Source organism: Streptomyces sp. NPDC028305, assembly GCF_055569495.1.
The window spans coordinates 960091-1016090 of sequence record NZ_JBVHTN010000004.1; the positions used below are offsets into that span (position 1 = coordinate 960091).

General features: G+C 69.9%; 51 protein-coding genes and 1 riboswitch (2 of these 52 only partly in view). Of the genes, 33 read left to right on the plus strand and 18 right to left on the minus strand.

Going from position 1 to position 56000, the window contains the following annotated elements; all coding sequences use genetic code 11:
* Positions 1-93, minus strand: the 5' portion of a protein-coding gene (locus ACZ4WQ_RS20500) for a TraR/DksA family transcriptional regulator (protein WP_358847353.1). It extends 255 nt beyond the left edge of the window; the window shows 93 of its 348 coding nt (coding positions 1-93); it begins with the start codon at positions 91-93; its stop codon lies off the left edge, out of view.
* 223 nt (positions 94-316) lie between these two features.
* Entirely contained in the window at positions 317-2299 is a 1983-nt protein-coding gene (locus ACZ4WQ_RS20505; RefSeq protein ID WP_398371682.1) for a heparinase II/III domain-containing protein, read from the minus strand.
* 110 nt (positions 2300-2409) lie between these two features.
* Between ACZ4WQ_RS20505 and ACZ4WQ_RS20510 the strand changes: the two genes are divergently transcribed.
* On the plus strand, positions 2410-4437 hold the full coding sequence (locus ACZ4WQ_RS20510) for a DUF2264 domain-containing protein (RefSeq protein ID WP_398371684.1): 2028 nt from the start codon (positions 2410-2412) through the stop codon (positions 4435-4437).
* 8 nt (positions 4438-4445) lie between these two features.
* Here ACZ4WQ_RS20510 and ACZ4WQ_RS20515 read toward each other — a convergent pair whose 3' ends face one another.
* Entirely contained in the window at positions 4446-5549 is a 1104-nt protein-coding gene (locus ACZ4WQ_RS20515; protein ID WP_311730352.1) for a substrate-binding domain-containing protein, read from the minus strand.
* Positions 5550-5776: 227 nt separating this feature from the next.
* Between ACZ4WQ_RS20515 and ACZ4WQ_RS20520 the strand changes: the two genes are divergently transcribed.
* The 7 genes from ACZ4WQ_RS20520 to qcrB all read left to right on the plus strand — a co-directional run bounded on the left by ACZ4WQ_RS20520 (position 5777) and on the right by qcrB (position 14002).
* On the plus strand, positions 5777-6796 hold the full coding sequence (locus ACZ4WQ_RS20520) for a hydroxyacid dehydrogenase (RefSeq protein ID WP_311730351.1): 1020 nt from the start codon (positions 5777-5779) through the stop codon (positions 6794-6796).
* 131 nt (positions 6797-6927) lie between these two features.
* A complete protein-coding gene (locus tag ACZ4WQ_RS20525; RefSeq protein WP_311730350.1) occupies positions 6928-8178 on the plus strand; it encodes an ABC transporter substrate-binding protein in 1251 nt (416 codons plus the stop codon).
* Positions 8175-9077 carry a carbohydrate ABC transporter permease gene (locus ACZ4WQ_RS20530; RefSeq protein ID WP_311730349.1) on the plus strand — a complete coding sequence of 301 codons (903 nt, stop codon included), beginning with the start codon at positions 8175-8177 and terminating at the stop codon, positions 9075-9077. The genes ACZ4WQ_RS20525 and ACZ4WQ_RS20530 overlap by 4 nt, the downstream gene beginning before the upstream one ends.
* Positions 9074-10018, plus strand: coding sequence for a carbohydrate ABC transporter permease (locus ACZ4WQ_RS20535; protein WP_385344291.1), 945 nt, complete (start codon positions 9074-9076; stop codon positions 10016-10018). Before ACZ4WQ_RS20530 ends, ACZ4WQ_RS20535 begins: the two co-directional genes overlap by 4 nt.
* Positions 10019-10028: 10 nt before the next feature.
* On the plus strand, positions 10029-10745 hold the full coding sequence (locus tag ACZ4WQ_RS20540) for a DUF624 domain-containing protein (protein ID WP_311730347.1): 717 nt from the start codon (positions 10029-10031) through the stop codon (positions 10743-10745).
* 246 nt (positions 10746-10991) lie between these two features.
* The gene (locus tag ACZ4WQ_RS20545; protein WP_311730345.1) at positions 10992-12347 is read left to right on the plus strand and encodes an NAD(P)/FAD-dependent oxidoreductase; all 1356 of its coding nucleotides are present in this window, start codon (positions 10992-10994) and stop codon (positions 12345-12347) included.
* Between the two features lie 29 nt (positions 12348-12376).
* A complete protein-coding gene (gene qcrB, locus ACZ4WQ_RS20550) occupies positions 12377-14002 on the plus strand; it encodes a cytochrome bc1 complex cytochrome b subunit (RefSeq protein ID WP_398371852.1) in 1626 nt (541 codons plus the stop codon).
* A 230-nt stretch (positions 14003-14232) separates the two neighbouring features.
* Here qcrB and ACZ4WQ_RS20555 read toward each other — a convergent pair whose 3' ends face one another.
* Positions 14233-15933, minus strand: coding sequence for an L-aspartate oxidase (locus tag ACZ4WQ_RS20555; RefSeq protein WP_311730392.1), 1701 nt, complete (start codon positions 15931-15933; stop codon positions 14233-14235).
* Between the two features lie 500 nt (positions 15934-16433).
* Between ACZ4WQ_RS20555 and ACZ4WQ_RS20560 the strand changes: the two genes are divergently transcribed.
* From ACZ4WQ_RS20560 to ACZ4WQ_RS20575, 4 genes are all read left to right on the plus strand, one after another.
* Positions 16434-17375 (plus strand): sigma-70 family RNA polymerase sigma factor, encoded by a 942-nt coding sequence (locus ACZ4WQ_RS20560; RefSeq protein WP_385344298.1) that lies wholly within the window; start codon positions 16434-16436, stop codon positions 17373-17375.
* 131 nt (positions 17376-17506) lie between these two features.
* Positions 17507-17980, plus strand: coding sequence for a carboxymuconolactone decarboxylase family protein (locus ACZ4WQ_RS20565; protein WP_311730343.1), 474 nt, complete (start codon positions 17507-17509; stop codon positions 17978-17980).
* Positions 17981-18315: 335 nt separating this feature from the next.
* Positions 18316-18687 (plus strand): cupin domain-containing protein, encoded by a 372-nt coding sequence (locus ACZ4WQ_RS20570; protein ID WP_358847374.1) that lies wholly within the window; start codon positions 18316-18318, stop codon positions 18685-18687.
* 144 nt (positions 18688-18831) lie between these two features.
* Positions 18832-21684: a helix-turn-helix transcriptional regulator gene (locus ACZ4WQ_RS20575; protein WP_398371691.1), complete on the plus strand. Its 2853-nt coding sequence runs from the start codon at positions 18832-18834 to the stop codon at positions 21682-21684.
* A 560-nt stretch (positions 21685-22244) separates the two neighbouring features.
* On the opposite strand, the gene ACZ4WQ_RS20580 is transcribed toward ACZ4WQ_RS20575, so the two are convergent.
* Positions 22245-23144 (minus strand): nucleotidyl transferase AbiEii/AbiGii toxin family protein, encoded by a 900-nt coding sequence (locus ACZ4WQ_RS20580; protein WP_398371693.1) that lies wholly within the window; start codon positions 23142-23144, stop codon positions 22245-22247.
* Complete coding sequence (locus ACZ4WQ_RS20585) at positions 23144-23758, minus strand: type IV toxin-antitoxin system AbiEi family antitoxin domain-containing protein (protein WP_398371695.1); 615 nt, start codon at positions 23756-23758, stop codon at positions 23144-23146. The genes ACZ4WQ_RS20580 and ACZ4WQ_RS20585 overlap by 1 nt, the downstream gene beginning before the upstream one ends.
* A gap of 676 nt (positions 23759-24434) precedes the next feature.
* Between ACZ4WQ_RS20585 and ACZ4WQ_RS20590 the strand changes: the two genes are divergently transcribed.
* The 5 genes from ACZ4WQ_RS20590 to ACZ4WQ_RS20610 all read left to right on the plus strand — a co-directional run bounded on the left by ACZ4WQ_RS20590 (position 24435) and on the right by ACZ4WQ_RS20610 (position 29031).
* Positions 24435-24773, plus strand: coding sequence for a hypothetical protein (locus ACZ4WQ_RS20590; RefSeq protein ID WP_468022328.1), 339 nt, complete (start codon positions 24435-24437; stop codon positions 24771-24773).
* Between the two features lie 274 nt (positions 24774-25047).
* The gene (locus tag ACZ4WQ_RS20595) at positions 25048-25779 is read left to right on the plus strand and encodes an ArsR/SmtB family transcription factor (protein ID WP_158104741.1); all 732 of its coding nucleotides are present in this window, start codon (positions 25048-25050) and stop codon (positions 25777-25779) included.
* Between the two features lie 334 nt (positions 25780-26113).
* Positions 26114-27607: an APC family permease gene (locus ACZ4WQ_RS20600; RefSeq protein WP_468022329.1), complete on the plus strand. Its 1494-nt coding sequence runs from the start codon at positions 26114-26116 to the stop codon at positions 27605-27607.
* Between the two features lie 45 nt (positions 27608-27652).
* Positions 27653-28540 (plus strand): PhzF family phenazine biosynthesis protein, encoded by an 888-nt coding sequence (locus ACZ4WQ_RS20605; protein ID WP_398371700.1) that lies wholly within the window; start codon positions 27653-27655, stop codon positions 28538-28540.
* Positions 28537-29031: a RidA family protein gene (locus ACZ4WQ_RS20610; RefSeq protein ID WP_398371702.1), complete on the plus strand. Its 495-nt coding sequence runs from the start codon at positions 28537-28539 to the stop codon at positions 29029-29031. Before ACZ4WQ_RS20605 ends, ACZ4WQ_RS20610 begins: the two co-directional genes overlap by 4 nt.
* Positions 29032-29193: 162 nt before the next feature.
* Here ACZ4WQ_RS20610 and ACZ4WQ_RS20615 read toward each other — a convergent pair whose 3' ends face one another.
* From ACZ4WQ_RS20615 to gcvT, 6 genes are all read right to left on the minus strand, one after another.
* Entirely contained in the window at positions 29194-29949 is a 756-nt protein-coding gene (locus ACZ4WQ_RS20615) for a hypothetical protein (RefSeq protein ID WP_398371704.1), read from the minus strand.
* Positions 29950-29956: 7 nt separating this feature from the next.
* Entirely contained in the window at positions 29957-30247 is a 291-nt protein-coding gene (locus ACZ4WQ_RS20620; RefSeq protein ID WP_385344326.1) for a hypothetical protein, read from the minus strand.
* Between the two features lie 602 nt (positions 30248-30849).
* Positions 30850-32244, minus strand: a complete 1395-nt coding sequence (locus tag ACZ4WQ_RS20625; RefSeq protein WP_398371707.1) for an L-serine ammonia-lyase — start codon at positions 32242-32244, stop codon at positions 30850-30852.
* Positions 32245-32343: 99 nt separating this feature from the next.
* Complete coding sequence (gene glyA, locus ACZ4WQ_RS20630) at positions 32344-33609, minus strand: serine hydroxymethyltransferase (RefSeq protein WP_311730340.1); 1266 nt, start codon at positions 33607-33609, stop codon at positions 32344-32346.
* A gap of 24 nt (positions 33610-33633) precedes the next feature.
* Positions 33634-34014: a glycine cleavage system protein GcvH gene (gene gcvH / locus ACZ4WQ_RS20635; RefSeq protein WP_311730339.1), complete on the minus strand. Its 381-nt coding sequence runs from the start codon at positions 34012-34014 to the stop codon at positions 33634-33636.
* 92 nt (positions 34015-34106) lie between these two features.
* Positions 34107-35258, minus strand: coding sequence for a glycine cleavage system aminomethyltransferase GcvT (gene gcvT, locus ACZ4WQ_RS20640; protein WP_311730338.1), 1152 nt, complete (start codon positions 35256-35258; stop codon positions 34107-34109).
* A 184-nt stretch (positions 35259-35442) separates the two neighbouring features.
* Positions 35443-35553, minus strand: a riboswitch (glycine riboswitch).
* 193 nt (positions 35554-35746) lie between these two features.
* Here gcvT and ACZ4WQ_RS20645 point away from each other — a divergent pair.
* The gene (locus tag ACZ4WQ_RS20645; protein ID WP_398371854.1) at positions 35747-36526 is read left to right on the plus strand and encodes an AAA family ATPase; all 780 of its coding nucleotides are present in this window, start codon (positions 35747-35749) and stop codon (positions 36524-36526) included.
* Positions 36527-36557: 31 nt separating this feature from the next.
* Here the strand turns inward: ACZ4WQ_RS20645 and ACZ4WQ_RS20650 are convergent, their stop codons facing one another.
* Positions 36558-37757, minus strand: a complete 1200-nt coding sequence (locus ACZ4WQ_RS20650) for a hypothetical protein (RefSeq protein ID WP_398371710.1) — start codon at positions 37755-37757, stop codon at positions 36558-36560.
* A gap of 248 nt (positions 37758-38005) precedes the next feature.
* Between ACZ4WQ_RS20650 and ACZ4WQ_RS20655 the strand changes: the two genes are divergently transcribed.
* The 9 genes from ACZ4WQ_RS20655 (at position 38006) to ACZ4WQ_RS20695 (ending at position 48191) form a co-directional block, all read left to right on the plus strand.
* A complete protein-coding gene (locus ACZ4WQ_RS20655) occupies positions 38006-38818 on the plus strand; it encodes an enhanced serine sensitivity protein SseB (protein ID WP_311730335.1) in 813 nt (270 codons plus the stop codon).
* A gap of 143 nt (positions 38819-38961) precedes the next feature.
* Positions 38962-39735 carry an enhanced serine sensitivity protein SseB C-terminal domain-containing protein gene (locus ACZ4WQ_RS20660; protein WP_398371856.1) on the plus strand — a complete coding sequence of 258 codons (774 nt, stop codon included), beginning with the start codon at positions 38962-38964 and terminating at the stop codon, positions 39733-39735.
* 378 nt (positions 39736-40113) lie between these two features.
* Positions 40114-41118, plus strand: a complete 1005-nt coding sequence (locus tag ACZ4WQ_RS20665; RefSeq protein WP_398371713.1) for an ABC transporter permease — start codon at positions 40114-40116, stop codon at positions 41116-41118.
* A 131-nt stretch (positions 41119-41249) separates the two neighbouring features.
* Positions 41250-43016: an ABC transporter substrate-binding protein gene (locus tag ACZ4WQ_RS20670; RefSeq protein ID WP_361189659.1), complete on the plus strand. Its 1767-nt coding sequence runs from the start codon at positions 41250-41252 to the stop codon at positions 43014-43016.
* A 154-nt stretch (positions 43017-43170) separates the two neighbouring features.
* On the plus strand, positions 43171-44145 hold the full coding sequence (locus ACZ4WQ_RS20675) for an ABC transporter permease (protein ID WP_311730332.1): 975 nt from the start codon (positions 43171-43173) through the stop codon (positions 44143-44145).
* The gene (locus ACZ4WQ_RS20680) at positions 44142-45305 is read left to right on the plus strand and encodes an ABC transporter ATP-binding protein (protein WP_398371716.1); all 1164 of its coding nucleotides are present in this window, start codon (positions 44142-44144) and stop codon (positions 45303-45305) included. The genes ACZ4WQ_RS20675 and ACZ4WQ_RS20680 overlap by 4 nt, the downstream gene beginning before the upstream one ends.
* Before the next feature lie 20 nt (positions 45306-45325).
* Positions 45326-46399 (plus strand): ABC transporter ATP-binding protein, encoded by a 1074-nt coding sequence (locus ACZ4WQ_RS20685; protein ID WP_361189662.1) that lies wholly within the window; start codon positions 45326-45328, stop codon positions 46397-46399.
* Between the two features lie 78 nt (positions 46400-46477).
* Positions 46478-47137, plus strand: coding sequence for a trimeric intracellular cation channel family protein (locus ACZ4WQ_RS20690; protein WP_311730329.1), 660 nt, complete (start codon positions 46478-46480; stop codon positions 47135-47137).
* 82 nt (positions 47138-47219) lie between these two features.
* Positions 47220-48191 (plus strand): SRPBCC family protein, encoded by a 972-nt coding sequence (locus ACZ4WQ_RS20695; RefSeq protein WP_468022330.1) that lies wholly within the window; start codon positions 47220-47222, stop codon positions 48189-48191.
* Here the strand turns inward: ACZ4WQ_RS20695 and ACZ4WQ_RS20700 are convergent.
* Positions 48118-48540: a carboxymuconolactone decarboxylase family protein gene (locus ACZ4WQ_RS20700; RefSeq protein ID WP_398371721.1), complete on the minus strand. Its 423-nt coding sequence runs from the start codon at positions 48538-48540 to the stop codon at positions 48118-48120. The two genes, ACZ4WQ_RS20695 and ACZ4WQ_RS20700, sit on opposite strands and share 74 nt — an antisense overlap.
* 113 nt (positions 48541-48653) lie before the next feature.
* Between ACZ4WQ_RS20700 and ACZ4WQ_RS20705 the strand changes: the two genes are divergently transcribed.
* Both ACZ4WQ_RS20705 and ACZ4WQ_RS20710 read left to right on the plus strand, forming a co-directional pair.
* Complete coding sequence (locus ACZ4WQ_RS20705; protein ID WP_398371723.1) at positions 48654-49823, plus strand: cysteine desulfurase family protein; 1170 nt, start codon at positions 48654-48656, stop codon at positions 49821-49823.
* Positions 49824-49923: 100 nt separating this feature from the next.
* Positions 49924-50160, plus strand: coding sequence for a hypothetical protein (locus ACZ4WQ_RS20710; RefSeq protein ID WP_385344359.1), 237 nt, complete (start codon positions 49924-49926; stop codon positions 50158-50160).
* Between the two features lie 34 nt (positions 50161-50194).
* On the opposite strand, the gene ACZ4WQ_RS20715 is transcribed toward ACZ4WQ_RS20710, so the two are convergent.
* Entirely contained in the window at positions 50195-50920 is a 726-nt protein-coding gene (locus ACZ4WQ_RS20715) for an N-acetylmuramoyl-L-alanine amidase (RefSeq protein ID WP_385344362.1), read from the minus strand.
* Between the two features lie 161 nt (positions 50921-51081).
* Here ACZ4WQ_RS20715 and ACZ4WQ_RS20720 point away from each other — a divergent pair, with 161 nt between their 5' ends.
* Both ACZ4WQ_RS20720 and mnmA read left to right on the plus strand, forming a co-directional pair.
* On the plus strand, positions 51082-51984 hold the full coding sequence (locus ACZ4WQ_RS20720) for a TIGR03619 family F420-dependent LLM class oxidoreductase (RefSeq protein WP_398371726.1): 903 nt from the start codon (positions 51082-51084) through the stop codon (positions 51982-51984).
* Positions 51985-52064: 80 nt separating this feature from the next.
* Positions 52065-53234 carry a tRNA 2-thiouridine(34) synthase MnmA gene (mnmA, locus tag ACZ4WQ_RS20725; protein WP_385344366.1) on the plus strand — a complete coding sequence of 390 codons (1170 nt, stop codon included), beginning with the start codon at positions 52065-52067 and terminating at the stop codon, positions 53232-53234.
* Positions 53235-53242: 8 nt separating this feature from the next.
* Here the strand turns inward: mnmA and ACZ4WQ_RS20730 are convergent, their stop codons facing one another.
* Positions 53243-53833 carry a TetR/AcrR family transcriptional regulator gene (locus ACZ4WQ_RS20730; RefSeq protein ID WP_398371728.1) on the minus strand — a complete coding sequence of 197 codons (591 nt, stop codon included), beginning with the start codon at positions 53831-53833 and terminating at the stop codon, positions 53243-53245.
* 96 nt (positions 53834-53929) lie between these two features.
* Between ACZ4WQ_RS20730 and ACZ4WQ_RS20735 the strand changes: the two genes are divergently transcribed.
* Entirely contained in the window at positions 53930-54331 is a 402-nt protein-coding gene (locus ACZ4WQ_RS20735) for a nuclear transport factor 2 family protein (protein ID WP_398371730.1), read from the plus strand.
* A 19-nt stretch (positions 54332-54350) separates the two neighbouring features.
* On the opposite strand, the gene ACZ4WQ_RS20740 is transcribed toward ACZ4WQ_RS20735, so the two are convergent.
* Both ACZ4WQ_RS20740 and ACZ4WQ_RS20745 read right to left on the minus strand, forming a co-directional pair.
* Complete coding sequence (locus tag ACZ4WQ_RS20740) at positions 54351-54761, minus strand: GNAT family N-acetyltransferase (protein ID WP_385344375.1); 411 nt, start codon at positions 54759-54761, stop codon at positions 54351-54353.
* Between the two features lie 16 nt (positions 54762-54777).
* Positions 54778-55431 carry a phosphotransferase family protein gene (locus ACZ4WQ_RS20745; protein ID WP_398371733.1) on the minus strand — a complete coding sequence of 218 codons (654 nt, stop codon included), beginning with the start codon at positions 55429-55431 and terminating at the stop codon, positions 54778-54780.
* Between the two features lie 60 nt (positions 55432-55491).
* Here ACZ4WQ_RS20745 and ACZ4WQ_RS20750 point away from each other — a divergent pair, with 60 nt between their 5' ends.
* A protein-coding gene (locus ACZ4WQ_RS20750) for a hypothetical protein (protein WP_398371735.1) crosses the window boundary here: on the plus strand, positions 55492-56000 show its 5' portion. Its footprint extends 94 nt past the window's final position; 509 of the gene's 603 nt are visible here — the first part of the coding sequence; its start codon is at positions 55492-55494; its stop codon lies beyond the right edge, outside the window.

Here is a 56000-nt window from a genome sequence, read left to right on the forward strand (position 1 = left end):
CTCGGTTTCCCGCGCTGTGGCGATCTCCGCGCGGAGGCGGTCCCGCTGGTCGGACAGCTTGGCGGCCGCTTCCTCAAGATCGTGTGGGGGCATGCCGTTCATTGCCAGGCCGATCCCGCCGTCAGCCGTCCGCGTGTCAGGACCGCGGGGTGTGCCATCAGCATGGGGCCTCCTTCGAGCGCGGAATCGGTACCGCAATGAGCGCTCCCTCGGATACCCGCGCGGCGAAGGCATATGCCCTCGCTCCGGGACGGGGGACTACGCGTCACTCATGACCTGCTCCTGGCGGGCACCCTGAAAAGACCGTTCGACAACCTCACCGAGACCGCTCCATCCGGACGGTGAACGGCTCTCCAGCGGAGGGAGCCGCGACGGTCAGGGTGAGCCTCGTCAGCCGCTCTCCCCACGACTCGCGCAGCAATGGGTCGTCGAGGTCGCGGTGTTCGAGCTGTGCCGTGGCGCGGTTCGGGTCCCAGGTGAGGCGCAGGGAGCTCGCTCCGGCCGTGATCTGCGCCCGTCCCTCCGCCAGTTCGACGTCTCCGGCCAGGACGTGCCGGAGCAGTACCGGGGCGGCGGGGTGCGGGGTCCAGTGGTCTTCGATCAGGATGTGGGCCGGGGTGTCCGGCGTGGCGCGTATCAGCCGCAGGGACCGGTGCCAGGTGCGCAACAGGCCCGCCGGGTACGCCCCGGCGAGCTCGGCGTGCAGGGCGGCAGCGGCGGGGGTGAGGGCGACCCGTACGTCGTGCGCTGCGTGGGCGGGGCCCGGCTGTTGGGGGGCGCCGGGCTCGGGGACGTTGTGCCAGGCGCTCTGGAGGGGCCACGCCTGGTAGCGGTCGGGGCCGAAGCTGGCCGCGGTGTACGTGGGTTGGCCGATGTCGACGACCAGCGGGCGGCCGTCGAGGGCGACCCAGTACGAGCCCACGTCGAGGTGGTTGTGGCGCTCGCCGTTGTGTCCCGCCTTCGCCGCCAGGGTCAGCCCGGCGGCGGTGCCCGCGGCCTCCCTGGCGACGAGCACCTGGACCCGGGGCAGCCAGGTCTCCCGTGCCGCCCAGGGGACGGGGTCGCCATCCGTGTCGGTAGTGGCCAGGGCATCGCGCCAGCGGGGGTCGCGGAGTCCGGCCAGGGCTCGGCCGAGGCCCGCCCGGGGCCGTACCGCCGGGCCGCCGCGTGCGCAGGCCAGGGCGTGGGCGCGGATCTCGGGGTCGGCCAGCCGCTCGCCCCATTGGAAGAGCACGTGCCAGGGCTGGTCGGCCCACAGGCGGGCGGGGGCGTCACCGGCGTTGACGTACCAGTCGCCGGCGAGGTGCATGCGGTGCGGGAACTTGCCGAGCGGGCCGAACACCGGCAGGTCGCGGGCGTCGAGCGCGGCGCCGCCGGCGTCGGCGAGGAGGTCGAGGGCCTCCAGCAGCCGGCCGGCGCCCTGCCACCAGTAGGCGACGCCCTCGTCGATCCCGCCGTCGTCGGGGAGCACCGCGAGGTAGTGGTCCAGGCCCTCGACGACGAGCCGGACGAGCCGCGCCCGCCGCTCCTCGTCCTCGGTCAGCAGGAGGGCCGCGGCGAGCACCGCCCCATGGATCCAGGGGTTCCAGTTGTGGGCGTCCCCGTCGAGGCCGATCCAGTGCCAGTCCCGGGTGCGCTCGAACGGCGTCAGCACCCGCAGGTCCGCCTCGCGCCGAAGTCGCCTGCGCAGCCCGGGGATCCGGGTGTCCAGATGCGGGCCCAGTACGTGATCGGCCCAGGCCAGCAGGGACACCACCTCGGCGGCCCCCAGGTCGAGGAACGGCTCGTCCGGGTCCGGCAGCACCTCGCCGCGGGCAGTGGCGAAGCGGTCGTGCGGCGCCCAGCACCAGGTGCTGGCCTCGGCCAGGGCCATCAGCGCGTCGGCCGCGGCGTCCAGGTATGGCGCGGCCCCGGGCGGGGCGTCGGCCGGGGCCACCTCGCCGGTCAGCGTGGCGGCGAGCACGAGCAGCGTGGCCCGCTCGCGCAGCCGTCGGGCGGAGTCCTCGTACGCGGTCCGTACGCCGTCGCGGAACGTCCGCGCCCAGGCGGAGGCGGTCAGGACCGGTGCGGTCCGGCGGAGTTCGGCCGCGGCCTCGTCCAGCAGCGCCTCGCGCGTGGCGGCGTCCACCGCCTCCCACACCGGGCGCGCGGTGACGTCGGGGACGGGCAGCCGCGCGGGGGCGTTCCGCAGGTGCTCGACCAGTGAATCGGGGCCGGAAGTGGAGCTCAGGGCGGGGGCCAGCCGGTTCCGGAGGGAGCGGTACGCGGGGGAAACCGGCTCCGGCTCTACCAGGCCCATTATCTCTCCTGATCGGTTCTGTTCGGATTCGTTGACTCGGGACTATGTCACGGGGTGAGGTGGCAACGCCATCCATCCACCACCCACCAACCCCACTTCCGGAGGAAGCAGTGTCGCCTGACGAGGACCGGGACCTTGCCCCGTACACCGGTTGGACCAGGGCGCACTGGACCGCGCTCGCCGACCGGATGCTCGCCGCCACCCACCCGTACGCCTCCCCGGAGGGGGCCCGGATCGACCTGCCCGGCCCGGCGAGCCGCAACGGCGCGACCTCCGACGGCCTGGAGGGCTTCGCCCGCACCTTCCTGATCGCCGGTTTCCGCGTCGCGGGGGAGCGGGGCGCGGACCCCGGCGGGCTGCTGGAGCGGTACGCGCGCGGCCTGGCGGCGGGCACCGACCCGCACTCGCCCGAGGCCTGGCCCCGCCCCGACCAGCTCGGGCAGGCCAAGGTCGAGGCCGCCTCCCTCGCCCTGGTGCTCCAGCTGACCAAGCCCTGGCTGTGGGACCAACTGGACGACGGGGTGCGCGAGCGGGTCATCGCCTGGCTGGGGACCGTCGTCGGGCAGCCCTATCCACCCATCAACTGGGTCTGGTTCAGGATCGTCGTCGAGTCGTTCCTGCGGGAGGTGGGCGGGCCGTGGTCGGCCGCCGACATCGAGGAGGACCTGGCCGTCCACGCCTCGCTGCGCCGGCCGGGCGGCTGGCTCAGCGACGGGCAGGAGCGGGCCTTCGACCACTACACGGGCTGGGCGCTGCACCTGTACCCGCTGCTGTGGACCCACCTGTTCGACGTCACCGGCACCCTGTGCCCGCCGGCCCTCCGCGAGACCTGGGGCGCCGACCTCGCGCGCTACCTCGATGACGCGGTGCGCCTGGTCGGCGCGGATGGCTCCCCGCTGCTGCAAGGACGCAGCCTCAGCTACCGCTTCGCCGCCGCCGCGCCCTTCTGGGTCGGCGCGGTGACGGGGGCGGGCGGGCAGCCGCCCGGACTGGTGCGCCGGGCGGCGTCCGGCATCGTCCGGCACTTCACCGACCGGGGAGCCCCCGACCCGGACGGGCTGCTCAACCTCGGCTGGCACGCCGCCTGGCCGACGATGCGGCAGTCCTACTCCGGGCCCGGCTCCCCGTACTGGGCGGCCAAGGGTCTGCTCGGCCTGATGCTGCCCGCGGACCACCCGGTGTGGACGGAGCCGGAACTCCCGCTTCCGGTGGAGACCGGGGACGTAGCGCGGGTGGTGGCGGCCCCCGGCTGGCTGGTCTCCGCGCGGCGCCGCGACGGGATCGCGGTGGTGCTCAACCACGGCACCGACCACGCGCGTCCCGGCGACACCAGCGCGGACTCGCCGCTGTACGCGCGGCTCGGCTACTCCACCGCCACGGTGCCCCCGCTGACCGCCGCGTCGGCGGCGGACCCGGTCGACAACGCGGTCGTGCTGCTCGACGACACCGGCCGGGCCAGCCACCGCACCGGGTTCGAGACGCTGTTCGCCCGCGAGCTCCCCGGCGGTGTGCTGGCCGCCGCCTCCCGGGGGCCGGTGCGTTGGGTCGACAGCGGCGCCGACGACTCGCCCGACCACGGCTCCGGCCGGACCGGTCCGACGACGCCCGGGCCCGTGGTCACCGTGGCCTCGGTGCTGCGCGCGGGGGTTGAGGTCCGGCTCGTCCGAGTGGACGCCCCGGCGTCGGGGGACGGCCCGGCGCCGGACCCGGATCCGGCGTGGGACTGCGTACGGGTGGGCGGCTGGCCGGTCGCCGCCGACGCCCCGCCCGGGACCCGGGTGGGCACCGGCCCGGCGGACGCGGTGTCGTACGCCGATGCGCCCTGCGCGGAAGCGCGCACCGCTTCCCTGCGCTCGTCGCTGCGCGGACTGCTCGGCCTACGGCTCGGCGGAGTCGCCATCGGGAAGGACGACAGCCCTCTCGGCGCCCGGACCGCGACGCCGTGGCTGGCCACGGACGGCGTCCGGTACGGCGAGGTGCTCGCGGCCGCGGTGACCCTCGAACGCGGCGGAAGCGGCAACCAGAACAGCGCCGATCCCGTCGTCTCCGTCCTCCCGGGGCCCGACGGCGCCGACCGGGCGCGGCTGATCTGGCCGGACGGCCTCACCACCGAGGTCGATCTGCCGCCCGGCCCGTAGCGCGCCTGTCACACGGCTCGCGCCCGCTTGACCGAGGAGTCGCGGAGGATCAGCTCCGGCAGGATGGCGACGCGCTGCGCCGGGCGGCGTCTGCCCTCCATGAGCCGGGACACCATCATCTCGACCGCGACCCGGCCGACCCGGGCCTTGGGCGGGCGGACGGCCGTCATCGCGGGCTCCGCGAGATGGGCCACCTCGTCGTCGTAGCTGACCAGAGCCATGTCGTCCGGGATCGAGACCCCCCGCTCGGCGAGGTACTGGGCGACCGACATCGCGTCGGGGTCGCTGTGCACGATCAGCGCGGTGATCCGGGACCCGCGACACCGGTCGAGGATGCCCTCGATGATCTGCCGGTGGCCGGGCTGGTCGAGGGCCACGCTCTCGCGCACCACCAACTCGCTGGGCAGATCGAGCTCCGTGCACGCCTTCAGCCAGCCCTGGGCGAGGTGGGTCGAGTGCGGGCTGCCCTTGGACAGCACCAGACCGATCCGGCGGTGGCCGTGCTCGTGGAGGTGGCGTACGGCCATCTCCATGCCGAGCGCGTGGTCGCTGCGCACCCACTCCAGCTGGCGCGGGGTCGGCGTCCACTGTGAGGTCTGCCGCTCCACGAGGATGGTCGGCACCGGCAGATTGCCGATCCAGTCGAGCAACTCGTCGACGCCGTTGCCCTCGAGGTTGGGGGCCAGCAGCAGCCCCTGCACCTGCTTGGCCTCGATCAGCCGGCTGATCTGGCGGCGGTCCTCGGCCTGGTCGTAACTGGACCCGCGCAGTTGGAGCTGGACGCCGAGCCCGGCGGCCGCCGCGCGTGCGCCGCTGACGATCGACGGCCAGTAGAAGTCCAGGGAGGGCACGACCATGCCGATGGTGAAGGGCGTGGAGGTGGGGCGGGGCCGGCGGGCCGGGGCCTGGTCGAGGTCGGTCGGCAGGGTGGCGCCGCCGTGCACCTTGGTGAGCAGGCCGCGGGCGGCCAGGGCGGTGATGTCGCGCCGTACGGTCAGTTCGCTGACGTCGAGCATGTGGGCGAGGTCACGCACGCGCACGGTGCCGTGCCGGCGCAACTCGTCCATCAGCCGTTCCCTGCGCTGAAGGGCGAAAGGTCGGTCTGCGCTCATCGGGCCCCCTCGGTCGACGGCCTGATGGCCTGTTCGAGTCTGAACGAATCGCTTCGATTGTGTTCGCTCTATAGCGAATCTGTGCTGCTGCCCACTATCCCTGTTCCAACGTGTTCAGCGGGTTCCAATGTGTTCCACGCAACACGGGATTTAGCAGGACATAACAACTTCGCGCCAGATGGCGAACGATGCCGGTCCAGACCGGCCTAGGGAAGGACTCGACGCCCGTGCAGGCGAAACCCCAAGCGCTGGTCGTCATGGACAGGCAGAGCTTCGACGCGCACTTCGACTCCGCCCGCCTCGCGCGCCTCGCGGAGCTGGTGACCCTGGGCGACCCGGTCTGGGCCGACGACCTCGACCAGCCGGCGGTGCGGGCGCGACTGGCGGAGGTGGAGGTCATGCTGACGTCCTGGGGCGCGCCGACGCTGACGCCGGAGCGGGTCGCCGCGGCCCCCGCGCTGCGGGCGGTGCTGCACTGCGCCGGGAGCGTACGGGGCCTGGTCGGCGAGGAGGTGTGGCGCCGCGGGATCCGGGTGACCAGCGGCGCGGACTCCAACGCGATCCCGGTCGCGGAGTACACGCTGGCGGCCATCATCTTCGCCGGCAAGAAGGCCCCGTTCCTCGCCGCCGACGAGGACCGCGCCTACCAGGGCTGGGGCACGGTGACGGGGTACGGCGACCTGTCGAACTTCGGCCGGACCGTGGGGATCGTGGGCTTCTCGCGGATCGGCCGCAAGGTCGTCGACCTGCTCAAGATCCTCGGGGACACCACCTGCCTGGTCGCGGACCCTTACGCGGACGCGGAGGAGGTGAAGCGGGCGGGCGCCACGCTGGTCCCGCTGGAGGAGATGCTTCCGCGCGTCGACGTACTGTCCCTGCACGCTCCCGAACTGCGGGAGACCCACCATCTGATCGGCGCCGACCAGCTCGGTCTGCTCCCCGATCACGCGACGGTGATCAACACGGCGCGGGGCAGCCTCATCGACTCCGAGGCGCTCGCCGCCGAGTGCGCCTCCGGACGCCTCTTCGCCATCCTCGACGTCACCGACCCCGAGCCCCTGCCCCTCGACTCGCCGCTGAGGCGCCAGGCCAGCGTGATGGTCACCCCGCATATCGCAGGCTCGCTCGGCACGGAGATCGGGCGACTCACCGACCACGCCATGGACGAGCTGGCCCGGTGGATCGCGCGACAGCCCCTCCAGTCCGAGATCACGGCGGAGGCGCTGGCGCTCGGCCTGAGCGCCTGAACGCTTCAGCGCCTGAGCCCCGCCCTCCCACCAGAACACCTCGCAACACCCACCCCCCCCCCGCAACGCCCCCCGCAACACACCCCTCATCACAAGGAGCCGCTCCCGTGATAAGCAACCGCAAAGGTGCCGTGAGAAGCCTGACCGCGGCCGTCGCGCTGTCCCTGTTCGCCGTCGGCTGCGGCGGCAGCGGCGGCAGCGGCAAGACCGCCGACGGCAAGACCATCGTCAAGGTCGCGGTATGGGACTACGAGAAGACCCCCGAGTTCAAGGCGCTGATCGACGGCTTCGAGGCCGAGAACAAGGACATCGACGTGCAGCCGGTCGACATCCTCTCCGCCGACTACTCCAACAAGATCACCACCATGCTCTCCGGCGGTGACAGCACCGACGTGCTGACCATGAAGAACGTCACCGACTACGCCCGCTACGGCACGCGCGGCCAGCTCCAGTCGCTCACCACCGACGCCAACAAGCTCGACAAGGCCAAGTACTCCGGCCTCGACGCCTTCGACCTCAAGGGTGACTACTACGCCCTGCCGTACCGGCAGGACTTCTGGGTCCTCTTCTACAACAAGGACCTTCTCAAGAAGAGCGACGCGGACCTGTCCAAGCTCACCTGGTCCGACTACGCCGACCTGGCCAAGGAGCTCACCACCGGTTCGGGCTCCTCCAAGGTCTACGGCACCTACCACCAGACCTGGCGCTCGGTGGTGCAGGCGATCGCCGCCGCGCAGACCGGCGGGGACCAGCTGAGCGGCGACTACGGGTTCTTCAAGAAGCAGTACGAGGTGGCCCTGGACCTCCAGAAGTCCGGAGCCGTCATGCCGTTCGCCACGGCCAAGACCCAGCAGACCACCTACGACGCGATGTTCTCCACCCGCAAGACCGCGATGGTGCCCATGGGCACCTGGCTCGCGGCCCGTCTGCTCCAGCTGAAGGCCGAGGGCAAGAACGACGTCGACTGGGGCATGGCACCGCTGCCGCAGACCAGCGCGAACGGTAAGACGGTCAGCTTCGGCTCCCCGACCGCCTTCGCCGTGAACAAGAAGGCCAGGAACTCCGAGGCGGCCAAGAAGTTCGTGCTGTGGGCCTCCGGCCCCAAGGGAGCGGCCGCGATCGCCAAGGTCGGCGTCGTTCCGTCCTACACGGATGCCGCGGTCATGAAGAACTTCTTCGGCGTCAAGGGCATGCCGAGCGACGCCCTGTCCAAGAAGGCCATGAGCCCGGACGAGGTCAAGCTGGAGATGCCGGTCAGCCCGAAGTCCTCGGACATCGACCAGATCCTCAAAGAGGAGCACGAGCTGGTGATGTCCGGTGAGAAGTCCATCGACAAGGGGATCCAGGAGATGGAGTCCCGTGTGAAGTCCGAAGTCGAATGAGCGAGGTCTCCGGCGCTACGGCGCTCAAGCGGCGACGGCGGCGCACCGCGCTGGTGGGCTGGAGCTTCATCCTCCCCAACCTTCTGGGCTTCGCCGCCCTGACCCTGGTCCCGGTGGTCGCCACGCTGCTGCTGGCGTTCACCGACTGGAACTCGTACAACACTCCCCAGTGGATCGGGTTCGACAACTTCCGCCGGATGTGGGACAACGACAACTTCTGGACGGCGCTGACCAACACCTCCTGGTACGCGGCCGGGCACATCCCGCTCACCATGGCGGCCTCCCTGGGCCTCGCGGTGCTGCTCAACCAGAAGCTGCGCGGTGTCGCCTTCTTCCGTACGGCCTTCTTCTTCCCCTACATCACCTCGCTGGTCGCGGTGGCCGTGGTGTGGAACATGCTGTTCAGCCCGGACGCCGGTCCGGTGAACCAGCTGCTGAAGGCCGTGGGGATGGCCCATCCGCCGGGGTGGACCACCGACACCGACTGGGCGCTGCCCGCGGTGATCATCACCAGCGTGTGGCGGGACATGGGCTACTACATGGTGCTGTACCTGGCGGGGCTCCAGGCCATCCCGGCGGAGCTGTACGAGGCCGCACGGGTCGACGGCGCGGGCGCCTGGAAGCGGTTCTGGCATGTCACGGTGCCGTCCCTGCGGCCGACGACCTTCTTCGTCCTGGTCATGCTGACCGTCTCCAGCTTCAAGGTCTTCGACCTGGTCCAGGTCATGACCGAGGGCGGCCCCGGCCGCTCCACGCTGGTGCTGTCCCAGCTCATCTTCAGGGAGGGCATCACCCAGGGCCGGTTCGGCTACTCCTCGGCCATCTCCCTGGTGTTGTTCCTCATCGTCCTGATCATCACCGTGACCCAGTTCCGATTCCAGCGGAGGAACGAGCGATGAAGACGACCGTGCTGCCGAAGGACGGCAAGACGGCCGAGCCGTCGCGGCCGGGTGGCCGCGGCGGCATCGCTCCCGCCGGGCCCCGCCGCCGGGGCCCGGCCGGGCCGGGCGGGTCGGGCGGGCCGGGGCGGATCCTCGGCCGGGCCCTGCTGTACGTGGTGCTGACGGTGCTCTCGGCCGCGGTCCTGGTGCCGTTCATATGGATGCTGGTGTCCTCGCTGAAGGCGGACAACGAGGTCTTCACGGTCCCGATCCAGTGGATCCCGGAGTCCTTCCGCTGGGAGAACTTCTCCGACATCTGGACCGAGATCCCGCTGTGGACCTACATGGGGAACTCGCTGTTCCTCAGCGTCGTCATCACCGCTCTCCAGGTGCTGACCGGGAGCTTCGCGGCCTACGGCTTCGCCAAGGTCCGCTTCCCCGGGCGCGACGCCGTCTTCCTCGCCTACATCGCCACCATCGCGGTGCCGTGGCAGGCGTACATGGTGCCGCAGTACATCATCATGCAGAAGCTGGGCCTGGTGAACACGCACCTGTCGCTGATCCTGCTCCAGGCGTTCGGCGCGTTCGGCGTCTTCCTGATGCGCCAGTACTACCTGACCATCCCGGACGAGATGAGCGAGGCCGCGCGGCTGGACGGGCTGAGCGAGTACGGCATCTGGGCGCGGATCGTGCTGCCGCTGTCCAAGCCCGCGCTGGCCAGCCTGGCGCTGCTGACCTTCGTCAACACCTGGAACGACTACATGGGTCCGTTCATCTATCTGACGGACAACAACCTGTGGACGGTGCAGCTCGGCCTGCGGTCGTTCGTGGGCATGTACAGCTCCGAGTACGCGATGATCATGACCGGCTCGGTGCTGTCCGTCCTGCCGATCCTGGTGGTCTTCCTGCTCGGCCAGCGGTACTTCGTCCAGGGCATCTCCACCAGCGGGATGAAGTGAGGTGGCGGGCATGAGCACACCGACACCAGCGACCGGCCGCAGGCTCCGGCTGAACGTCGGCCACGACTCCTGGGATCTCATCTGGTCCCATGTCCACCGGGTCCTGGTGGTCAACCTCGGCGTGGCGGTCACCAACCTGCCGCTGCTGCTGGCCCTGGCCGCCGAGCACCAGCCCTGGCGGTACCCGGTCTTCTTCGGTCTGCTCTCGCTCGGGGCCGGTCCCTCGCTCGCCGCGGTGTTCGCCTACCTGAGGCGCGCCGCCGACGACGAGCGGGCGCCGGTGGCCGACCTGTTCCGCGGCTACCGGCGCCTGTTCACCCGGGCGCTCCTCGGCTGGACCCCCTTCGTGCTGCTGGTCGCCGTGGCGGCCGCCGACCTGGCCGCCCTCTGGGGATCCGCCCTCGGGTCGGCCCTGGCACCGCTGCTGACCGTGGTGATCCTCCTCGCCCTGAGCTCCGGAGTCGTCGCGATGGCCGGCCTGGCCCAGGACCCGGCCGAAAACCCGGCCGTCTCCCGGCGCACCCTGCTTGCGGCCTGCTACGCGTCGGTGCGCCGCTGGCCGCTCGCGCTGCTGAACCTCGGCCTGCTGGGCGTGTCCCTGGCGCTCGTCAACCAGGCCCCACTGCTCGGTCTCGCCGTGGTGCCGGGCTGCGCGCTGTTCGTCGTCTGGCGCGACTGCGACGGCATGCTGGAGTCGGTGCGGGGCGGGGGCGGTACGGGGCGGTGATACGCGTGCCCGGTCATCGCGCGGCTGGTCGCGTGCCGGGCCGGCAGTTCGGCGCGGACGTCACGCAGCGAGTCCCGGGCACGAAATGAGCGTAGTGGTCGAGGGCGGCACCCCATGCCGCCGCCCCGTCGGCTGAGCGGCGCCGCACCCGCGGGCGACCCGGTGAGGGGCTCCACCGCCACGGCTGTGTCACACAGTCCTGCCCCGCATGGTCTTTCTGTTGTCGAACAACAAACAGAGGGACCAATGCGTGAGATTTTGATTGTCGGTGGCGGCTACGCGGGCTTCTACGCCGCATGGGGCCTTGAGAAGAAGCTGCGTAGGGGTGAGGCACGGGTCACAGTTGTCGACCCGCGTCCCTATATGACGTACCAGCCCTTCCTGCCGGAGGTGACCGCTGGGTCGGTCGAGGCTCGTCACGCTGCCGTGTCGTTGCGGCGACACCTGCGCAATACCCGGCTGATTGCGGGGACCGTGACCGAGGTCCGTCACGCAGACCGGACGGTGGCCGTCCGGCCTGTGAGCGGAGCGGAATACGAACTTCAATACGACACCCTTGTGGTTACTGCCGGTGCCGTGACCCGCACCTTCCCCATACCCGGGCTGGCCCAGCAGGCGATAGGCCTGAAGCACGTGGAAGAGGCGGTGGCCATACGCGACCGGCTCATGACGGCGCTCGACCAGGCCGCGTCACTGCCGCCTGGTGCCGAGCGGCGAAAGCTGCTCACCGTCACGTTCGTGGGCGGCGGGTTTTCCGGCGTCGAGGGCTTCGGTGAACTGCTGTCGCTCGCGACTGCGATGGTCAAGTTCTACCCGGAACTCAGCTTCGACGATTTGTCGTTCCATCTGGTTGAGGCCCGCGGTCGAATCCTTCCCGAGGTGGGAGACGGGCCCGGTGCCTGGGTGGTGCGCTCTTTGGAACGCCGTGGCGCGCACGTTCACCTGAACACTCAGCTGCTCTCCGTAGAAGACGGCCATGTCGTGCTTTCCAGCGGAGAGGAATTCGATTCCGCGCTGATTGTCTGGACCGCCGGCAACGCCTCGAATCCGGTCGTGCACAACCACACGGATCTGCCTGTCGACGGGCGGGGACTGCTCGTGGTCCGGCCCGATCTCCGTGTGGGTACCGACAGCGAACCCGTGCCGGATGTGTGGGCGGCCGGAGACGATGCGGCTGTTCCCGACTTGGCTTCGCCCATACCGGGGGCGCACACGGTGCCGAACGCCCAGCACGCCGTGCGGCAGGGCAAGCAACTTGCGAAAAACATCGCGGCAAGCCTCCAGGGTGGCAGAACCCGAAACTACCGCCACAGCAGTCTGGGAGTGGTAGCGACGCTTGGCCTCGGACGAGGCATTTTCCAGTACAAGCGCATCGTCATCAGGGGATTTCCCGCCTGGCTGATGCACCGGGGCTATCACGTCCTGGCTGTGCCCAGCTGGGAGCGCAAGATCCGTGTTCTCGCGGTATGGCTCACTGCCGCACTGTGGGGTAGGGATCTCGTCTCCCTCGCCGCCGTTGAGAATCCACGGGACGCGTTCGTCACGGCCGCCGATCCGCACCGCTCCGACGAGAGTCGGGCGAGCGACTACCCGAGCGTATGAGCATGTGGTTCGTGGATGGTGGTAAGGGTATGAGTGGTGGAGGTTCGGGGGGCGAAGTACAGAAAGGCGGCAAGGGGGAAAAGGTCGCTGAATGGGCTGGCAGACGACGGGGTGTGCGCAGCCCCCTCAGGGCCGGTCTGCGAAGGGCGTTCCCGGATCACTGGTCGTTCGTACTGGGAGAGATCTGTCTCTACAGCTTCTTCATCGTCATTGTTACCGGCGTGTATCTGGCGCTGTACTTCCATCCGTCAATGAATGAAATAGAGTACAACGGAAGCTATGCGCCGCTGAAGGGGCGGATCGTTTCTGAGGCATTCGATTCGACTATGCACATCTCCTTCGACGTTCGCGGCGGTCTGTTGATCCGGCAGGCCCACCACTGGGCGGCGCTGGTATTTCTCGCCACCATGCTCATCCATATGATGCGTGTATTCTTTACGGGCGCTTTCCGCAAGCCTCGCGAATTCACTTGGCTGTTCGGATTCCTGCTGCTGGTGCTTGGAATGTTCGAGGGGTTGACCGGATACGACCTTCCGGGTGACCTTCTTTCTGGGACCGGAATCGCGGTCATCAACGGGGTAATCCTGTCCATTCCGGTGGTCGGAACCTACCTCTCGATGTTCCTCTTCGGAGGCGAGTTCCCGGGAACCGATCTGGTGGCACGCTTCAACACAATCCATGTTCTGCTCATCCCTGCGTTCATGGTGGGGCTGCTCGTAGTTCACCTGCTCCTGGTTCTTTACCACAGGCAAGCGCAGTATCCAGGTGCGGGACGGAGTAACAAGAACGTAGTGGGGCTGCCGTTCAAGGTGCGCGCCGTAAAGTCCGCGGGAGTTTTCTTTCTGGTCGCCGGTGTCATCGTCGTCATCGCTGCGGTGGCACAGATCAACCCGATCTGGCTGTACGGTCCCTACCGTGCCGACCAGGTTTCGGCCGGTTCGCAGCCCGACTGGTATATGGGCGTAATGGACGGGCTGTTGCGGGTCATGCCTGGATGGGAAGTGGGTTTCTGGGGTCACCCCCTGGCTCTGGACAACCTGATCCCACTGGCGGCGGGCGCCGGCCTCTTCGTTGCCATGGGTGCATACCCGTTCATCGAGTCCTGGGTGACCGGTGACGACCGTGAGCAGAATCTTCTCGACAGACCGCGCAACCGTCCTGTGCGAACGGCGCTCGGCGTAGCATGGCTGAGCCTTTATCTGGTGGCTCTGGTCGGTGCCGCGAACGATATCATCGCCATTCGCTTCCATGTCTCGGTCGAATCAGTGACGTGGGCAGTTCGCGTCGGCCTCGTCATCGTGCCGTTTCTGGCCTATTCCGTAACGAAGCGGTGGGCACTCGGTCTTCAGCGCAGAGATCGCGACAAGGTGCTGCACGGTCGCGAGACCGGCATCATCAAGCGGTTGCCACACGGTGAATTCATCGAGGTGCGCGAGCCGCTCAGTCAAGAACAACTCCACGTTCTCACACAGCATGAGCAATACAAGCCGATCGGTTCCAGCGCTGCGGGTGGCGCGGGAGACCCGGGTGCCGGACCCCGTCTTGCTCAACGCCTGCGTGCCAGGCTCAGTCGGAGCTTCTACGGCGAAGGCGCACAGATCCCCAAGCCGACCGCGCAGGAGTACAAGGAGATCACCGGCAATCACCGACGCTGATCGCCCTGTACACGTGTCGATCGGCCGCTGAACCATGCGCGGTGCTTCGGGGCGGGTCACCTCGACCCGCCTGCGGCGTCCGGCTTTCGCGGGGCCCGGGAATATGGCCCCGCGAGGCCGTGCGGCTGTTGCATTCGCTCAGGTGGCGACCCCGGAGGCGGTCACCTGACGCGCCTGAAGGTGAGCGGACCGGCGTGCCGCCATGGCGTATCCCTTCATACCGTACGAGGTCATTCGGCAAGCTTTCCGTCGGTCGAGACCTCTTCCATCAGTGAGGAGATCTCGTCCGGGATGGGCGGAATGCTCTCGCGGGTGATACCAGTCGTGGGGGACCAGACGAGATTGACCTGCTGAGCGGGATCCAGGGCGGGGTAGTCGCTGCGGTTGTGGCAGCCGCGAGTCTCGCGGCGCTCCAGTGCCGCTTCGAGGGTGGCCCTGGCTGACAGGGCGGCGGACTTGAGATCAAAGGCGTGTGCGAGATCCTGGAAGCCGGCGATGTCCGGGTGCACGCCGACGTCCTCCATCCTCTTCTCGATCGCCGCGAGCTCCGTCAGCCCGGCGCGCAGGCCTTCTTCGTCGCGTACGACTCCCGCATGCTCGGTCATGGTGTTGCGTATGGCGCGCTGCAGGGCGCGGACGTTCTCCCGTCCGTCGGCCGCGAGAAGATCGTCGATCTCCGCGCGGGCCTGCGCGATGGCAGACGCCGACCGCGGCTGGGCGGTCAGGGACTCCGAGTAGGCAGCGGCCGCCTGGCCCGTGATGCGGCCGAAGACCAGCAGCTCGATGAGGCTGTTTCCCCCGAGGCGATTGGCGCCGTGCAGTCCACTCGACGCCTCACCGATGGCGTACAGGCCACGGACGTCGGTGCTGTGGTCCGCGGGACGTACCCATACCCCACCCATCGAGTAGTGCGCAGTGGGCGCGATCTCGATCGGTTCGCGGGTGATATCCAGCATCTGAAGGTCCATGAGCGTCTGGTAGACCCGAGGAAGCCGGTTCATGATCGTCTGCCGTGGCAGGTGCGAGACATCGAGCCACACTCCGCCCTTGGGCGTCCCACGCCCTTCCTTGATCTCGGTGTAGGAGGCCAGGGCCACGCGGTCGCGGGTGGACAGCTCCATGCGCGCTGGGTCGTAGCGGCTCATGAACCGCTCCCCAAGCGCGTTCCGCAGGATGCCGCCCTCACCCCGGGCGGCCTCGCTGACCAGGGTGCCGGCCGCGTTCTCCGGCTCGATGAGCCCGGAGGGGTGGAACTGAACCAGCTCGGGGTCGCGCAGCCGGGCTCCGGCATCCACGGCCAGGCGGAACGAGTCGCCCGTGTTCTCGTCGCGCCGCGAGGACGTGCGCCGCCAGATTCGGGTGTGGCCACCCGCCGCGAGAATGACGGCGTCGGCATGGATCAGGTAGCGCGTTCCACGGGTGAGGTCGAAGCCGTAAGCGCCGAAAACGGCCCCGTCGTGGACCAGAAGCCGGGTGATGTAGACGCCGTCGAGCACCGGTATGTTGAGCTGGTCCGCGCGTCTGATCAGCGTCCGCTGGATTTCCAGACCGGTGTAGTCGCCGGAGAAGGCGGTACGCCGGAACTTGTGTGCGCCGAAGAATCGCTGGGAGATGCGGTCGTCGTCTTCCCTGGCGAAGGCCATGCCGTAGCGTTCCAGGTCGTCGATGCCTCGGGCGGCGCCCTGGGTGACGATCTGCACGGTGCGGGGATCGGCCAGCAGATAACTCTCCTTGAGAGTATCGGCGGCGTGCTGCTGCCAGCTGTCCTCGGGATCCATGGTGCCCAAGGCCGCATTGATTCCTCCGGCAGCAAGTGCCGTATGAGCGTCGGCCTTGGGGCGCTTGCCGACCGCGACGACGTCAACGCCGATCTCGGCCAGTTCGATTGCTGCCCGTAGCCCCGCACCTCCGGTGCCGATCACCAACACCATGGTGGAAATACGCTGTTCCGTGATAGCCACGGTCTACTCCGATCGCCGGGGTTTGTCACTCACTACGACCAGACCGTCCGGGGAACTGTGACACCTTTCGGTGTCGGCGCTCCTGGGCCGGGTGGCATCGTCCGTCACCGGCCATGTGGATGTCCTCGTAGCGTGACGGCCCACGAGGTCTTGGACCGGAGCATGGTGTTTCGTCCGCTGATTGCATGATATAGGAGCAACATCCACGCCGTGACCTCGGAGTCAGTCCGGCGGCAGTCCCAAATCACCCATTTATGCGATGCGCCCCAGTGTCGCGCGACTCCGCTCAAATCACTCGATTATGCGATGCGCTTCGATGGCGCCCGATCCACTCTGGTCGGGTGACCGAGAAATGCTTCCCATTCAGGGAAAGCGAATGCACTCTTTGTATTGAGGGACGTTTTGAACCGATAGTCGGGCTGTGAGCCCACGAAGTGCCCGCCACGGATCGCAGCGAAGACCACAGGACCATGCACCTCGAACCGTCCCCCAAACCGAGTGATCTTGAAAAGGCTGTCTCTGTGTTTGTGCAGTGTCGGCCGCGTCTTTTCGGGATTGCCTACCGTGTGCTCGGCAGTGTGGCCGAGGCCGAGGACGTGGTGCAGGAGGTGTGGCTGCGCTGGCAGAAGACCGACCGTTGTGCGGTGGTGAGCCCGGTGGCCTTTCTTTCGAGCGCGACGACCCGTTTGGCCATCAATGTTGCGCAGTCGGCGCGTGTGCGTCGGGAGACCTATATCGGGCCGTGGTTGCCGGAGCCCGTTGACACGAGTGCGGATCCGGAGGTGGGTGCACAGCGTGGTGAGGTCCTGGAGCTGGCCCTGCTGCTGGTGTTGGAGAAGCTGAGCCCCGCTGAGCGGGCCGCGTACATATTGCGTGAGGCGTTCGATTACGGATATCCCGAGATCGCTGAGATCCTTCGGCGCAGTGTCGTCAATGTGCGGAAGATCGTGAGCCGTGCTCGCAGGCGCCTGTCGGAGGAACAGCGGGGGAGCGTGGACGCGGCGGAGCACCGACGCCTTCTGAACGCGTTCGTCTCGGCGGCGCGAACGGGGGATGTGGCCGCTCTGGAAGCCCTCCTGACCCCGGATGTCGTCAGTCTGTCCGACGGCAACGGGATCCGGGGCGCCGCTCGGGTACCCGTGCTGGGTCCTGCGCGTGTCGCCAACCTGGCGACCGCCCATCCACGGTTTTGGCGGGACGCGGATGTGCGGCTGGTCGATGCCAACGGCTGTACGGGCGTGATGATCTACCGGGACGGCGAGCCCTCTGCGATCTTGGCGCTGGCCGCGTCCAGGGAAGGCATCCACCGAGTGATGTGGGTGTTCAGCCAGAGCAAGATCGCCGCGTTCCTTGGCACGCGTTTCCGCTACGCCTCCCGCGCACTGCCCCACGTCGGGGCCCCCACCGGATGATCTGTGACCGGGGCAGGGCCGCGGAGACCCGAATCACAAACCTTCGGTGTCACGCCCTGCCGGGTTGTGCGGTCAGTGGTGTGTATCTGCATCCGAACCATGCGTATGCGCAACTCAGCCAAGGAGATCCCATGGAATCGCGTCTCAACTACTACGGCAATGCCGTCGCCGCCAAGGTGCTGAAGCACATCAACTCGGCCAGCAAGGTGTTGTCGGACTCCGCGCTGCCGGTCGCCACTCGGCATCTGGTGGAGATCCGGGCCAGCCAGATCAACGGCTGCGGCTTCTGCACCGACATGCACACCACAGAGGCCGCCCACGCCGGGGAGACCTCGGTGCGGCTCAACCTGATCGCCGCCTGGCGGGAGGCGACGGTCTTCACCGAGGCCGAACGCGCCGCGCTGGAACTGGCCGAGCAGGGCACCCGAATCACGGACGCTGCCGGTGGGGTCACGGACGAGGCCTGGGCGAACGCCGCCAAGCACTACGACGAGGACCAGCTCGTCGCGCTGATCTCCCTCATCGCTGTCATCAACAGCTACAACCGCATCAACATCATCAACCGGCAGCCGGCCGGCGGCTACAAGGTCGGCCAGTTCGGCTGAGTCAGGACGTCCGGCCCGGCCGGATGTGTACGTCCGTCTCCCCGTCTCCCCGTCGCCCCGACCTCGAGCGGGGAGGCGGGCTTCCGGCGTCTCGGTATTGCTGCCCTGGTGCGCCGGCAGCGGGCCGTCATCCTTGGCCCAGGCGTACGCGGTACGCCCCGAACGCTTCAGCCGTCGGCGTGTCACAGATGCGGGCCGTGCTCTGTCTCCATGGTGAGGCAAGTTGCCCGAGCCCGGAATCGGCGACGCGAGATCGTCCGTTCCGGGCAAGCCTACGGAGGTACAGCACAGTGCACGAGCACGGGATGGAATCAGTGAGCGGGCTTGGACCCAAGATGCTGGCGGACGTCAAGCCGCCCTTCATTCCCGAGGGCGCTTCGGGGATGACCGTCCTTGTCGAGTGGCCCCCCGGTGACCCCGGGACTCCTCCACACCGTCACTCGGGGCCCTGTTTCGGCTACGTGATCGAGGGCGCGGTCCGGTGGGAGCTCGAGGGCGAGGCGGAGCACGTGATCAAGGCTGGGGAGACATTCTGGGAGCCTGGCGGCGACGTGATCCACTATCAGAACGGCAACGCGTCGTCGGACGCGCCGGCCAAGTACATCGTGTTCATGATGTGCGCGCCGGGCCAGCCGATGCTCACGCTGGTCGACGACGAGGAACTGGAGGAGCGGGCCCACCTGCGCGCCCCGAGGCCCACCGACTGACCCGGCCTCGCTTGCGCAGGCCGTCCGCGGCAGGGTGAGAGGGCGGCGCGGGGGCCGAGAAGCGCCGGGTGAAAGGGGCAATCACGGGCGATGCCAGAGGTACCGGCGTTGAGGGGGCATATGGCTGTGCGGCATGCTTGACCCATGCGCAGCACAGACCCCGCGGGTGGCCGGGTCCGCGGGCGCGAGAACCGGGCCGTGACCGGGCTGCGCCTGAGGGGCCGAGGCCGCGAGGTTACCGCTCTCCGTGAGACCCTGGGCTCGGTGCGTGACGGGTGGGGTGCCTGTGTCGTCGTAGAAGGCGCGCGTGGTGTCGGCAAGAGCCGCCTGCTCGCGGAGCTGGACGCACTGGCGCGGCGGCTCGGCTTCGATGTGGTGTCTCTACGGGCCGACGAGCTCGACCAGTACGCCGCAGGAGCCGCCTTGCGGTCCGCGCTGCTGTCCTCCGACGATTTCGACCATGCCGCCCCGTCCGCCGACGACCAGCGGCTCTGGTTGCTGGACAGCATCGCGGACGCCCTGGAGGACCGGGCCCGCCGCGGGCCGCTGGCCGTGCTCGTGGACGACGCGCAGTGGGCCGATCCGGCTACGCTCTTCGTGCTGCGTACCCTGCCTGGACGGCTGGCCGCCTCACGGATCCTGTGGGTGCTGGCGGTGCGGCCGGAGACCGAGCGGCCGACCGTCGCCAGGGTGCGGGAGGAGTTCGAACACCTCGGAGCCCGTTGGCTGGCCCTCGGCCCCCTGCCGCTTCAGGAGTTGGAGCGCATCGCCGCCGACATGCTCGGGGCGAAGCCGTCACCCGGTCTGGCCAAGGCGCTGCGCGGCGTCGCGGGCAACCCGTTCCTGGCGACCGAACTGGTACGCGCTTTTGCCGACACGGATGCGATCAAAGTGGAGGGGGGAGTGGCGACACTCCTGCACGAGGGCATCCCCGCCGGTTTCCGGCTGACTGTCGCCTCGCGTCTGGCCCGGCTCCCGGAGGATGCCGTGCGACTGCTCCAGATCGGGTCCGTTCTCGGCCACGAATTCGACCTCGGCACGGCCGCCCGGATGCTCGGCAGGCCGGTCGGCAGCCTGCTGTCGGGTGTCGAGGCCGCCCGGACCGCCGGCGCGCTCCTGGCCGACGGCCCGCGACTCGCGTTCCGCCACGACCTCATACGGCAGGCTGTCCACGAGAACCTGCCTTTGGCCGTACGCACCGCGCTGCACCGGGAGGCGGCTGACCTCCTGCGCGTCACCGGGGCAAGGTCGGCGGAAGTGGCCTGGCACGTGGTGATGTCGGGCGGCCCGGTCGACGAGGACTCCGTGACCACGGTGCACACCGCCGTACGGGAACTGTCGTCGACGGCCCCCGACGCGGCTGCCGACTTCGCTCAGCGAATCGCCGGCCTGCTGCCCCCGCACGACCGGCGTCGAATCGCCCTGCTCACCGACGCCGCCGAGTATCTCGGCCGGACTCGCCGGGTTCACGAGGCGCTCGCCCTGGTCGACGCCACCCTTTCGGACGGTCTCGAGCCGTTGCAGGAGGCGCGCCTACGCCTGGTGGCCGCCGAGATCCACCAGGCCGTGGGCGACGACGCCGCCGCGATGACACACCTCCAGCAGGGCCTGGACCTTCCCGCGCTTCCGCCCGATCTGCGCATCCGGCTGCTGAAGACCAAGGCGACGAGCCACATATACCTCGGGGACATCACCGCCGCCGAGCAGACCGACACCGGGCTCGTCGAGGCCGCCTACCGCAGCCATGATCCGGCCCTCGTCGTCAGTGCCATGGTGTTCCAGTCGCAGACGTTCTTCTACCGCGGGCGTCTTGCCCGCGCCCTCGAGCTGGCCGAGGCGGCGGCCGCTCGCGCCGGCGCGGAGTCCGCCGTGCTCTATCTGCGGCCCCCGCGGATCCCGGCGCTGTGGCTTGCGACGGTGCTGACCGCCACCGACCGGCTCGCGGACACCGGGCGGATCCTGCGGGAGGGACAGCGCGAGGCGGAGGCGCTGGGCCTCGGATGGTCACTTCCCCACTGGCATCTCAGCCGTGCCTGCTCGCTGCTCGAACAGGGAGCGCTGGACGACGCGGCGGTGGAGGCCGAAACCAGTCTGGCGGTGGCGGCCGAACTCGAGATCACTCAGCCGAATCCGCGGGCCCGCTCCGTACTGGCGTTGGTGGAGGTCAGACGTGGTGACCTCGCCAGGGCCAGGGGTCATCTCCGCGCCGTCGAAGCGGATCCCGGCACGAAGACGCAGCGCTACGGCCTCTGGGTGTCGCTCGCGCGTGCCTGTCTCGCGGACGCGGAGGGCCGGGGAGCCGCGGCGGCAGCGGCACTCGCGGGCAGCTTCGGCGACCGTGAGCCGGCGCGGTTGCTTGCGGTACCTCCGTCCCACTGGCCCGCGATCGTACGTATCGCGCTGCGCGGCGGGGACCCATCGGTCGCGCGGACCGTGTCCGGCGCGCTGCGCAGGCTGACCGCACAGGACGACAGCCAACAGATCATCAGTGCGGCCCGCGCCCATGTGGACGGTCTGATCCACGGCGACCAACGCGCACTCGCGTCCGCCATCACCGCCTACCGGAGCACCGGCAGGCCGCTGGCCCTGGCCGCGGCCTGCGAGGACCTCGGCGAGCTCATGGCCGCGTCTGCTGATACGACGTCGGCCATCCCGTACTTCGAAGAAGCAAGTCAGCTTGCGTCGGCCTCGGACGCCCTACGCGATCACGAACGGATCAGGCGGCGCCTGCGGCGAATCGGCGTGCGCACCGGCGCCGTACAACAGCACACGACGAGCCTCGCGGAGTGGGGAAACCTGACCGAGTCCGAGCGGAAACTGATTCCGCTCGTCGTGGACGGCCTGACCAACCGGGCCATCGCCGATCGGCTCTACGTGTCTGTACACACCGTCAACACACACATGAGGCACATCTTCGCCAAGCTCGGCATCAACACGCGAGTCGAACTGACCCGGCTGGCGGTCGAACGCGGTGGCATCGCCGACGGGGCGGACTGAGCGCTGCCCTTGACGGCGGACCGGGCGGATCGGACCTTCGCCCACGCCCGTCTCGAGGGGATTCCCCGGGGGCTTTCCGGGGACGTTCCGCCGCGTCAGCAGGGAAGGCCCTGACAGCGCTGAAAGACACGAACGCACTGGTCAGGGCCCATCCCCTCAGCACTCGATGACGTTCACCGCGAGCCCGCCCCGCGCCGCCTCCTTGTACTTGACCGAGATATCGGCCGCTTTTGATCACGGGCGTGACCTTACTCAGCCCGCCGACCTGCCGGTACTGGGCGATCTGGGACCGGCCCTCAGGCAGCAGGGGGCTGAAGGGAGGCGATTGGCGCAGCGATGGTGCAACGCGGGCGGCCGTGGAGCATCCGGAACGGGGTTTATGAACCGAGAAATCGCTACTGTGGCGGCCTCGGACATGCTGGTGACAGATGCCCGCTCTTGTCGGGAGGTGCCAATCTTCGGCTCAGGCATTCCGCCGTCATGGGAGCGCCGCGTTGATGGGCACGCTGGGCTCATGGATACGCGTGTGCGGTCTGCCGAGGCCTTGCGCCGTTGTTGATTCAGGCCCAAGTGCGGACTGTCGCATCCCAAGTGCGGGTAGCGGCATCCCCTGTCAGCAAGGGTTCCGCGAAGGCGGTGACCTGCCGGACCACCTCCGTGAAGAGCTCCGGGAGGCCGACCATGGTGGGGCCCTGTCGGCGGCGCCAGGCGGTGTAGGAGGTTTGGCGGCGCTCGGCGAGGTCTGTGATTGCCGTGCTGAGAGGCTTCAGAGTGATGCTGCGGTGGGCGGCGGTGGCGGCCAGCGCCATGGTGAGTTCTTCGCCGTCGAGGTTGTTGAGGGCGATCAGGCGGTACAGGTCGGCGTAGTCCCGGTCGCGGGTGTTGAGGTCGCCGAGCGAGACCGCGGTGGAGAGTTTCTCGGCGATGACGGTGGCGATCGGGTAGCCGAGGATCTCAAAGCTCTCCGACGTGAGCTGTTGCGGGTAGTCAATGGTCTGTGGTGCAGGAGTGATGGGGTCGCCGAAGCTGACATCCAGTTGGAGCTTCAGCCGTGCGCGGGCGATGGACGCGGCCATGGACAGGCGCAGACCGTGGTACTCGTCTTCCTCGCGGATGGGAACGGTCTTGAGCGTCGTGGGGTCGAATGTGACTCCGTCGTCGACCTCGGTGCCGGAGATCGTGGCGATCCTGCGGATGATCTCGGCTTCGTCGGCGGGAAACGCGCGGCCGAGGATGTCGATGTCACGGGTCATCCGGCGGGCGCCGAACTGGGCGAGCAATAGGCCGCCCTTGAGGACGAAGTGTTCCTGGCCGAGGGGCGATGCGGACAAGCGGTAGAGGAAGCGTTCGAGTACGTACTCGACCATGGTCTCGTCGGTGGACCGGCCGCTGCGGCGGGCCAGGTTGCGCAGGTCGTTGTAGACCCGGCCGGCGGTGGTGTCGCGAGTCGGGTTGACCATCAGGCGAGCACCGCCTCTACGGCGGGGCGGACGACGGACAGCGCGCCCAATTCGCGGGCGATGTCCTGGAGTTCACTGACTCCGCCACGCCCGTTGCGGCGTAGGTAGCGGCCGAGCGCGGACAGGGCGAGGGTCTCGCCGATGCGGCTGCGATGTCGCATCGCGTCGACGACGCTGCGGGCGGGGCTGTACATGGGGATCGTCTCTCCCGGCGCTGCTTCGAACTGTTCGATGCCGAGGCTGAAGGTCTTGGCGGCGTACTGGGCCACTACGGTCGGCGGATAGGAGATCGTGGGGCGGCGTGAACCCCGTGGCACGGCGATGTGCACTGCTGAGGGGATGTCGTCGATCAGTTCGTGCAGGGCCAGGGCTGACTCACCGCACACGACCGCGCGAGGGGCTCGTGCGCACACGGCCAAGAGGTCCGCATACGCGGTCTCCGGTGCGTCGGCCCGCCGATACACGCCACGGGACAGTTCGTCTATTTCCCCCGTCGCAACCAGGGACGCCAGGTCGCGGGGTGACAGCAAAGCCTGACGCGCCTGTGCTGTGGTGAAGGTGGCGGAGAGTCCGGCCAGCCGTTGCTCCAGGCGCGAGCTTTCCACGGCATTCATGTATCAAATGGTACCCACAAATCCCTCGGAGGGGATCGATTTGATACAGCCTGTCGGCGCGGTGACGTCGGGGTGACGGCGCGTGCCCTTTGACGCCGCTCGGACGGCGGTGGTCCGGCGTGCGGTGAGTGCCACGAACCTCCAGGTCAGGCACCCGTCTCGAGAGGATTTCCCCAGGAACTCTTCAGGGGCTTTCATGCCTGTCGCAGGGAGGTTCCGGGGACGTTCCGCCGCGTCAGCAGGGAAGGCCCCGACAGCGCTGAAAGACACGAAAGCGCTGGTCAGGTCCCATCCCCTCAGCACTCGATGACGTTCACCGCGAGCCCGCCCCGCGCCGTCTCCTTGTACTTGACCGACATGTCGGCCGCTTTTGATCACGGGCGTGACCTGCGGATTTGGCTTGACGAGCCTGACTTGCGGCATGGCCGTGGACTTTTTGCCGTTGCCTGCCTACAAGGTATCCGACGGAGCAAGTTCGACTGCTTCCGTGGACCGCCGTAGCCTCTGATCTGCGGTTTTTCTTTTCCTTGGCCATGGAACGTTCCTCACACCGAGATGTGCCAGTCGCGGCAGCACGATCGATCATCATGACCCGCTGACAGCAGATGTGCGAGAGTGTCGGCTCAAGCGACCGAGGCCAAGGTTTCGGGAGCCCGAAGAAGCGGTCCTCGCCAGGGTGGATGAGATTTCCGGCAAGGGCAGGGTTCCTGGTCTGCTTGTGCAAATCGTCGTCGAAGAGGTCCTCGGCCATGGCCTGCGCCGACTCGGCCCGGTCTGCGGCGCGGTGACAGACGATCATGAGTGCCGGGTCCTCGCCGTGGGTGCGGGGCACCGGCAACGCGCCCGCACGGACGTCGACGGCCAGGTCGTCGAACGCCCGCGCCATCTGGAACCAGGTGCGGCCCGCCCCGGCATGTCTGGGCGCCGCCCGTCCCAGCGCTCCGACTCGGGCACCTGGTCCAATCGACTGGAAGCTGGTGTCGCCCGCGCGAGTGTGATGCGCCAGAAACCCTGAGGGTCATCGCAGCCGTGCCACGTGGATTGCTCGCCCGTGCCATCCGCACCGTCAACGGCGGAATCACTCGCCCCGAAACCGAACCCATTGCCACTGCGGCCACCCCTCCGACCGCCGAGTCCAACCCGCTGCACCAGCGCAACACCACGAAGACATCACCACCGTCGAGGTCCGCAGACTTCACCCCACCGAGTGAAGATCATCAACGGCATCCCGAAAGTGAGACAGAGTCGAACCATTGACACATCCCCCTTCCGCCATGTTGCATGAAGTCATGGAACATGGTGGTGAAGGGGAGATGGTCGACGGTTCCGCGACGGCGGGCGACGCGGCCCTTGCGGTCGCCGAGCTGAGCCGTCAGTTGGCGCACCCGCTGCGGGTCTTGGCGCTCACCCACGTCTCGCAGCACGGGCCCTGCCCGTTCAGCGAACTGGTCGAGGTGACCGGACAGTCGCAGGCCCAGGTCAGCAATCACCTCGCCGTGCTGCGCAAGGCCGGGCTGCTGGTCACCGAGCGCCAGGGCCGGCAGAGCCTCTACCGGCTGCCCAACGCCTACCTGGCGGAGGTGCTCGCCAACCTGCGCGCCGCCGCCGGAGTCACCTGCGCCGACACGCCGGACCTGCCCGGGCGTGGCGAGGCTCGCGGCTGCTACGACCACGTTGGCGGCCACCTTGGGGTCGGTGTACTGCGCACCCTGATCGACCGCGGCGCCCTCGTCGGCGATCCGCTCGACGACGGGGACCTCGCCGTCGGCCCTGCCGCGGGCGACGTGCTCCCCGACTTCGGCGTCGCGGAGTGGGAACCGCTGCTCGGCGCTCGCCGCCGTTTCGCCTACGGCTGCCCTGACTGGACCGAGAAGGCCCCTCACCTCGGGGGCGCACTCGGCGCCGCCGTCGCCCAGGGATTCCTCGCGCGGCAGTGGATCCGGCCCCGGCACGGCAGCCGCCGCCTCGACCTGACCGCCCTCGGCCGCGAGGCTCTGACCGCTGCCGGAGTGAGCGTCTGACTCTGTCCTCCTCCGACGCGCCCGTTCCCACCCAGTGACGGGCGCCATCCATCACCGTTCGACCCGGTCCAGGTGATCGGCTGGCCGGTGCGGGCTCCACCGTGCTCCGGTGCCCCACGCCCGCGGGCCCCCTTCCGCGCGCTCAACCTCGCGCGCACCGCTCCGTACGGCGGACCTCGTCTCCGCCCGGTCGGCCATCCGTCAGCGCCGCAGCCCGCGGCGCGCGGCCCCTTCCGCACCCCTGCCGTCCCGCTCGTCCAGTCCCGGGACTCCCGCTCCGCGCGCCCCTCCCCGGGCGCTCCCTCCCGTTCCGTACGTCCATGGAAGGTCTTCCATGCCCGAGAAGACAGCGTCAACCCTGCCCGCCGTATCCCCCCTTGCCCGCGTCGTGGGCACTCTTGCCGTCGCCGCTGCCACCCTGGCCGCCGAGTACGGCAGCGGCGTCAACCTCGTCCTCGTCAACGCCCTGGGCGCCCAGCCGGGCGTGACCTACCTCGTGCCGGTCGCCCTCGTCGCCGCCGGCTTCCTGCTCGGCCCCGCTGTGTGGCTCTTCGCCCGGTTCGCTCAGGCACTGCCCCGCGCTGGGTCGGTCTACGTCTGGATGACTCGCACCGTCGGACTCCGCACCGGCTTCGCCGCCAGCGCCCTCTACGTGGTCGGAGTCGTCGGTTCGATCGGATTCCAGAGCTACGGCTTCGCCGTCTTCCTCGGCAGCCTGCTGAAGGCCGTCGGCTGGACATCCGGCGCCGATCTCGCCCAGAGCCCCGGCGGCCACATCGTGCTCGGCGCCGGCCTCCTACTCGTCTTCACCCTGCTTCAGCTCGGCGGTATCCGCTCCTTTGGGCGCGTCATGGCCGTCATGCTCGCCATGGTGCTCGGCGTCGTCGTGCTGACCGTCGCGGTCTGCCTGGCCGGTGACCCGCACGCCTTCGCCGCACACGCCGCGACCCTCCTCGGCCACCCCGTGCACCGCCCCGCCGACGACACCCCCAGCCTCAGCGCGTTCCTCGGCGTCCTGGTGCTCTTCATCTACTCCTACGGCGGCGTGAGCGCCGCGCCCTCCCTCGGCGGCGAGACGCGTGACGGCGGCACCCTGGCCCGCGGACTGGTGCGTGGCTGGGCCGTGGCCATTGTGCTGTACGGTGTCGTGGCCACTTCCGTCTTCCACGCCGTTCCCTGGTACGCCGTGCACCCGCTGGCGGAGGCCGGCCACCAGGACGCTGCCTCCATCCCCGGCATCATCGCCGTGCTCGCCCCGCGCGCCGTCACAGTCGTCTTCGACCTTTTCGTCGTCGTGGTGGCAGGCAAGACCGTCGCGCCGCTGATGGTCGACTGCTCCCGCGTGATGTACGCGTGGAGCCAGGACGGACTGCTGCCCGCCGCCTGCGCCCGCACCACCCGTCGGCAGGTCCCCGTCGTTCCCGTCCTGGTCACGGCTGTGCTGGGCCTGATCTTCCTCGTGGAGGAGGCCACCGCCGGCTTCCAGATCGGCATCGCCTTGCGTTCGGTGACGTTCATGCTGGTGATCGCCGTCGTGGGTGTCGGCTGGCTCGGCCTGAGGCTGCGCCCGGCGGCCCTCCGCCCGCAGTGGGCGCAGGCCCTCGTCGAGCGCCCCGAACTGCTCTTCGCCGCTCCGGCCGCGATCGTCGTCTCCGTCATCATGATCGCCAAGGGCTTTGTGCAGCCGGACACCCCGCTGCTGCTCCAGCCCGCGATGCAGGCACTGGCCACTCTGGTCGTCGCGGTCGTGCTGTGGGTGACCGCGAAACGCCGCCGCGCGGCCATCAGCCTCGTTCCCGAACCCGCCGACACGTCCGTCGCCCCCTGACCGCACCCTGGCAAAGCCGGACACCCGAAAGGAAGTCGATCACCGATGTTTCCCGAAGTTCACTTCGTCACCGTCTTCGCCGACGGACCCGGCGGCGGCAACCCGGCGCCGATCGTGGTCGACGCGGCCACGATGACCGACGAGGAGATGCGGGACGTCGCCCGCCGCTCCGGCCACGAGAGCGGCTTCGTCCTGCCCGCGCCGGTCGGCTCCGGCTGCGACCTCGCCCTGCGCTTTTGGGTGCCGAACCATGAGATGTCGATGTGCGGCCACGTCACCGTCGGCGCCCTGTGGCTGCTGGATCGGCTCGGTCGCCTACCCGGCGACGAGGTCCGCGTGTTCACCCCCAGCGGCATCGTCCTCGGCTGGCTCGGCGGCCCGGTCGGGCGGCGCACCGTGGAGATCAGTCAGCCTCTCGGCGCCGTCGAGCCCCTGGCGGACGACCGGGTCGAGTTCCTGCTCGATGTGCTCGGCATCACGCGGGACGACCTCGCCCCGGCGCCGGTGCAAAACGCCAGCACCAGCCGGGTCAAGACCCTGCTGCCGCTCGCCTCCCCCGCTCTTCTGGACGCCCTACGGCCCGACTTCGACCGCGTCGAGGAGGCCTGCACCCTGGTGGACTCCACTGGCCTCTACCCCTACGCGGTGAGTGATCCAGGCCGCCCGGTCTTCGACGCCCGCCAGTTCCCCCGGTCCTCCGGCTACCCCGAGGACGCCGCCACCGGCATCGCCGCCACCGCGCTCGTCACCGGCCTGCTCGCCGCCGACCGCGTCGCCCCGAACGCCGGGGCGGTGCATGTTCGCCAGGGCCGGGCCATGGGCCGCCCCTCCCGCATTGACGTGCGCTTCGCGCGCGACGGTGACGCGGTCACCGGCCTGCGGCTGGGCGGCGCCGTGGCCCTCGCTGACGGCGCTGAGAGGAGCACCCGTTGACCCCCGAGGCACGGCTCGCGGCCCTCGGCCTGACGCTGCCCGAACCACCCCGCCCCCACGGCGACTACCAGCCCGTCGCCGTGCACGGGGGCATCGCCCTGGTCAGCGGGCAACTCTCCCGGGAGGGCGACGGCGTGGTGCGTGGCCCCGTCGGCCCCGCAACCGCGCCGGAGACCCTCGCCCGTGCCGGTCGGGCCTGCACGTTGCGCGCCCTGAGCGCCCTGCGGCATGAACTGGGCGGCCTTCACGCTGTCGAACGGGTCCTGCACCTGCGGGGGTTCGTCAACGCCGAGCCCGCCTTCGAAGAGCACAGCCGCGTCCTCGACACCGTGTCCCGGCTGCTACACGATGTCTTCGGCGAGCGCGGCCGGCACGCCCGCACCGCGGTCGGCGTCTCCAGCCTGCCGAGCAGGGGACTGCTCGAGATCGAGCTGACCTTGGCCGTCGCCAGGAGGAAAGCAAGACCCGCTTGCGCAGGAGACTCTGGGTGACGCTGGGCCCTCTGTGGGTGATCACGAAGAGCCCCGCGAGTCCTCATGTTGGGGCAGCTTTGGGACGAGGCCGCTGGGATCAAGGGGGCCCGCATAGGATCGGCCTGGGCGTTTCTGCCATGACCCTGATGCGATGTCAGATCTTTCGGCGATTCCGGTCCGTCAATCCCCGAGGAGCTTCCTGGCCTCGGCAGGGTCCATCACGTTCGACCATGCCTGTTCCGCGGGGAGCAGGTCCCGGTCGGGGAGGCGTGATTCGGGGAACCAGCCTTCGCGATCGCAGCCGGGGACGATGTCCAGCACGATGCGGACGAGGTCACCGGGGACCGAGCCGGTGATCCGTACTGCGACGTACGCCTCATGTCCTTCCTGGGCGCGGATCTGGATGCCCAGTGTGAAGGTGTCGTACGCGATGGTGTGCTCGGTGTCGTCCTGGAGTGAGGCGCTGGCGAGTTGGGGGATGGCGCTCTCCAGTCGGCGTACGAAACGGGTGCCTTCCTCCAGGCGGTAGCGCAAGTGGTCATCCCGGTCCGGGAGCAGGCCGCCGACGTACGTCTGCGTGGACAGTGGGCGGGAGTGCTGCGCGTTGTAGGCACTGCGGGCGGCCTTCGCATCGGTGGCGAGGGCTGCGTAGAAGTCGTCGGCTGAGCCGTCCTCGCGGATGCCGGCGGCCACGAGCCACGGACATGGTTCGGACTTCCAGACCGCGCCCCGCCATCGTTGGACTTTGACCTTGAACAGGACCTGGTCGTCGATGGCGCCGATGCGTTCGTGCGGTCGCTCTTCGGTGCCGTTGAAATGCTCCTGGGCTTTGTTCAGCGCAGGGTGATCGACCTCGTCCAGTGGTGTCGTGATGGGCGGGACGGGTAAGCACAGGTCCTCGGTCAGGCAGCGCAGAGTGGGGCGCGTTCGATCCACCGGGGTGTTACCTCTCCTCGCCGATCCCACCGAGCCGGTCGATGTCCTCGGCGGAGATGCCCGTCAGCAGCGCGACGCGGGACTTCGTGGTCCCGTCCAGTACGCGCATGGACTCGGCCATGCCTCGTCGGATCTCCTCGCGGCGGTGCTCTATGTACATGCGCACCGCGTCCGCCACCAGGTCTTTCTTTGTCACCCCGAGGAAGTGCGCGCCCTCGGTGATCAGCTGGTCGGTCTCGAGATCCACCTTCAGGGGAGCTGCCGTGCGTGGCTTCGATTCCGCAGACTGCGTCGTCATGTCCGAACCTCCAGTACCCCAGGGTACTCCGGTACCCGTCGGCGGCGCGGTGGCCAGGCCGCCCGGTGTCGTAGGAGGCCCGCGCCGACTTCGTGATCAGCTTTTCGGCGAGGCGCCACGGCCGGCTGCGCTGTCGCCGTGGGGCTGGTCCGCGATTCCCTGGAGAACGGAGTCGATCACGTGGGCTGCCCATTCGGCGTCCATGGGCCGACCGGCGAGGTGGTCGGCGTAGTACGCCCTCCGACAGCGCTCACCGCCTGCTCCAGATGGCGTCCTCGGGGACCTGGCCGGTACTCTGCGCGGCCCGGAGAACCTGTAGGAAGGTCTCGCGCCTGGGCAGCAGGGTCGCGCTTCTGATCGTCTCGAGGGTTCGTGGTCCGGACTCGCGAAGCCGCGGTCGGCGCGGGCAACTACCAATACGGGCTGCCCACGTGAATGCCACGAAGCTCCATGTCAGACGCCCCTCTTGAGGGGATATCCCAGGGACTTTTCAGGGACTTTCATGCCTGTCCCAGGGAGGTTCCCGGGACGTTCCGCCGAGTAAGCAGGGAAGGCCCTGACAGCGCTGAAAGAAACCAACGCGCTGGTCAGGGCCTATTTCCCTAGCACTCGATGACGTTCACCGCGAGCCCGCCCCGCGCCGTCTCCTTGTACTTGACCTTCATATCGGCGCCCGTCTCCTTCATGGTCTTGATGACCTTGTCGAGGGAGACGTGGTGCCGTCCGTCGCCGCGCAGCGCCATGCGGGCCGCCGTGACGGCCTTCACCGAGGCCATGCCGTTGCGCTCGATGCAGGGGATCTGGACGAGGCCGCCCACGGGGTCGCAGGTGAGGCCGAGGTTGTGTTCCATGCCGATCTCGGCGGCGTTCTCGACCTGCTCGGGGGTGCCGCCGAGGACCTCGGCCAGGCCGCCGGCGGCCATGGAGCAGGCGGAGCCGACCTCGCCCTGGCAGCCGACCTCGGCGCCGGAGATGGAGGCGTTCTCCTTGAAGAGCATGCCGATGGCGCCCGCGGCGAGGAGGAAGCGGACGATGCCGTCGTCGTGGGAGTCAGGGTTCGAGCCGGGGACGAAGTTGGCGTAGTAGTGGAGGACGGCGGGGATGATGCCGGCCGCGCCGTTGGTGGGGGCGGTGACCACGCGGCCGCCCGCGGCGTTCTCCTCGTTGACGGCCATGGCGTAGAGGGTCACCCACTCCATGGCGTGGGTCGCCGGGTCGCCCTCGGCGCGCAGCGCGCGGGCGGCGGTGGCGGCGCGGCGGCGGACCTTGAGGCCGCCGGGGAGGATGCCCTCGCGGGACAGGCCCCGCTCGACGCAGCTTCGCATGACGCGCCAGATCTCCAGCAGGCCCGCGCGGATCTCCGCCTCGGTGCGCCAGGCCTTCTCGTTCTCCAGCATCAGGGCGGAGATGGACAGGCCGGTCTCGCGGGACAGGCGCAGCAGCTCGTCGCCGGTGCGGAAGGGGTACTTCAGCGCGGTGTCGTCGAGCTTGATGCGGTCCGCGCCGACCGCGTCCTCGTCCACGACGAAGCCGCCGCCGACGGAGTAGTAGGTCTTCTCCAGGAGGGGTCGGCCGTCGGCGTCGTACGCGAACAGGGTCATGCCGTTGGCGTGGTACGGCAGCGAGCGGCGGCGGTGCAGCACCAGCTCGGCGGACTCGTCGAAGTCGATCTCGTGCTCGGTGCCGATCTCCGCGTCGAGCAGCCGCAGCCGCTTGGTGGTGCGGATGCGGTCCACCTCGTCGTCGGCGGTCTCGACGTCCACGGTGCGCGGGGAGTGGCCCTCCAGGCCGAGGAGGACGGCCTTGGGCGTGCCGTGGCCGTGGCCGGTGGCGCCGAGGGAGCCGAAGAGTTCGGCGCGTACGGCGACGGTGTGGGCCAGCAGGCCGTCGTTCTTCAGCCGGCGGACGAACATCCTCGCGGCGCGCATGGGGCCGACCGTGTGGGAACTGGACGGGCCGATGCCGATCGAGAAGAGGTCGAAGACGGAGATGGCCACCGGTGAACTCCTTGCGTCTGCACGGCGGGTGCGTGCGTGGTGGTGCGGGGTGTGTGGGGGCGCGGGGGTGGTGCGCCCCCACACACCTTGCGGGCCCGATTACTTCTTCAGGTCCGGGTACAGAGGGTGCTTGTCGGCGAGCGCGGTGACGCGCGCCTTCAGCCCCTCCGCGTCGTAGGACGGCTGGAGCGCCGCGGCGATGATGTCGGCGACCTCGCGGAAGTCGTCGGCGGTGAAGCCGCGGGTGGCCAGCGCCGGGGTGCCGATGCGCAGGCCGGAGGTGACCATCGGGGGGCGCGGGTCGTTCGGGATGGCGTTCCGGTTGACCGTGATGCCGATCTCGTGCAGCCGGTCCTCGGCCTGCCGGCCGTCCAGCTCCGAGTCGCGCAGGTCGACCAGGACGAGGTGGACCTCGGTGCCGCCGGACAGCACGGAGACCCCGGCCTTGGCCACGTCGGGCTGGGTGAGCCGCTCGGCCAGGAGCCGCGCGCCTTCGAGGGTGCGCTGCTGGCGCTCCTTGAACTCCTCGCCCGCCGCGATCTTGAAGGCCACGGCCTTCGCCGCGACCACATGCTCGAGCGGGCCGCCCTGCTGACCGGGGAAGACCGCGGAGTTGATCTTCTTGGCCAGCTCGGCGGTGGACAGGATCACCCCGCCGCGCGGGCCGCCGAGGGTCTTGTGGGTGGTGGTGGTCACCACATGGGCGTGCGGCACCGGGGAGGGGTGCAGTCCGGCCGCCACCAGGCCCGCGAAGTGGGCCATGTCCACCATCAGGTACGCGCCGACCTCGTCCGCGATCCGGCGGAAGGCGGCGAAGTCCAGCTGGCGCGGGTACGCGGACCAGCCCGCGATCACCAGCTTGGGGCGGTGCTCCTTGGCCAGCCGCTCGACCTCGTCCATGTCGACCAGGCCGGTCTCGGCGTCCACGTGGTAGGGCACCACGTTGTAGAGCTTGCCGGAGAAGTTGATCTTCATCCCGTGGGTGAGGTGACCACCGTGCGCCAGGTTCAGGCCCAGGATGGTGTCACCGGGGGAGAGCAGTGCGAACATCGCGGCCGCGTTGGCCTGCGCGCCGGAGTGCGGCTGCACGTTGGCGTGCTCGGCGCCGAACAGCGCCTTGACGCGGTCGATGGCGATCTGCTCGACCACGTCGACGTGCTCACAGCCGCCGTAGTAGCGGCGGCCCGGGTAGCCCTCGGCGTACTTGTTGGTCAGGACCGAGCCCTGGGCCTCCATGACCGCGACCGGAGCGAAGTTCTCCGAGGCGATCATCTCCAGGGTGGACTGCTGGCGGTGGAGTTCGGCGTCGACCGCGGCGGCTACGTCCGGGTCGAGCTCGTGCAGGGAGCTGTTGAGAAGCGACATCAGGGTCCCGATCGAAGGAGGGGGTCAGTTTTCGGTGAAGGAGGAGTAAGCGTCGGCGGAGAGCAGCTCGTCCGGCTCGTCCGTCACCTTCACCTTGAACAGCCAGCCGCCCTCGAAGGGGGCGGAATTCACCAGCGCCGGGTCGTTCACCACGTCCTCGTTGACCTCGGTGACCTCGCCGGAGACCGGCGCGTAGAGATCGCTGACGGATTTCGTGGACTCCAGCTCGCCGCAGGTCTCGCCCGCGGTGACCGTCGTGCCGACCTCAGGGAGCTGGACGAAGACGACGTCGCCGAGCGAGTTGGCCGCGAACTCGGTGATGCCGACCGTCGACACACCGTCCGCGTCGGCGGCCGACAGCCACTCGTGCTCCTTGCTGTAACGCAGCTGCTGGGGGTTGTTCATAGTCCGATTCTCCTGGATACGGGGGAGTGCTTGGGAAACGGGTCTTGCCTGGTGGGACAGGCGGTAGGAGCGGCGGCGGCCGCGACGGGCGCTCAGCGCCGCTTGTAGAAGGGGAGGGCCACGACCTCGTACGGCTCATGGGTGCCCCGGATGTCCACCGACACCCCCGCCGTGCCCGGCGCGGCGTGCCCGGCGTCCACATACGCCATCGCGATCGGCTTCCCGAGGGTGGGCGAGGGCGCGCCCGAGGTGACCTCGCCGATCACCGTGCCGTCCGCGCCGACGACCGCGTACCCCGCGCGCGGGACCCGGCGGCCCGCCGCGACCAGGCCGACCAGCGCCCGCGGCGGGGCGGTCTCGGCCTGCCGCGCCGCCGTCTCCAGGGCCGCGCGCCCGGTGAAGTCACCGGGCTTGCCGAACTTCACCACCCGGCCGAGCCCCGCGTCGAACGGCGTGGTCCCGCGGGTCAGCTCATGCCCGTACAGCGGCATCCCGGCCTCCAGGCGCAGCGTGTCCCGGCAGGAAAGACCGCACGGGATCAGCCCGGCCGGGGCGCCCGCCTCGGTCAGCGCCTGCCACAGCCGCTCGGCGTCCTTCGGCGAGACGAACAGCTCGAAGCCGTCCTCGCCGGTGTAGCCGGTGCGGGCGATCAGCGCCGGGACGCCCGCGACCGTGCCCGGCAGGCCCGCGTAGTACTTGAGGCCGTCCAGGTCGGCGTCGGTCAGGCCGCTCAGGATCGTGGCCGAGGCCGGCCCCTGGACGGCGATCAGCGCATAGGCGTCACGGTCGTCCCGCACGGCCGCGTCCAGGCCCGCGGCGCGCTCGGTCAGCGCGTCCAGCACCACCTGGGCGTTCGAGGCGTTGGCGACCACCAGGAACTCCTGGTCACCGAGGCGGTAGACGATCAGGTCGTCCAGGATGCCGCCCTCGGCGTCGCAGATCATGGTGTAGCGGGCCCGGCCGATGGCGAGCGCCGACAGATGGCCCACCAGCGCCCGGTCCAGGGCGGCGGCGGCCTGTGGCCCGGTGAGTGTGATCTCGCCCATATGGGAGAGGTCGAAGAGTCCGGCGCGGGTGCGCACCGCGGTGTGCTCGTCGCGCTCGCTTCCGTAGCGCAGCGGCATCTCCCAGCCGGCGAAGTCGGTCATGGTGGCGCCGAGCGCGCGGTGCGTCGCGTCCAGCGCGGTACGGCGGGGGCCGGACGAGGCGGACGGGGGAGACGAGGGGGACGGGGCGTCGGTCATGGGGCTGGCTCCAGGGCGGGACGGCGACGAGGACGACGAGGACGAGTCCTCCCCATCTGTCATCGGAACCTGAGAGGTTCGCCGTGACCCCTTCTCCCGGCCGGCGTCGGAGACGTCGTCGCGGAGAGCGGTCCGGCTTGCACCGTGGGTGGAGCCACGCCAGCGGCTCGCTTTTCAGATCTGCCTCGCCCGCGCGGTATCGGGGCCTGAGAGATTCAAGGGAGGACTTGCTCCTTCGGCGCCCCGGACGGCCGGCACTGCTGCCGGTGGCCGAGGACTCTCCCGCGCGGATTCAAGCGGCCGGTATGGAGTTGCGCGCAACATCATCGCACGTACGCCCGAGAAGGGAAGACCCGCTCGCCCCGCGCCGCCGCTCACCCCGATTCACAAGGCATGAAAGTCCGGCCCACAGGAAGACCACCTTGAAGGACATTACCTTTTCTTGACACTCTTCGGTGACGAGCCGCAGTGACCGACCTAGGAGGACGATCACGGTGCAGGGGCAGGGTACGTACGGGACGACATGTGGGCCCCTGCCGGTGACGCAGGGCGCGGCGCCAACCGGGGGCGTGATCAGACCGGGGCGCCGGGCGGCGGTGCACGACCTGCGCGGCGGCGGCAGCGACGGCGACGGCGGCGGCGGTGACGGCGACGGCGGCGGCGCGGCCGGGCCCGGGCCCGGACCCGGCCGCGGGTCCAGACCCGGACTCGGCGCGCGCGAGCTGCGCTACCGCACCGGGGACATGGTGGTCGCCTCCGGCCTGCCCGGCAGCGGCAAGAGCACCATGATCGGCCAGGCCGTGCCCGGCCTCGACCAGTCCGGCGGCCCGGTGCTGCGGGTGGACTCACAGGACGCCCGCGAGCGCTGGGAGCGGCGGCTGCCCCGCTGGCTGCCGTACGCCCTCTACCGCCCGCTGGTGCGCTGCGCCCACTACGCCGGGCTGCGCCGGGCGCTGCGCTCGGGCGCCAGCGTCGTGGTGCACGACTGCGGCACCCTCTCCTGGGTGCGCCGCTGGCTGGCCCGCGACGCCCGGCGCACCGGCCGCCGGCTGCACATGGTGCTGCTGGACGTGGATGCCGCGGTGGCCCTGGAGGGGCAGGCCGCGCGCGGCCGTGCGGTCTCTCGCTACGCCTTCGGACGGCACCGCCGCGCGGTGGGCCGGCTGGTCGTCGCCGCCGAGGGCGGGCGGCCGCCCGAAGGCTGCGCGTCGGTGGCGGTGCTGGACCGCACGGCCGCGAGCGCACTGCGCCGGATCGGCTTCGAGTGACGCGCGGCGGGGCAGGGGGAGACGGCCTTCATCAACCCTGGTCGGAGGCTGCGTCCACCGGGCGCGGCAGCGGCATGGGGGCGACGGCGTCGTCGGTCGCCTCGGCGGCGGACAGCGGGGTGGCGGCGGTGGTGAAGGGCTTCGGCGCGGCGGGCTTCGCCGCGGGCTTCTGACCGGGCCTCATGGCGCCGGGCTGGTTGGCGTTCTGGTTCGGGGCGCTGGGCTTCGCGCTCGGCTTCTGGGCACCGGGCTTCTGGGCACCCTGCTGGTCCTGGGCGCCCGGCTTCTCGGTGCCCGGCTTCTCGGCGGCTCCCGGCTTCTCGGTACCGGGCTTCTCCGCGGCGCCGGGCTTCTCGGTACCGGGCTTCTCCGGGTTCGGCTTCGGGGCGGGCGTCCGGGCGGCGAGGGCGGACGCCTCCACGGCGACGGTCGACGCCTCGTCCGGGAGCGGCAGCATCGGGGGCGTCATCGGGAGGTCCATCCCGGGGAGCGGGCCGATGAGGGCGTTGAGCAGCTCCAGGATGGCGTCGCCGATACGGGGGAGCGCCGCGGCGGCCGCGTCCGCGTCGCCCGCGGCGACGGCGTCCAGCAGGTCGTCGATCGCCCGCTGGAGCTCGTCCAGCGGGTCCGTCGAGACGTCCGTCGGCATGGTCTGGGCGTACGGCGGGGTCGCGGTCTCTCCCTGCCCGGCGGCCTGGGGCGGCTTCATGCCCTGGTTGTTCTGGTTGCCCTGGTCGGCGGCCTGCGGCGGCACGGTGACCTGGCCCTGGCCCTGGCCCGCGTTCTGCCCCTGGCCCTGCTGCTGCCCCTGGCCCTGGTCCTGTCCCTGCTCCTGCCCGGGCGGCGTGTCGTCGCGGCGCTCCCGGCCCTGCGTGGTGGCGTTCGGGCCCTGGGCCGCCTCGGCGGACTTGCGGGCGGTCTTCACCGCGCTGTCGATCGCCGTCGCGTGCTTGACCAGCTCGGCCTCGGAGAGCATCCCGCCGGGGGCCTCCTCCACCGCCATGGCCAGGTCGGCGACCCGATCGAGGAGGACGCGCAGATCGCGCATCGCCTGGGTCTGGGCCGCGGTCAGCGGCTCCTTGGCGAGCGCCGTGGGGGCGGGGGCCTTGGCGCCGGCCGTGCCCCCGTTTCCGCCGACCGTGGCGGCGGACAGACCGGCGGTGCCGAACAGCAGGGAGCCGGCCATGACAGAGGTGACGAGGACTTCGGCCTTGCGAGACGCGCGGATCATGAGACCTTCCTTCGCTGTGGTGACGTATGGGCGTACTCGGCACCACGGTGCGAGGGGCGCAAACCGAGCGCAACTTGACGATTACGTTCAGAAATGGTCAAAAGACTGTCAAAAGCTGTCCGGGATCGGGCGTTGCCTCCCCTTCGGCCTGGGGATTTGCTGTGGAGATCACCGGCCGCCGATGCCGCAAGTCCATACAGCCGTTAGGGTTCCTGTGCAGGTCGGACGAGATGGCGGTTGAGGCGGAAATGAGCATCCCGGAGCAGCACGGTCCAGCACCGGCTCACGGAGGGTTCCCTGACGGTGCGTTCCCTGCGTTTTCCGAGGCTCCCGGGTTCCCGGGCAACGAGCTCGAGGAAGTGCTCGCGGCCTCGGTCGACGTCCCCGGCGCCGGCGCCCGGATCGTCGAGACCCTGGCCCGCAGCCACGTCTGGGTCCCGCTGCCCAACGGCGGCGGCCCGGACAACAGTGACCTGGACCTGCCCACCATGGAGATCGAAGGCGCCGCGTATGTGCCGGTGTTCAGCTCCGAGCAGCAGTTCCTTCAGGTCGTCGGCGCCCATATGACGTTCACCGTCGCCCCGGCCGTCGAGTTCGCCCGCGGCCTGCCGCCCCAGCTCGGCATCGCCGTGAACCCCGGCGGCGCCGTCGGCGTTCCGCTTCCGCCGCCCGCCGTGGCCGAGCTGTGCCGCACCGGGCGCTCCGAGCTGGACGGCCCGGTCACCGGCGGCCGGGTGCGCCTGTTCGAGCCGGACTGGCAGGAGGAGCCGGTCGACTTCCTGGCGGCCGCCGGGCTCGAGTTCGGCAAGGTGGCCGGGTTGCGGTCCGCCCGGCGCGCCCTGGCCAGCGTCGAGGGGGAGCCGCCCGCGCTGTTCGTCGGCGTCGAGCTGGACCTCCCCGGCCCGGAGGGCCAGGCCGGCGCGGTGGACGCGCTCGGACGGGCGCTCGGCACGGTGCCGCTGCCGTGGACGGTTCAGCTGGTTCTGCTGGACATCGCGCAGGATCCGGTGGCCGATTGGATGCGCGAGCGGGTGCGACCGTTCTACGACCGTGACCGCTGAGTCGCCCAGGAGACCACTGTAGGGGCCCGTAAGCTGGTTGGATGACCGGTGGCGGGGCGCGTCCGTGCGCCCTTGGTAGCGGTGTGGACAGGCCGAGAGAGGGGCGGACCCAGGTGAGCGCGGGAGGCGGCCACGTCGAGCGGATGCTTCAGCAGGTCGCTCCGGGACGGTATGACGCCTATGAGTCGCTGCTGTACGCCCTCGCCGAAGGCCAGGTGTGGATGCTGCTGTGGCAGGGCGCGCCCGGCTCGCCCGACGCGCAGTACGGCAACATGGACGTGGGCGGGCTCGGCTACGCCCCCTGTGTGACCTCCGCTCAGGAGCTCGCCGCCAGCGGCTGGAGCCGCGCCCACGAGGTGGTGAGCGGGCGCCAGATCGCGGCATCCCTCTTCCCCGACCGGTACGGCCTGTGGCTCAATCCGCACGCCCCCGGCGGCGGCGTCGGCATCCCCTGGCTCGATCTGCGCAGAATCGCCTGCGGCCTGGACCGGCTGCCCGCGGGGCCGCTGCGGCTCAGCGAGCCCTCCCTCGAACTCCCGCAGTTCTACGCCCTGTTGGGACAGAACGCGCATCGCACGCCCGCGGTGCGGTCGCTGCGCCGCGCCTGGGTGCAGCCCGCGCTCGGCGCGCCGTATCTGGCCATCGGGCTGGATCTGTACGACGGCGGCGCCGCGGCCGTGGAGTCGGCCCGGGTGATGATGCGCCAGTCGGTGGGCGCGGTGCCCGAGGGGTTGCCGGTGTCCACCGTCGCGATGTCCGACGAGTACGACCCGGTGGCGATGTGGATGCGGGCCAGCGCGCGTCCGTTCTTCGACCGGGACGCGTTCGGGTCGGCCCAGCCCGCCCCCGCCCATGGCTACGGATACCCGCCGCCGCACGGCGGCCAGCGGTCGGGGCCCGCGCCGAGCGCCTGGTAACCGCCTTGTTCGGCGCGCCCCGGGACGTCCGCGCGCGCTCACGCGCTGCGCTCCGCGCCCCTTCGCGCCCTAACACTCCCGTTTGACAGTCCTGTTAACGGGACATTCCGCACCGCTCAGCGGAGTTGTGTTCCGGATAACGGAACACTCCTCACCACATCACGGTTAGGCATCCATTGCCGTGATGGGCTGGCGGGTGATCACAAGCGCGATGAAGACTCCCGCAACAGGAGGTGTCCGTACCTGTGGGTAGCGTGTGCCTCTCCTCCATAAAACTTCCGCACCACGAGCACAACTTTCACCTGCGTTTGTGAACCACGCCGCTACAGCGGCAGGTCGTGGGCCGGTCACCACCGGTCGAGAGGGGTCCCCACCACCATGACGGCACCATTGCACAGCACAGGCACGGATGCGGAGCCGGACGCATCCGTCGATGTCGCAGCGGATGTAGTCAAGGCCTCGGTCGAAGGGCGGTCGCTGCGTCAGATCGCCTGGACGCGCCTCAAGCGGGACAAGCTCGCGCTGGCCGGTGGGGCCGTGGTCGTCTTCCTGGTGCTGGTGGCCATCTTCGCGCCGCTGATCGTGAGCCTGCTGGGGCACCCGCCCAACGAGTTCCACCAGGAGGAGATCGACCCGCTGTTCGGCACCCCGAAGGGTTCGATGGGCGGCATCAGCTCCGACTTTATCTTCGGCGTCGAACCGTCGAACGGCCGCGACGTGTTCAGCCGGATCGTCTACGGCGCGCGGATCTCGCTGCTGGTGGCCTTCCTCGCGGCGGTCGTCGCCGTGGTGCTGGGGACCGTCTTCGGCATCATCGCGGGGTATTTCGGCGGCTGGATTGACACCGTTATCAGCCGCGTGATGGACATGCTGCTGGCCTTCCCGCAGCTGCTGTTCATCATCTCCCTGGTCTCCGTGCTCCCGAACGAACTGCTGGGGCTGACCGGCAGCGGGGTGCGCATCGCCATCCTGGTCTCGGTGATCGGCTTCTTCGGCTGGCCGTACGTCGGCCGCATCGTGCGCGGCCAGACGCTGTCGCTGCGCGAGAAGGAGTACGTCGAGGCGGCGCGCAGCCTGGGCGCGGGCCGGCGCTACATCCTCTTCCGGGAGCTGCTGCCCAACCTGGTCGCGCCCATCACCGTCTACGCCACGCTGATGATCCCCACCAACATCCTCACCGAGGCGGCGCTCAGCTTCCTGGGCGCGGGCGTGAGGCCGCCCACCGCCTCCTGGGGTCAGATGCTCTCCAAGGCCGTCGGCACCTATCAGGACGACCCCATGTTCATGATCATCCCGGGTCTGGCGATCTTCATCACCGTGCTGGCGTTCAACCTCTTCGGTGACGGCGTCCGCGACGCCCTCGACCCGAAGGGGACGCGTTGACGGCGACCCGCGCGGCCGCGGCCCAGCCGCACCGATACGAATCTGCCCCTGCCGCACCTGTCAGGCGGCGGTCACCCGAAGGTTCCCCGGCGCCATGCCAAGGACCCATATCCCGGAGGTTGCAAGAAACAATGAAACCCCTACGTTCGTCGAGAAGTAGGCGGATCGCCGGTGCGGCGCTCACCGTCGGTGCCCTGATGGCCACCGCGGCGTGCGGCGGCGGCTCCAAAGACGACAAGGGCGAGGGCGCCGGTTTCAACGCCGCGGTGACGGGCATCGCCAGCAAGTCGACCAAGACGGGCGGCACGCTCAAGTTCGTCAACAAGCAGGACTTCGACTCGCTCGACCCGCAGCGCCAGTACTACGGCTTCGCCTGGGACTTCTCGCGGTTCTACACGCGACAACTGATCACCTACGCGCCCAAGCCGGGCAAGGAGAGCAACACCCTCGTCCCCGACCTGGCCACCTCCAACGCCAAGATCACCGACGACGGCAAGACCTACACCTACACCCTGCGCGACGGGATCACCTGGGAGGACGGCTCGCCGATCACCGCCCAGGACGTCAAGTACGGCATCGAGCGCATCTGGGCCAAGGACGTCATCTCCGGCGGCCCGGCCTATCTGCGCCAGGTCCTGGACCCGAAGGGCGAGTACAAAGGCCCGTACAAGGACACCTCCAAGGACAAGCTGGGCCTGAAGGCGATCGAGACGCCGGACGCGAAGACCATCATCTTCCGTCTGCCCAAGCCCAACGGTGACTTCGAGCAGATGCTGGCCATGCCCACCGGTTCCCCGGTGAAGGCCGACAAGGACACCGCCGCCAAGTACACCAACCAGCCCTTCTCCTCCGGCCCGTACAAGGTCGAGTCGTACAAGCCGGGCAAGGGCGCGGTGCTGGTCCGCAACGACAAGTGGAAGAAGTCCTCCGACCCGATCCGCCCGGCCCTGCCGGACAAGATCACGGTGGACTTCAACTCCAACCTGGACGCCATCGACCAGCGGCTGATCAAGGGCGACTACGACGTCTTCCTCAGCGCCACCGGCATGAGCCAGGCTGGCCGCAGCGAAGCGATCAAGCAGCACAAGGGCAACGTCGACAACATCCCGACGAGCTTCGTCCGCTACGTCGACTTCGCCACCAAGGTCAAGCCGTTCGACAACGTCCACTGCCGCAAGGCGGTCTTCTACGCCACCGACTTCGAGGCGCTTCAGACCACCCGCGGTGGCCCGCAGGCCGCCGGTGACATCGCCACCACCATGCTCCCCAAGAGCATCGCGGGCGCGGACGACTACGATCCGTACGGCGTCCTCGAGCGCAAGGGCGCGCCGGACGCGGCCAAGGCCAAGGACGAGCTGAAGCAGTGCGGTAAGCCGGGCGGCTTCAAGACCAACATCGTCGCCCGTACGGACCAGCCGAACGAGGTCGAGGCCGCCGAGACGCTTCAGGAGTCGCTGGCCAAGGTCGGCATCGACATCGAGGTCAACAACATCGACGGCGCCTCCTCGGCGAGCATCACCGGCTCCCCCGAGGTGATGAAGAAGCGCGGCTACGGTCTGTCCATGACGGGCTGGGGCCCCGACTTCCCGACCGGCCAGGGCTTCGAGCAGCCGCTGATCGACGGCCGCTTCATCCAGCAGACCGGTAACTACAACGTCTCCGAGACCAACGACCCGAAGATCAACGGGTACTTCGACGAGGCGCTGAAGGAGACCGACCCGGCCGCGGCGGGCGAGATCTACAAGAAGATCAACCACGCCATCGCCGACAAGGCCGTGCAGATGCCCTTCCTCTACGAGAAGAACATCACCTGGCGCAGCTCGCGGCTGACGAACGCCTTCTCGTCGGGGGCCTACAACGGCCGTTACGACTACTCCCAGCTCGGCGTCGTCAAGTGATGGTTCGCCAAGCGACCGTCACACCCCACCATCGCCGATCTCGATAGGCCCGAAGGGCAGGTGATGGCCGCGGGCGGTGGTCCGGGCGCTCCCCGATCGGGGGCCCCGGACCGCCGCCGGGCCGCGCACAGTGCTTGCTTATGTCATCCGGCGCTTGTTCGCCGTCATCATGATGCTGTTGGTCGTCACGCTCACGACCTTCGCCATCTTCTTCATGATCCCGAAGTGGGCCGGTTCCGATCCCGCGCTCCTCTTCGTCGGCAAACAGTCCGACCCGGAGGCCATCGAGGGCATCAGACAGAAGCTGAGCCTCGACGATCCGCTGCTGGTGCAGTTCTGGCACTTTGTCGAGGGTCTGTTCGCCGGCCGTGACTACGCCAACGGCAACGACGTCACCCACTGCCCCGCGCCCTGCTTCGGCTACTCCTTCCGCACCGAGCAGGCGGTGTGGCCGCAGCTGACCGACGCCATGCCGGTCACCCTCTCGCTCGCCGCGGGCGCCTGTGTGCTGTGGCTGGTCGGCGGTGTCGCCGCCGGTGTCGTCTCCGCGCTGCGCCGGGGCACCCTGTGGGACCGCGCCGCGATGGGCGTCGCCCTCGCCGGTGTCTCGCTGCCCATCTACTTCACCGGTCTGCTCTCCCTGGCCATCTTCAGCTACCAACTGAACTGGATCGACGCGGACTACACGAGCATCAGCGACGACCCGGCCATGTGGTTCCAGAGCCTGATCCTCCCCTGGATCACGCTGGCCTTCCTCTACGCCGCGACCTACGCCCGGCTCACCCGCGCCACCATGCTGGAGATCATGGGCGAGGACTACATCCGCACGGCCCGCGCCAAGGGCCTGCGGGAGCGGGTCGTGATCGGACGGCACGCCATGCGCTCCACCTGGACCCCGATCCTCACCCTGCTCGGCCTGGACCTCGGCGCCCTGCTGGGCGGCGCGGTGCTGACCGAGACCACGTACAACCTGCCGGGCCTCGGCCGGCTCGCGGTGACCGCGATCAGCAACAAGGACCTTCCGGTCATCCTCGGCGTCACCTTGATGGCGGCCCTGTTCATCGTGGTGGCCAACCTCATCGTGGACCTCCTGTACGCCGTCGTCGACCCGCGAGTGAGGCTCGGATGACCGAAATCGAGAAGTCCGAGAAGCCTGAGACGCCTGAGACGCCCGGCGGCGAGCTGCCGGCCACCGGCACCGCGCTCGGGGAGGTGGCCGCGGCCGGTTCCCCCGCCCCCACCGCCTTCCTGGAGGTGCGTGACCTCCAGGTGCACTTCCCGACGGACGACGGCCTGGTCAAGTCCGTGGACGGGCTCAGCTTCCGGCTGGAGAAGGGCAAGACGCTCGGCATCGTCGGCGAGTCCGGCTCCGGCAAGTCCGTCACCTCGCTGGGCATCATGGGCCTGCACACCGCCGGGCAGTACGGCCGGCGCAAGGCGCGGATCTCCGGCGAGATCTGGCTGAACGGGCGGGAGCTGCTGGGCGCCGACCCGGACGAGGTGCGCAAGCTCCGCGGCCGCGACATGGCGATGATCTTCCAGGATCCGCTGTCCGCGCTGCACCCCTACTACACCATCGGCCGTCAGATCGCCGAGGCGTACCGGGTCCACAACGAGGTCTCCAAGGACGTGGCCCGCAAGCGCGCCATCGAGCTCCTGGACCGCGTCGGCATCCCCCAGCCGGACAAGCGGGTGGACAGCTACCCGCACGAGTTCTCCGGCGGTATGCGGCAGCGCGCGATGATCGCGATGGCGCTGGTCAACAACCCCGAGCTGCTGATCGCCGACGAGCCGACCACCGCCCTGGACGTCACCGTGCAGGCGCAGATCCTCGACCTCATCCGGGATCTCCAGAAGGAGTTCGGCTCCGCCGTCATCATCATCACCCACGACCTGGGCGTCGTCGCCGAGCTCGCCGACGACCTGCTGGTGATGTACGGCGGCCGCTGCATCGAGCGCGGCCCGGCCGAGAAGGTCTTCTACGAGCCCCAGCACCCCTACACCTGGGGCCTGCTCGGCTCGATGCCGCGCATCGACCGCGACCAGACCGAGCGCCTCATCCCGGTCAAGGGCTCCCCGCCCAGCCTGATCAATGTGCCGTCCGGCTGCGCCTTCCACCCGCGCTGCCCGTACGCCGATGTGCCCAAGGACAACATCACGCGCACGGAGCGGCCGGATCTGCGTGAGCTGCGCGGGAAGGATGCGGACGGCGGGCACTTCTCCGCGTGCCATATGACGCAGGAGGAGCGCACGCGGATCTGGACCGAAGAGATTGCGCCGAAGCTGTGACGGACACGAAGGATCCGAAGATGACGGTCCCGGAGCAGGCGACCACGACCCCCGAACCCCTGCTCAAGGTGTCCGGCCTGGTCAAGCATTTCCCCATCAAGAAGGGGCTGTTGCAGCGACAGGCCGGCGCGGTGCAGGCGGTGGACGGCCTGGACTTCGACGTACGGCCCGGGGAGACCCTGGGCGTGGTGGGCGAGTCGGGCTGCGGCAAGTCCACCATGGGACGGCTGATCACCCGGCTGCTGGAACCCACCCGTGGGAAGATCGAGTTCGAGGGCAAGGACATCACACATCTCGGCACCGCCGGGATGCGGCCGATGCGCCGCGATGTGCAGATGATCTTCCAGGACCCGTACTCCTCGCTGAACCCCCGGCACACGATCGGCACCATCGTCAGTGCGCCCTTCCGGCTCCAGGGAGTCAAACCCGAGGGCGGCGTCAAGGCGGAGGTGCAGCGGCTGCTGTCGGTGGTCGGCCTCAACCCCGAGCACTACAACCGCTACCCGCACGAGTTCTCCGGCGGCCAGCGCCAGCGCATCGGCATCGCCCGGGCGCTCGCGCTCAAGCCCAAGCTGGTCGTCGCCGACGAGCCGGTCTCGGCGCTGGACGTCTCGATCCAGGCTCAGGTGGTCAACCTGCTGGACGACCTCCAGGAGGAGCTCGGCCTCACGTATGTGATCATCGCGCACGACCTGTCCGTCATCCGGCATGTCTCGGACCGGATCGCGGTGATGTACCTCGGCAAGATCGTCGAGCTGGCGGACCGCAAGGACCTGTACGAGCGCCCCATGCACCCGTACACCAAGGCGCTGCTCTCGGCCGTGCCGGTGCCGGACCCCAGGCGGCGCGCCAAGCGCGAGCGGATCCTGCTCAAGGGCGATGTGCCCTCGCCGATCTCGCCGCCGTCCGGCTGCCGGTTCCACACCCGGTGCTGGAAGGCGACCGAGGTGTGCAAGCAGCAGGAGCCGCCGCTGATCGCGCTGGCGACCGGCCACCAGGTGGCCTGCCACCACCCGGAATCCGTATCCGAGCCCGAGGCGGCCGCGAAGACGGAGCAGAAGCCGGAGAACAAGGTGGAGAAGAAGCCGGAGTAACCGGGGCGGCGGGGCCGCCGGGGTGGCCGGGGGCGGCCCGAGAAAAGGGGATGCCCGACAGATGAGTAAAAATGTCGGGTGTTCATCGATCTGTTCAGCCCGTCCGTCCAGCACTCGCTCGACCTCGCCGGAATCTTCGTCTTCGCGATATCCGGCGCCCTGCTCGCCGTGCGCAAGAACTTCGACGTCGTCGGCATGGCGGTGCTCGCCGAGGTCACCGCGCTGGGCGGCGGGGTGTTCCGGGACCTGGTCATCGGCGCCGTGCCGCCGGCCGCCTTCACCGACCTCGGCTACTTCCTCACCCCGCTCGTCGCCACCGTCATCGTGATCTTTCTGCACCCCGAGGTGGAGCGGATCACGGTGGCGGTGGGCGTCTTCGACGCGGCCGGGCTCGGGCTGTTCTGCGTCACCGGCACCATGAAGGCGTACGACCACGGGCTCGGCCTCACCTTCTGCGCCGTCCTCGGCATGACCACGGCGATCGGCGGCGGGGTGCTGCGCGACCTCCTCGCCCACGAGGTGCCCTCGGTGCTGCGCTGGGACCGCGACCTGTACGCGGTCCCGGCCATCGTGGGCGCGACGATCGCGGCGCTGCTCATCCACTTCGACGCGCTCACGGGCGCCACCAGCGCACTCGCGGCCGCCGTGGCGTTCGCGGTCCGGCTGCTGGCGATGCGGTTCGGATGGCGCGCGCCGCGCGCGTGGAACCGGCGCAGCACGGCGGTCGAGGAGGTCTGAGCGGGGCGTCTTCCCGCCCCGGAGCACCATCGTGGTTGGATGGCGAGGGGCGGGTCTGATGGTGGAAACCGGGAGAAATGCCGTGAAGGACACGCTGAGCTCGACCGAGGGCGGCCGTTCCGCCCTGCGCCTGGAGCGGCGGATCGCCCATCCGCCGGAGGAGGTCTGGCGGGCCCTGACCGAGCCCGCCCTGATGGCCCACTGGTTCCCCGCCGAGGTCAGGCTGGATGCACAGGTCGGCGGGCGGGTGGACTTCGTCTTCCCCGGGCATGACGTACCGGACACCCACGGCGCCGTCACGGAGCTCGACCCGCCGCGCGTCTTCGCCTTCACCTGGGGCGAGGACCTGCTCCGCTGGGAGCTGCGGCCCGAGGGCGACGGCTGTGCGCTGACCCTCACCCACACCTTCCGTGACCGCTTCGGCGCGGCCAGCTTCGCCTCCGGCTGGCACACCTGCGTCTCGGCGCTTGCCACCCTGCTGGAGGGCGGGGAGGCGGGGATCGCCGGGGACACGGCCGAGCTGCACGAGCGCTATGTCGAGGCGTTCGGGCTGGCCGAGGGGGTCGTGGAGATCACCGAGGACGGCTGGCGGCTGCGGTTCGAGCGGCAGCTGGTCCGCCCGGCCGAGACGGTGTGGCAGGCGCTGACCGGCCCCTCCGGCGCCGAGGAGCCCGTGGAGGGCGGCGCGGTGCCGATCGGCTTCCGGACGGACGCGGTCCCGCCCGGCCCGGTCGTGGACGTGGCCGCGCCCCGCGAGCTGACCTACGACTGGTTGCGCGGCGGCCGGCCTGGTCCGCTGGCGGCTGACCGACGGCACCGGCCACGGCGCCCGCCTGATCCTCACCCAGACCGGCCCGGCCGAGGCCACCGAGGAGCGGGACGCGGCGTCGGCGGAGTGGCGCAAGCACATCACGCTGCTGGCGACGAAGCTGCTGCACATGCGGGGCTGAGCCGGGGAGCGCCAGGGCCCTCGCTCAGCTCTAGCGGTTGGTGGCGGGGACGGGCAGCAGGCCGCGCTCGGCGAAGACCTTCTTGGCGACCAAGGTGGCGTTGAGCGCCTTGGGTATGCCGCAGTAGACCGCCGAGTGCAGCAGCGCCTCGGTGATCTCGGTCGGGGTGAGCCCCACGTTCAGGGAGGCGTTGATGTGCACCTCCAGCTGCGGCTCGCAGCCGCCGAGGCCGGTGAGGATGCCGAGGGTGACCAGCTGCCGGTCCCGCGGGGCCAGCTCCGGGCGGGCGTACATGTCGCCGAAGGCCCAGGCCGCGACCTGGTGGCCCAGCTCGGGGGAGATGTCGGCCAGCGACTCCACCACCCGTTGCCCCACCTCGCCGTCGATCCGGCTCAGCACCTCCATGCCGTACTCGTACCGCTCCCGCTTGATCTTGTCGTTCGCGTTGCTCATGTCGAAGACCGTAGGAGTTGGAGCGCACTCCAAGGCAAGCGGTCCGGGTGTGGCGTGCGCTCCCTGTGCGCCCCGTACGCGCCCCCGGTCAGGCTCGTAGAATCGGGTCCACCATGGTTTACCTCGACCACGCCGCCACCACCCCGATGCTTCCGGAGGCGGTGCAGGCGATGACCGCCCAGCTCGCCGTCACCGGCAACGCCTCCTCACTGCACGCCGCCGGCCGCCGGGCGCGCCGTACCGTCGAGGAGTCCCGCGAATCGCTCGCGGCCTCGCTGGGCGCGCGCCCGAGCGAAGTCGTCTTCACCTCGGGCGGGACCGAGGCCGACAACCTCGCGGTGAAGGGACTGTACTGGTCCCGCAGGGACGCCGACCCCGCCCGCTCCCGACTGCTCGCCAGCCCCGTCGAGCACCACGCCGTCCTCGACGCCGTCGACTGGCTCGCCGAGCACGAGGGCGCGCGGGTCGAGTGGCTGCCCGTCGACGCGTACGGGCGGGTGCACCCCGACGCGCTGCGGGAGGCGATCGCCCGCGACCCCTCGGACGTCGCCCTCGCGACCGTGATGTGGGCCAACAACGAGATCGGCACGGTCATGCCGGTGCCGGAACTGGCCGCCGTGGCGGGTGAGTTCGGCATCCCGCTGCACGCCGACGCGGTCCAGGCCTTCGGCCAGCTCGACCTCGACTTCGCCGCCTCGGGCCTGGCCGCGATGACGGTCAGCGGCCACAAGATAGGCGGGCCGTACGGCATCGGCGCGCTGCTGCTGGGCCGCGAGTGGACCCCGGCGCCGCTGCTGCACGGCGGCGGCCAGGAGCGCCAGGTGCGCTCCGGCACGCTCGACACCCCGGCCGTCGCGGCCTTCGCGGTCGCGGCCGCCCACGCCGCCGCGCACCGCGAGGAGTTCGCCCGCGAGATCGGCGCGCTGCGCGACGTGCTGATCGGCGCCGTCCAGGCCGCCGTCCCCGACGCGATCCTGGGCGGCGACCCGGAGCCGGCCGGCCGCCTCCCGGCCAACGCGCACTTCTCCTTCCCCGGCTGCGAGGGCGACTCGCTGCTGCTGTTGCTGGACGCGCGGGGCATCGAGTGCTCGACCGGCTCGGCCTGCACCGCGGGCGTCGCCCAGCCCAGCCATGTCGTCCTGGCCACCGGCACGGACCCCGACCTGGCGCGCGGCACGCTGCGCTTCTCGCTCGGCCACACCTCCACCAAGGCGGATGTGGAGGCGGTGGCGGACGCGATCGGCCCGGTGGTGGAGCGGGCGCGCGGCGCGGGCCTGAGCTAGGAACCGGATGTCGTAGCAGGCCGCGACCTCGAAGGACGACCAGGGGTACAAGGCCGCCTCGGTTATCCGGATACGCCGGGAAGAGGGAACTCCGGCCCCGGTGAACATCTCGACCTTCGTCACCGGCGGCGAGGACCAAAACCCCACGGTGGCGACCGTGGACGTCTCCAAGGACTCCGTATGGCATGAAGTGCGCAGCCCCTGGAATCGCGCTTCCGCCGTCTATAACGCGTACGGCTCCTACTTCGCTCCCGGGATGAAAGACGCGAACGGCCGGCCGGTGACGACGCCGCGCGAGCTGGATTTCATGCACAACGGGCACATCTGGCTCCCGTAAACCGCGCAAGCCCGCGACCCCGTAAAACCGAAGCTCACCGGTCTGGTGCCATGGCCGCACGCACCAGCCGCAGATAGTGGTCCCAGTCCCAGTGCCGCCCGGGGTCGGTGTGGTCGGTGCCCGGCACATCGGAGTGGTTGACGATGTGCTCGCGGTCCGCCGGAAATCCGTACCGCTCGCAGATCCTGGCCGTCAGCCGCGCCGAGGCGCGGTACATCGCTTCCGTGAAGGAGCTCGGCCGGTCCACGAACCCCTCGTGTTCGATGCCGACGCTGCGCTCGTTGTACGGGCGGTTTCCCGCGTGAAACGCGACGTCCAACTCGCGGACCGTCTGCGCGATACGTCCGTCGCGGCGCACCACATAGTGCGCCGCGGCGCCGTGCTCCGGGTTCCGGAACGCCGCCAGCGCGTCGTTGAAGCTGCCCTGGACGACATGGATCACCACCCGGTCGACGGTGTAGTCGTACGGCCGGTCCGCCCGCCGCCAGTTCTCCGGCGAGGCCGCGGCCCACTGCGCGCCCGGGTAGTCGACCGCGCCCTCCTCGCGCGGCTGGTCGACGCCGGGCAGCCGCCACCACAGCCGCTCCAGCTCGTCCCGCGCTCCGTAGCCGACAGCGGCAAGACCGGCGGCGACCCCGCCGAACAGCAGCGTCCGCCGCCCGGGCCGGCGCCGGCCGCCGGGCGCCCCGTCACCGGGCGGCTCCTGGCCGCTGTCCTTGCCGGAGCCCGCGTGCTCCGCGGCGTCCGTGGTCTCGTTCACGAAGTTCTCAACGGGCGGCGAGCCGCGTCCGGTTCCACAGCCGCTGTCCGATCATGGCGTGAACCCTGCGTTCGACGGGCCGACCACACCACCCCTGGGTAGATGAAAGTTGGACCATTTTAAGGCCCGGCTACTCAACGATTCGATGAGGAGTGAACAGCATGCGTATCGGGTTCGCGCTTCCCCAGTTCGGCGCTCTGGCGCACCACCCGGAGGACGTGGCGCGGTTCGCGCGGCAGGCCGAGGAATTCGGCGCGGCGAGTCTGTGGGTCGGCGACCGGCTGCTCGACCCGGTCGAGCCGACCGTCGGATACGCGGGAGCCGACACGATTCCGCCGGAATTCCGCGCCGCCCTGGACCCCTTCGCCGTCCTCGCCGCCGCGGCCGCCGTCACCGAGCGGGTCCAGCTGGGCAGCAACGTCATCAACGCCCCCTGGTACCCGCCGAGCACGCTCGCCCGCGCCCTCACCACCATCGACGCGTTCAGCGGGGGACGCCTGCTGGTCGGGCTCGGCACCGGCTGGTCCCCCGAGGAGTACGAGGCCGTGAACGTCCCGATGGCCGAGCGCGGCCGCCGCCTCGACGAAACCCTCGACGTCCTGACCGCGTGGTGGACGGCCAACCCCGTCGAACACCGCGGCGAGCACTGGACCGTGCCCGCCTCGTATGTCGACATCAAGCCCGCCTCCCGCCCCCACCCGCCCGTCTACCTCGCGGCCTTCGCCCCCGCCGCCCTCCGCCGGGTGGCCCGGCGCGCCGACGGCTGGCTGCCGATCGCCGTCCCGCCCGCCCCGTTCGACCCCGAGGCGGACGTCGTCCGCCCCATGGAGCTCATCCGGGAGACGGCCGGGCGCGAGGGCCGGGACCCCGCCGCGCTCGACGCGATCCTGCGGGTCAACCCCTACGCCGAGGCCTCCGTCGAGGACATCGCGACGGTGCTGGCCAGGGCGGAGGCGGAGGCGGGGGTGGGCCACGCCTTCGTGGATCTGATCTATCTGGCCAAGGACGTGGACCAGGCCCTGGACCTGGCACAGCGCATCCTGGACCGCGCGAACGGCGACTGACGGCAGGTGTCCCGCAACATTCCGTAACGACCCGGTGGGGCGCCGGGCCTCCACTCCCCAGGGCCTACCCTGGAGGGGTTATGAATGACTTCCCCGGTGCGCCCACAGGTCCCCGCGACGGCCGTCGCCTGCGCGTCCTCGCCGCCATGTCCGGCGGTGTCGACTCCGCGGTGGCGGCCGCGCGCGCGGCCGAGGCGGGCCATGACGTGACCGGCGTCCACCTCGCGCTCTCCGCCAACCCGCAGTCCTTCCGCACCGGCGCCCGCGGCTGCTGCACCATCGAGGACTCGCGCGACGCCCGCCGGGCCGCGGACGTCATCGGCATCCCCTTCTACGTGTGGGACCTCGCCGAGCGCTTCCGCGAGGACGTGGTGGACAACTTCATCGCCGAGTACGAGGCCGGGCGCACCCCCAACCCCTGCCTGCGCTGCAACGAGAAGATCAAGTTCGCGGCGCTGCTCGACAAGGCGCTGGCGCTCGGCTTCGACGCGGTCTGCACCGGTCACTACGCCACCGTCGTCCACCACGAGGACGGCAGCCGCGAGCTCCACCGCGCCTCCGACATGGCCAAGGACCAGTCGTACGTCCTCGGCGTCCTCGACGAGCGCCAGCTGGCCCACGCCATGTTCCCGCTCGGCGACACCCTCACCACCAAGGACGAGATCCGCGCGGAGGCCGAGCGGCGCGGCCTGGCCGTCGCCAAGAAGCCGGACAGCCACGACATCTGCTTCATCGCCGACGGCGACACCCAGGGCTTCCTGGCCAAGCACCTCGGCACGGCCGAGGGCGACATCGTCGACGAGGACGGCCGCAGGCTCGGCACCCACGACGGCGCGTACGGCTTCACCATCGGCCAGCGCAAGGGCCTGCGCATCGGCCACCCCGCCCCCGACGGCAAGCCCCGCTACGTCCTGGACATCTCCCCGGTGAACAACACCGTCACCGTCGGCCCCGTCGAGGCACTCGACGTCACGGCCCTCACCGCCATCACCCCCCGCTGGTGCGGCACCCCACCCACCGGCCCCGCCACATACACCGCCCAACTGCGCGCCCACGGCGGCGAGACCGAGGTGACGGCCGAGCCCGTCGATGGCGCCGGCGAACTGCGCGTGACTTTCACCGAGCCGGTCCGGGGCGTGGCCCCGGGCCAGGCGATCGTGCTGTACGACGGGACGCGGGTCGTGGGGTCGGCGACGATCGCGACGACGGAGCGGGCGGAGCGCGCGGAGCGGGCCGCGTCGGCGAGCTGAGGCGGTAGCTACGGGAGTGCTCGGGCACCACTCGCGAAGCCGCGCCACTGGAGGCGCAGGAGTTGCCGTGCGTGATCCGCGCTGCTGCCGGCGAGAGCTGCGGCGTTCGTCAGCGCGAGCATGTCGTCCACCGTCAGGTCCGTGTCGACTGCCCCGCCGTGTTGGGCTCTGGTGAGCAGTTTCTGTGCGGTGGATCGCATGGCCGTGTGCCAGTGGTCGAACAATGTGGTGCGCCGCTGAGCGCTGTCCGCGGTCCCGGCCAACGCCAAGGCGCGTTTCGCGGCGACGTGGACGACGAAACTGTCCAGCCAGATGAACAGCGCGTCAGCCGCCGACTCGGATGCAAGCAGGTCGGCGCCCTGCTCGCAGAGGAGCGTCACCTCATCCGCGTACACCGCCACGATCAGGTCCTGGCGGGTGGGGAAGTGGCGGTAGAGCGTCGCGTTGCCGACGCCCGCCCGGCGCGCCACCTCGTCCAGCGCGACGTCGGGGCCGTGCTCGTCGAAGAGCGTTTTCGCCGCGGCGAGTAGCGACTGGACGCTCCTTGCCGCGTCCGCCCTGCGTGGTCGCGGGGCCATCAACGGATCCGGACGCGTCATCGCCATGCTCCCTGGTTGCGATACGGGGACGTCCCTGTTTACAGTACCGCGCAATGAACCGGGGAACTCCCCGTATTGCCGCCTTGAGGATCGCCAATGACTCTCACCTGCGAAGATCGCTGCGCCATCACCGAGCTGATCGCGATGCACGGGCATCTGTGCGACAGCGGAGAACTCGACCGCTTCGACGAGGTGTTCACCACCGACGTCATCTACGACGTCACGGATTTCGGGCACGAGGTCTTGAGGGGAGTGGCGGCCTGCGCCGAGGCCGGGCGCGCCCTGGGCGAGCTGAACCCGGTCGGACACCATGTCACGAACACCGTCCTGAGCGAGCAGGCCGACGGCCGGGTGCACGCGCGCTCCAAGGGAATCGGCGTCTACGCCGACGGTACGACCGGGAGTCTGACATACGAGGACACCATCGTGCGCATGGACCAGGGCTGGCGGATCAGCCACCGAAAGGTGCTCGCGCGACGGGTTCCCCTGGGCGGGTGATGATCGGGCAGCTCGTCGCTCAGAGCCGCATCAGACCCGCGGCGGTGGGCCGGAATCCGCACTGCCCGTAGAAGGACTCAAGGTGCGGCTCGTAGTCGACATGCAGCCACTCCGCGCCATATGCCTTCGCCTCATCCGCCGCCACACGCACCAACCGCACCCCGAGCCCCTGCCGACGCTCGTCGGGGTGCACGGTGGTGTCCAGGATGAAGGCGTGGAGACCTCCGTCGCCGACGACGTTGACGAATCCGACGAGCCGGTCGTCCCGGTGCGCGGCGATCCACAACAGACTGCGGGCCAGCAGCGGTGCGAAGGCGGTCGGGCTGTGATCCGGCCATGAGGCGCTGAACAGCTCGTTGAGCTCCTCGTCCGCGAGTTCGGGGCGCACCGTCAGCACCGTATCGCCGTCGTGCGCGGAACCATTGACCACGTCTTCGTCTCCTCGGTTACTCCTGCCAACCCGCCGTCGCGGCCGCACGCTCCCGCCACAGGGTCACCCCCGCGCCGTTCGGCTCCCAGCGGTGGCAGAACTCCCGCAGGGACTCGCATCTGGCCAGCATGGCGGCCTGGCGGACCGGCCAGGGCGGCACCGCATCCTCGCCGTACGCGCGGAAGAAGGCGTCGAGGGCGTGGCGGTGCTCGGGGTGGTGCATCCGTACGATCCACTCGCACCAGGCCAGGTCCTCGACCGGGTCCCCGAGATGGGCGAACTCCCAGTCGACCACGGCGGTGACCCGGAAGGTGACGGGGTCGAGCAGCAGGTTGTTGGGCCCGTAATCGCCGTGCACCAACACCGCGCCCCGCACGCTCGCCTCAGTCCCGTGGATGCGCCGCAGCAGCGCCCCGCACGCCTCCAGGACCTCCGCGGCGCGGCCGGCGTCCAGCAGCTCCTGGCCGGGCACGCCGGTCATGAAGCCGAGCGTGAGGGTGCCGGTGTCGGCCTCATGCACCGGTGGCACGGGGAGCCGTCCCTGGAGCCGGGTCAACAGCGTGCGCTCACGGTCGAGCCTGAGCTCGGCGTCCGGACCCGCGTAGGTCTTCCGCACGACAGCGCCGTCGCCGATGGTGCGGTTGGTGTAGCCGTGCTTCAGCGGACGCATCCTTCGATGATCAGCCACGGGCCGGCACGCCGCTACCCAATTCGTGGCAGAGTCACGACCATGTTGACCTCAACGCGCGAGCGGCGAAGACGCTTCGCCGCGGTCGCTCTCCTCCTGGGGACCGCCATATCCCTGACCGCTTGCGGTGAGCAGCGCGTCACGGACTCGGCGGCCGGCGTCCCGAACCCGCCCCCGAGCTCCGGCCAGAGTTCCCCCGGCGCCACCCCCTATGTGGAGCCCGGAGCGGGCGACGGCGCCCCGCACTACAACGAGAACAACGCTTTCCGCCGCCCCGGTGCGATGTCCGCCGACAGCGCGGAGGCCGCGCGCAAGGAGGCCGACCGCATCGAGCCCGTGCTCAGGCGGCTCTGGAAAGAGAAGAAGTGGGACGTCGAAAGCGTGCGCGCGGCGATGCTGAAGCTCGGGTACGAGGAGGAGCGGACCGGGGCCGGGGGCAAGCGGCTCGGCGGGACGCTCACCGTGAAGGGGATGTCACCACGCTTCGAGACCGACCACTACGTGACGCCTGAGGGAGCCCTGGTCGGCCTTCGCGTACATGACGACGCCTG

What these genes read in the sequence shown, in the direction of transcription:
- ACZ4WQ_RS20570 (WP_358847374.1), top strand. Translation starts at nt 18,316, where the DNA reads ATGCTGGCGGACGTCAAGCCGCCCTTCATTCCCGAGGGCGCTTCGGGG.
- ACZ4WQ_RS20705 (WP_398371723.1), top strand. Translation starts at nt 48,654, where the DNA reads ATGGTTTACCTCGACCACGCCGCCACCACCCCGATGCTTCCGGAGGCG.
- ACZ4WQ_RS20620 (WP_385344326.1), bottom strand. Translation starts at nt 30,247, where the DNA reads ATGACGACGCAGTCTGCGGAATCGAAGCCACGCACGGCAGCTCCCCTG.
- ACZ4WQ_RS20730 (WP_398371728.1), bottom strand. Translation starts at nt 53,833, where the DNA reads ATGACGCGTCCGGATCCGTTGATGGCCCCGCGACCACGCAGGGCGGAC.
- ACZ4WQ_RS20685 (WP_361189662.1), top strand. Translation starts at nt 45,326, where the DNA reads ATGACGGTCCCGGAGCAGGCGACCACGACCCCCGAACCCCTGCTCAAG.
- qcrB (WP_398371852.1), top strand. Translation starts at nt 12,377, where the DNA reads ATGAGTGGTGGAGGTTCGGGGGGCGAAGTACAGAAAGGCGGCAAGGGG.
- ACZ4WQ_RS20670 (WP_361189659.1), top strand. Translation starts at nt 41,250, where the DNA reads ATGAAACCCCTACGTTCGTCGAGAAGTAGGCGGATCGCCGGTGCGGCG.
- ACZ4WQ_RS20600 (WP_468022329.1), top strand. Translation starts at nt 26,114, where the DNA reads ATGCCCGAGAAGACAGCGTCAACCCTGCCCGCCGTATCCCCCCTTGCC.
- glyA (WP_311730340.1), bottom strand. Translation starts at nt 33,609, where the DNA reads ATGTCGCTTCTCAACAGCTCCCTGCACGAGCTCGACCCGGACGTAGCC.
- gcvT (WP_311730338.1), bottom strand. Translation starts at nt 35,258, where the DNA reads ATGACCGACGCCCCGTCCCCCTCGTCTCCCCCGTCCGCCTCGTCCGGC.
- mnmA (WP_385344366.1), top strand. Translation starts at nt 52,065, where the DNA reads ATGAATGACTTCCCCGGTGCGCCCACAGGTCCCCGCGACGGCCGTCGC.
- ACZ4WQ_RS20650 (WP_398371710.1), bottom strand. Translation starts at nt 37,757, where the DNA reads ATGATCCGCGCGTCTCGCAAGGCCGAAGTCCTCGTCACCTCTGTCATG.
- ACZ4WQ_RS20535 (WP_385344291.1), top strand. Translation starts at nt 9,074, where the DNA reads ATGAAGACGACCGTGCTGCCGAAGGACGGCAAGACGGCCGAGCCGTCG.
- ACZ4WQ_RS20530 (WP_311730349.1), top strand. Translation starts at nt 8,175, where the DNA reads ATGAGCGAGGTCTCCGGCGCTACGGCGCTCAAGCGGCGACGGCGGCGC.
- ACZ4WQ_RS20665 (WP_398371713.1), top strand. Translation starts at nt 40,114, where the DNA reads ATGACGGCACCATTGCACAGCACAGGCACGGATGCGGAGCCGGACGCA.
- ACZ4WQ_RS20555 (WP_311730392.1), bottom strand. Translation starts at nt 15,933, where the DNA reads ATGGTGTTGGTGATCGGCACCGGAGGTGCGGGGCTACGGGCAGCAATC.
- ACZ4WQ_RS20700 (WP_398371721.1), bottom strand. Translation starts at nt 48,540, where the DNA reads ATGAGCAACGCGAACGACAAGATCAAGCGGGAGCGGTACGAGTACGGC.
- ACZ4WQ_RS20505 (WP_398371682.1), bottom strand. Translation starts at nt 2,299, where the DNA reads ATGGGCCTGGTAGAGCCGGAGCCGGTTTCCCCCGCGTACCGCTCCCTC.
- ACZ4WQ_RS20565 (WP_311730343.1), top strand. Translation starts at nt 17,507, where the DNA reads ATGGAATCGCGTCTCAACTACTACGGCAATGCCGTCGCCGCCAAGGTG.
- ACZ4WQ_RS20655 (WP_311730335.1), top strand. Translation starts at nt 38,006, where the DNA reads ATGAGCATCCCGGAGCAGCACGGTCCAGCACCGGCTCACGGAGGGTTC.
- ACZ4WQ_RS20560 (WP_385344298.1), top strand. Translation starts at nt 16,434, where the DNA reads ATGCACCTCGAACCGTCCCCCAAACCGAGTGATCTTGAAAAGGCTGTC.
- ACZ4WQ_RS20575 (WP_398371691.1), top strand. Translation starts at nt 18,832, where the DNA reads ATGCGCAGCACAGACCCCGCGGGTGGCCGGGTCCGCGGGCGCGAGAAC.
- gcvH (WP_311730339.1), bottom strand. Translation starts at nt 34,014, where the DNA reads ATGAACAACCCCCAGCAGCTGCGTTACAGCAAGGAGCACGAGTGGCTG.
- ACZ4WQ_RS20745 (WP_398371733.1), bottom strand. Translation starts at nt 55,431, where the DNA reads ATGCGTCCGCTGAAGCACGGCTACACCAACCGCACCATCGGCGACGGC.
- ACZ4WQ_RS20585 (WP_398371695.1), bottom strand. Translation starts at nt 23,758, where the DNA reads ATGAATGCCGTGGAAAGCTCGCGCCTGGAGCAACGGCTGGCCGGACTC.
- ACZ4WQ_RS20720 (WP_398371726.1), top strand. Translation starts at nt 51,082, where the DNA reads ATGCGTATCGGGTTCGCGCTTCCCCAGTTCGGCGCTCTGGCGCACCAC.
- ACZ4WQ_RS20515 (WP_311730352.1), bottom strand. Translation starts at nt 5,549, where the DNA reads ATGAGCGCAGACCGACCTTTCGCCCTTCAGCGCAGGGAACGGCTGATG.
- ACZ4WQ_RS20545 (WP_311730345.1), top strand. Translation starts at nt 10,992, where the DNA reads ATGCGTGAGATTTTGATTGTCGGTGGCGGCTACGCGGGCTTCTACGCC.
- ACZ4WQ_RS20680 (WP_398371716.1), top strand. Translation starts at nt 44,142, where the DNA reads ATGACCGAAATCGAGAAGTCCGAGAAGCCTGAGACGCCTGAGACGCCC.
- ACZ4WQ_RS20735 (WP_398371730.1), top strand. Translation starts at nt 53,930, where the DNA reads ATGACTCTCACCTGCGAAGATCGCTGCGCCATCACCGAGCTGATCGCG.
- ACZ4WQ_RS20580 (WP_398371693.1), bottom strand. Translation starts at nt 23,144, where the DNA reads ATGGTCAACCCGACTCGCGACACCACCGCCGGCCGGGTCTACAACGAC.
- ACZ4WQ_RS20660 (WP_398371856.1), top strand. Translation starts at nt 38,962, where the DNA reads ATGCTTCAGCAGGTCGCTCCGGGACGGTATGACGCCTATGAGTCGCTG.
- ACZ4WQ_RS20595 (WP_158104741.1), top strand. Translation starts at nt 25,048, where the DNA reads ATGGAACATGGTGGTGAAGGGGAGATGGTCGACGGTTCCGCGACGGCG.
- ACZ4WQ_RS20605 (WP_398371700.1), top strand. Translation starts at nt 27,653, where the DNA reads ATGTTTCCCGAAGTTCACTTCGTCACCGTCTTCGCCGACGGACCCGGC.
- ACZ4WQ_RS20540 (WP_311730347.1), top strand. Translation starts at nt 10,029, where the DNA reads ATGAGCACACCGACACCAGCGACCGGCCGCAGGCTCCGGCTGAACGTC.